This window comes from Senimuribacter intestinalis, assembly GCF_943192965.1.
GTDB lineage: Bacteria > Bacillota > Clostridia > Peptostreptococcales > Anaerovoracaceae > Senimuribacter > Senimuribacter intestinalis.
Map to the genome: position 1 here is coordinate 1 of NZ_CALPCF010000004.1, position 57,671 is coordinate 57,671.

58 protein-coding genes (1 of these 58 running past the window's edge) are annotated in these 57,671 nt (G+C 44.4%); 12 read left to right on the forward strand and 46 right to left on the reverse strand.

What is annotated here, in order from left to right; translation table 11 throughout:
- Both NFR88_RS04820 and NFR88_RS04825 read left to right on the forward strand, forming a co-directional pair.
- A partial coding sequence (locus NFR88_RS04820) for a sigma 54-interacting transcriptional regulator (RefSeq protein ID WP_251613914.1) occupies positions 1–891 on the forward strand: 891 nt, incomplete at its 5' end.
- 60 nt (positions 892–951) lie between these two features.
- Positions 952–1,980 carry a D-alanyl-D-alanine carboxypeptidase family protein gene (locus NFR88_RS04825; protein WP_251613916.1) on the forward strand — a complete coding sequence of 343 codons (1,029 nt, stop codon included), beginning with the start codon at positions 952–954 and terminating at the stop codon, positions 1,978–1,980.
- A gap of 4 nt (positions 1,981–1,984) precedes the next feature.
- Here the strand turns inward: NFR88_RS04825 and NFR88_RS04830 are convergent, their stop codons facing one another.
- Positions 1,985–2,398: an RrF2 family transcriptional regulator gene (locus NFR88_RS04830; protein ID WP_160200907.1), complete on the reverse strand. Its 414-nt coding sequence runs from the start codon at positions 2,396–2,398 to the stop codon at positions 1,985–1,987.
- Between the two features lie 360 nt (positions 2,399–2,758).
- Between NFR88_RS04830 and cysK the strand changes: the two genes are divergently transcribed.
- On the forward strand, positions 2,759–3,691 hold the full coding sequence (cysK, locus tag NFR88_RS04835; RefSeq protein ID WP_251613919.1) for a cysteine synthase A: 933 nt from the start codon (positions 2,759–2,761) through the stop codon (positions 3,689–3,691).
- Between the two features lie 97 nt (positions 3,692–3,788).
- On the opposite strand, the gene NFR88_RS04840 is transcribed toward cysK, so the two are convergent.
- The 4 genes from NFR88_RS04840 to NFR88_RS04855 all read right to left on the reverse strand — a co-directional run bounded on the left by NFR88_RS04840 (position 3,789) and on the right by NFR88_RS04855 (position 7,739).
- Complete coding sequence (locus NFR88_RS04840) at positions 3,789–5,018, reverse strand: sensor histidine kinase (RefSeq protein WP_251613922.1); 1,230 nt, start codon at positions 5,016–5,018, stop codon at positions 3,789–3,791.
- A gap of 16 nt (positions 5,019–5,034) precedes the next feature.
- Positions 5,035–5,742 (reverse strand): response regulator transcription factor, encoded by a 708-nt coding sequence (locus NFR88_RS04845; RefSeq protein WP_160200909.1) that lies wholly within the window; start codon positions 5,740–5,742, stop codon positions 5,035–5,037.
- A gap of 82 nt (positions 5,743–5,824) precedes the next feature.
- On the reverse strand, positions 5,825–7,198 hold the full coding sequence (locus NFR88_RS04850) for an MATE family efflux transporter (protein ID WP_160200910.1): 1,374 nt from the start codon (positions 7,196–7,198) through the stop codon (positions 5,825–5,827).
- A complete protein-coding gene (locus NFR88_RS04855) occupies positions 7,188–7,739 on the reverse strand; it encodes a DUF2284 domain-containing protein (protein ID WP_161909370.1) in 552 nt (183 codons plus the stop codon). The genes NFR88_RS04850 and NFR88_RS04855 overlap by 11 nt, the downstream gene beginning before the upstream one ends.
- A 67-nt stretch (positions 7,740–7,806) precedes the next feature.
- Here NFR88_RS04855 and NFR88_RS04860 point away from each other — a divergent pair, with 67 nt between their 5' ends.
- Positions 7,807–9,216, forward strand: coding sequence for an amidohydrolase family protein (locus NFR88_RS04860; RefSeq protein WP_161909369.1), 1,410 nt, complete (start codon positions 7,807–7,809; stop codon positions 9,214–9,216).
- A gap of 69 nt (positions 9,217–9,285) precedes the next feature.
- Positions 9,286–9,711 (forward strand): DUF4430 domain-containing protein, encoded by a 426-nt coding sequence (locus NFR88_RS04865; RefSeq protein ID WP_251613925.1) that lies wholly within the window; start codon positions 9,286–9,288, stop codon positions 9,709–9,711.
- A 392-nt stretch (positions 9,712–10,103) separates the two neighbouring features.
- Here NFR88_RS04865 and NFR88_RS04870 read toward each other — a convergent pair whose 3' ends face one another.
- From NFR88_RS04870 to NFR88_RS04905, 8 genes are all read right to left on the reverse strand, one after another.
- On the reverse strand, positions 10,104–10,301 hold the full coding sequence (locus NFR88_RS04870) for a hypothetical protein (protein ID WP_160200914.1): 198 nt from the start codon (positions 10,299–10,301) through the stop codon (positions 10,104–10,106).
- Positions 10,302–10,326: 25 nt separating this feature from the next.
- Positions 10,327–10,755 carry an Lrp/AsnC family transcriptional regulator gene (locus tag NFR88_RS04875; protein ID WP_160200915.1) on the reverse strand — a complete coding sequence of 143 codons (429 nt, stop codon included), beginning with the start codon at positions 10,753–10,755 and terminating at the stop codon, positions 10,327–10,329.
- Positions 10,756–10,869: 114 nt separating this feature from the next.
- Complete coding sequence (locus tag NFR88_RS04880) at positions 10,870–12,108, reverse strand: pyridoxal phosphate-dependent aminotransferase (protein ID WP_160200916.1); 1,239 nt, start codon at positions 12,106–12,108, stop codon at positions 10,870–10,872.
- A 49-nt stretch (positions 12,109–12,157) separates the two neighbouring features.
- The gene (locus NFR88_RS04885) at positions 12,158–13,561 is read right to left on the reverse strand and encodes an oxaloacetate decarboxylase subunit alpha (protein ID WP_160200917.1); all 1,404 of its coding nucleotides are present in this window, start codon (positions 13,559–13,561) and stop codon (positions 12,158–12,160) included.
- A gap of 12 nt (positions 13,562–13,573) precedes the next feature.
- Entirely contained in the window at positions 13,574–14,698 is a 1,125-nt protein-coding gene (locus tag NFR88_RS04890) for a sodium ion-translocating decarboxylase subunit beta (protein ID WP_160200918.1), read from the reverse strand.
- A 15-nt stretch (positions 14,699–14,713) separates the two neighbouring features.
- Positions 14,714–15,076, reverse strand: a complete 363-nt coding sequence (locus NFR88_RS04895; protein ID WP_160200919.1) for a biotin/lipoyl-containing protein — start codon at positions 15,074–15,076, stop codon at positions 14,714–14,716.
- A 12-nt stretch (positions 15,077–15,088) separates the two neighbouring features.
- Positions 15,089–15,424, reverse strand: coding sequence for an OadG family protein (locus tag NFR88_RS04900; protein ID WP_160200920.1), 336 nt, complete (start codon positions 15,422–15,424; stop codon positions 15,089–15,091).
- An 11-nt stretch (positions 15,425–15,435) separates the two neighbouring features.
- A complete protein-coding gene (locus NFR88_RS04905) occupies positions 15,436–16,794 on the reverse strand; it encodes a carboxyl transferase domain-containing protein (RefSeq protein WP_160200921.1) in 1,359 nt (452 codons plus the stop codon).
- A gap of 332 nt (positions 16,795–17,126) precedes the next feature.
- Here NFR88_RS04905 and NFR88_RS04910 point away from each other — a divergent pair, with 332 nt between their 5' ends.
- Complete coding sequence (locus NFR88_RS04910; protein ID WP_160200922.1) at positions 17,127–18,830, forward strand: sigma 54-interacting transcriptional regulator; 1,704 nt, start codon at positions 17,127–17,129, stop codon at positions 18,828–18,830.
- A 740-nt stretch (positions 18,831–19,570) separates the two neighbouring features.
- Here the strand turns inward: NFR88_RS04910 and NFR88_RS04915 are convergent.
- The 21 genes from NFR88_RS04915 to NFR88_RS05015 all read right to left on the reverse strand — a co-directional run bounded on the left by NFR88_RS04915 (position 19,571) and on the right by NFR88_RS05015 (position 38,172).
- Entirely contained in the window at positions 19,571–20,932 is a 1,362-nt protein-coding gene (locus NFR88_RS04915) for an amidohydrolase family protein (protein ID WP_251613928.1), read from the reverse strand.
- Positions 20,933–21,047: 115 nt separating this feature from the next.
- Entirely contained in the window at positions 21,048–21,293 is a 246-nt protein-coding gene (locus NFR88_RS04920) for a hypothetical protein (protein WP_160200924.1), read from the reverse strand.
- A 2-nt stretch (positions 21,294–21,295) separates the two neighbouring features.
- Positions 21,296–22,468, reverse strand: coding sequence for a M20 family metallopeptidase (locus NFR88_RS04925; RefSeq protein ID WP_251613931.1), 1,173 nt, complete (start codon positions 22,466–22,468; stop codon positions 21,296–21,298).
- A 62-nt stretch (positions 22,469–22,530) separates the two neighbouring features.
- A complete protein-coding gene (locus NFR88_RS04930) occupies positions 22,531–23,928 on the reverse strand; it encodes a YfcC family protein (protein WP_160200926.1) in 1,398 nt (465 codons plus the stop codon).
- Between the two features lie 158 nt (positions 23,929–24,086).
- Complete coding sequence (locus tag NFR88_RS04935) at positions 24,087–25,499, reverse strand: transglutaminase-like domain-containing protein (protein WP_251613934.1); 1,413 nt, start codon at positions 25,497–25,499, stop codon at positions 24,087–24,089.
- 239 nt (positions 25,500–25,738) lie between these two features.
- Positions 25,739–27,529, reverse strand: a complete 1,791-nt coding sequence (locus tag NFR88_RS04940; RefSeq protein WP_285813816.1) for a phosphoenolpyruvate carboxykinase (GTP) — start codon at positions 27,527–27,529, stop codon at positions 25,739–25,741.
- Positions 27,530–27,679: 150 nt separating this feature from the next.
- Positions 27,680–28,231, reverse strand: a complete 552-nt coding sequence (locus NFR88_RS04945) for a thiamine phosphate synthase (protein ID WP_251613938.1) — start codon at positions 28,229–28,231, stop codon at positions 27,680–27,682.
- On the reverse strand, positions 28,224–29,477 hold the full coding sequence (gene thiH, locus NFR88_RS04950; RefSeq protein ID WP_251613940.1) for a 2-iminoacetate synthase ThiH: 1,254 nt from the start codon (positions 29,475–29,477) through the stop codon (positions 28,224–28,226). The genes NFR88_RS04945 and thiH overlap by 8 nt, the downstream gene beginning before the upstream one ends.
- 12 nt (positions 29,478–29,489) lie before the next feature.
- Positions 29,490–30,263, reverse strand: a complete 774-nt coding sequence (locus NFR88_RS04955) for a thiazole synthase (protein WP_160200931.1) — start codon at positions 30,261–30,263, stop codon at positions 29,490–29,492.
- A 15-nt stretch (positions 30,264–30,278) separates the two neighbouring features.
- Positions 30,279–30,929, reverse strand: coding sequence for a thiamine biosynthesis protein ThiF (gene thiF, locus NFR88_RS04960; RefSeq protein ID WP_251613942.1), 651 nt, complete (start codon positions 30,927–30,929; stop codon positions 30,279–30,281).
- Positions 30,929–31,123: a sulfur carrier protein ThiS gene (gene thiS / locus NFR88_RS04965; protein WP_251613944.1), complete on the reverse strand. Its 195-nt coding sequence runs from the start codon at positions 31,121–31,123 to the stop codon at positions 30,929–30,931. Before thiS ends, thiF begins: the two co-directional genes overlap by 1 nt.
- A gap of 642 nt (positions 31,124–31,765) precedes the next feature.
- Positions 31,766–32,146, reverse strand: coding sequence for a hypothetical protein (locus NFR88_RS04970; protein WP_251613946.1), 381 nt, complete (start codon positions 32,144–32,146; stop codon positions 31,766–31,768).
- A 69-nt stretch (positions 32,147–32,215) separates the two neighbouring features.
- Entirely contained in the window at positions 32,216–32,833 is a 618-nt protein-coding gene (locus NFR88_RS04975) for a hypothetical protein (RefSeq protein WP_160200935.1), read from the reverse strand.
- 86 nt (positions 32,834–32,919) lie between these two features.
- A complete protein-coding gene (locus NFR88_RS04980; RefSeq protein ID WP_160200936.1) occupies positions 32,920–33,264 on the reverse strand; it encodes a hypothetical protein in 345 nt (114 codons plus the stop codon).
- A gap of 194 nt (positions 33,265–33,458) precedes the next feature.
- Entirely contained in the window at positions 33,459–33,653 is a 195-nt protein-coding gene (locus NFR88_RS04985; protein ID WP_160200937.1) for a hypothetical protein, read from the reverse strand.
- Entirely contained in the window at positions 33,646–33,975 is a 330-nt protein-coding gene (locus tag NFR88_RS04990) for a hypothetical protein (protein ID WP_251613949.1), read from the reverse strand. The genes NFR88_RS04985 and NFR88_RS04990 overlap by 8 nt, the downstream gene beginning before the upstream one ends.
- Before the next feature lie 131 nt (positions 33,976–34,106).
- Positions 34,107–34,970 carry a hypothetical protein gene (locus NFR88_RS04995; RefSeq protein ID WP_207709509.1) on the reverse strand — a complete coding sequence of 288 codons (864 nt, stop codon included), beginning with the start codon at positions 34,968–34,970 and terminating at the stop codon, positions 34,107–34,109.
- 261 nt (positions 34,971–35,231) lie between these two features.
- Complete coding sequence (locus NFR88_RS05000) at positions 35,232–35,966, reverse strand: hypothetical protein (RefSeq protein ID WP_251613952.1); 735 nt, start codon at positions 35,964–35,966, stop codon at positions 35,232–35,234.
- Between the two features lie 189 nt (positions 35,967–36,155).
- Positions 36,156–36,833, reverse strand: coding sequence for a sensor histidine kinase (locus NFR88_RS05005; protein WP_251613955.1), 678 nt, complete (start codon positions 36,831–36,833; stop codon positions 36,156–36,158).
- A gap of 124 nt (positions 36,834–36,957) precedes the next feature.
- Positions 36,958–37,458, reverse strand: coding sequence for a hypothetical protein (locus NFR88_RS05010; protein ID WP_251613959.1), 501 nt, complete (start codon positions 37,456–37,458; stop codon positions 36,958–36,960).
- An 18-nt stretch (positions 37,459–37,476) separates the two neighbouring features.
- On the reverse strand, positions 37,477–38,172 hold the full coding sequence (locus NFR88_RS05015; RefSeq protein WP_251613962.1) for a LytR/AlgR family response regulator transcription factor: 696 nt from the start codon (positions 38,170–38,172) through the stop codon (positions 37,477–37,479).
- A 261-nt stretch (positions 38,173–38,433) separates the two neighbouring features.
- Between NFR88_RS05015 and NFR88_RS05020 the strand changes: the two genes are divergently transcribed.
- A complete protein-coding gene (locus tag NFR88_RS05020; RefSeq protein ID WP_161909354.1) occupies positions 38,434–38,661 on the forward strand; it encodes a helix-turn-helix domain-containing protein in 228 nt (75 codons plus the stop codon).
- A 69-nt stretch (positions 38,662–38,730) separates the two neighbouring features.
- Here the strand turns inward: NFR88_RS05020 and NFR88_RS05025 are convergent, their stop codons facing one another.
- The 7 genes from NFR88_RS05025 to NFR88_RS05055 form a co-directional block, all read right to left on the reverse strand.
- Entirely contained in the window at positions 38,731–40,083 is a 1,353-nt protein-coding gene (locus tag NFR88_RS05025; RefSeq protein WP_160200944.1) for an ATP-binding protein, read from the reverse strand.
- A gap of 238 nt (positions 40,084–40,321) precedes the next feature.
- On the reverse strand, positions 40,322–41,473 hold the full coding sequence (locus tag NFR88_RS05030; protein WP_251613965.1) for an amidohydrolase: 1,152 nt from the start codon (positions 41,471–41,473) through the stop codon (positions 40,322–40,324).
- Positions 41,474–42,430, reverse strand: a complete 957-nt coding sequence (locus tag NFR88_RS05035) for an ABC transporter ATP-binding protein (protein WP_160200946.1) — start codon at positions 42,428–42,430, stop codon at positions 41,474–41,476.
- Positions 42,431–42,432: 2 nt separating this feature from the next.
- Positions 42,433–43,443 carry an ABC transporter ATP-binding protein gene (locus NFR88_RS05040; protein ID WP_347560956.1) on the reverse strand — a complete coding sequence of 337 codons (1,011 nt, stop codon included), beginning with the start codon at positions 43,441–43,443 and terminating at the stop codon, positions 42,433–42,435.
- 12 nt (positions 43,444–43,455) lie between these two features.
- Entirely contained in the window at positions 43,456–44,355 is a 900-nt protein-coding gene (locus NFR88_RS05045) for an ABC transporter permease (protein WP_160200947.1), read from the reverse strand.
- Positions 44,336–45,325, reverse strand: a complete 990-nt coding sequence (locus NFR88_RS05050) for an ABC transporter permease (protein WP_160200948.1) — start codon at positions 45,323–45,325, stop codon at positions 44,336–44,338. Before NFR88_RS05050 ends, NFR88_RS05045 begins: the two co-directional genes overlap by 20 nt.
- A gap of 88 nt (positions 45,326–45,413) precedes the next feature.
- On the reverse strand, positions 45,414–46,925 hold the full coding sequence (locus tag NFR88_RS05055; protein WP_251613968.1) for an ABC transporter substrate-binding protein: 1,512 nt from the start codon (positions 46,923–46,925) through the stop codon (positions 45,414–45,416).
- A gap of 315 nt (positions 46,926–47,240) precedes the next feature.
- Here NFR88_RS05055 and NFR88_RS05060 point away from each other — a divergent pair, with 315 nt between their 5' ends.
- From NFR88_RS05060 to NFR88_RS05070, 3 genes are all read left to right on the forward strand, one after another.
- Positions 47,241–47,594 carry a cyclic-di-AMP receptor gene (locus NFR88_RS05060; RefSeq protein WP_161908744.1) on the forward strand — a complete coding sequence of 118 codons (354 nt, stop codon included), beginning with the start codon at positions 47,241–47,243 and terminating at the stop codon, positions 47,592–47,594.
- 108 nt (positions 47,595–47,702) lie between these two features.
- A complete protein-coding gene (locus tag NFR88_RS05065) occupies positions 47,703–48,383 on the forward strand; it encodes a vitamin B12 dependent-methionine synthase activation domain-containing protein (protein ID WP_251613971.1) in 681 nt (226 codons plus the stop codon).
- 14 nt (positions 48,384–48,397) lie between these two features.
- Positions 48,398–49,264 carry a LysR family transcriptional regulator gene (locus tag NFR88_RS05070; protein WP_161908746.1) on the forward strand — a complete coding sequence of 289 codons (867 nt, stop codon included), beginning with the start codon at positions 48,398–48,400 and terminating at the stop codon, positions 49,262–49,264.
- Between the two features lie 177 nt (positions 49,265–49,441).
- Here the strand turns inward: NFR88_RS05070 and NFR88_RS05075 are convergent, their stop codons facing one another.
- A complete protein-coding gene (locus NFR88_RS05075) occupies positions 49,442–50,809 on the reverse strand; it encodes a Na+/H+ antiporter NhaC family protein (RefSeq protein ID WP_251613974.1) in 1,368 nt (455 codons plus the stop codon).
- A 211-nt stretch (positions 50,810–51,020) separates the two neighbouring features.
- On the opposite strand from NFR88_RS05075, the gene NFR88_RS05080 reads away from it, so the two are divergent.
- Positions 51,021–52,208 carry a pyridoxal phosphate-dependent aminotransferase gene (locus tag NFR88_RS05080; protein ID WP_161908748.1) on the forward strand — a complete coding sequence of 396 codons (1,188 nt, stop codon included), beginning with the start codon at positions 51,021–51,023 and terminating at the stop codon, positions 52,206–52,208.
- A 2-nt stretch (positions 52,209–52,210) separates the two neighbouring features.
- Positions 52,211–52,903 (forward strand): RraA family protein, encoded by a 693-nt coding sequence (locus tag NFR88_RS05085; protein WP_161908749.1) that lies wholly within the window; start codon positions 52,211–52,213, stop codon positions 52,901–52,903.
- Between the two features lie 59 nt (positions 52,904–52,962).
- Here the strand turns inward: NFR88_RS05085 and orr are convergent, their stop codons facing one another.
- The 4 genes from orr to oraE form a co-directional block, all read right to left on the reverse strand.
- On the reverse strand, positions 52,963–54,051 hold the full coding sequence (gene orr / locus NFR88_RS05090; protein WP_251613977.1) for an ornithine racemase Orr: 1,089 nt from the start codon (positions 54,049–54,051) through the stop codon (positions 52,963–52,965).
- A 10-nt stretch (positions 54,052–54,061) separates the two neighbouring features.
- Positions 54,062–55,807 (reverse strand): GlmL-related ornithine degradation protein, encoded by a 1,746-nt coding sequence (locus tag NFR88_RS05095; RefSeq protein ID WP_371874438.1) that lies wholly within the window; start codon positions 55,805–55,807, stop codon positions 54,062–54,064.
- Positions 55,808–55,826: 19 nt separating this feature from the next.
- Positions 55,827–56,621 carry a hypothetical protein gene (locus tag NFR88_RS05100; RefSeq protein ID WP_160200953.1) on the reverse strand — a complete coding sequence of 265 codons (795 nt, stop codon included), beginning with the start codon at positions 56,619–56,621 and terminating at the stop codon, positions 55,827–55,829.
- Positions 56,622–57,001: 380 nt separating this feature from the next.
- A protein-coding gene (gene oraE, locus NFR88_RS05105; RefSeq protein ID WP_160200954.1) for a D-ornithine 4,5-aminomutase subunit OraE crosses the window boundary here: on the reverse strand, positions 57,002–57,671 show its 3' end. 1,547 nt of this gene lie beyond the right edge of the window; the window shows 670 of its 2,217 coding nt (coding positions 1,548–2,217); the start codon falls outside the window, past its right edge; its stop codon occupies positions 57,002–57,004.

Below are 57,671 nucleotides of genomic sequence, written 5' to 3' on the forward strand. Positions count from 1 at the left end.
AGCGGAACCGGAAAAGAACTGATTGCTCAGTCTCTCCACAACGCATCCTACCGCAACAAATTTCCTTTTGTTGCCATAAACTGTGCAGCACTTCCTGACAATCTGCTGGAAAGCGAACTGTTCGGCTACGAAGGAGGCGCTTTTACCGGCGCACAGGCTAAGGGGAAAATCGGTCTCTTTGAACAGGCAAACCACGGCACTATTTTTCTCGATGAGATAGGGGATATTTCCCCAAAGCTGCAGTCAAGACTACTCAGAACCATTCAGGAAAGACAGGTTATGCGAGTTGGCAGCGACAGACTCATTGATGTCGACATTCGCCTGATTACTGCAACCAATCGAGATTTGGAAGCAGCTGTCAGAGAGGGAAGTTTCCGAAGCGATTTATTTTACAGACTCAACGTGCTGCCCATCATCATACCGCCGCTGCGAAAGAGAAAAGAAGATATTCTGCCGTTGCTGCAGCATTTCCTTGGCACGACTTTTAAGAATATCCCTCCCGCACAGCTGCGTCAATTGACTGACTACAACTGGCCCGGTAATATCAGAGAACTTGAAAATATAGCGACCTATTATCAGACGCTTTCTGCTTTACCTCCTCAGATTACAGAACAAAACAGCACGACCACTGTCCGACTTTCAAATGCCAGCCTCAATCTCGCTATTTTAAAGGAAATCCGAGACCACACGCAGCTCTCTCACGGCATTGGCAGAGTTGCACTGATTCAAAGTCTGAGCCAGCGAAACATAAAAATCAGCGATTTTAGATTGCGCAGCGAATTGGCTGCACTTCAGGAAAAGGGGTATATCGAAGTCGGAAAAGGTCGTCTTGGTACAAAAATTACCGAAACCGGTCTTGACTTTCTTGCTCATTCCAATGACGCCATGTAGCTTTGTCCACGTATAAATATTTAAATAGAAACCATTAAATTTACGAAAGGGAACTCAACTATGACCAACGTAGAAAAAAAACTTTACGCAGTCCTTTTGATTGCACTCTTTACTGCTTTTGCGCTCCTCTCAGGCAGCCAACACGCCTTTGCTAGCGAAATTACCGGCGAAGACGTCATCAAAAATTCCAAAGCGGGCATTTTGTACGAAGCAACGACAGGAACTGTTGTCTGTGAGAAAAATGCAGATATGCAGCTCCCACCCGCCAGCATGACTAAAGTTATGACCGCCATTTTGGTTCTGGAACAAAACCCTAATCTCGAAGGCGAGCTTACAGTAAACAAAAACGCCGTCAGACACTACTACTGCAGTTACATGGAACCGCAGAGGCACCTCCTCGCCGGCGAAGTCATCTCTTACGAGGAGTGCATGAAATACCTGCTGATTCCATCAGGAAACGAAGCCGCTACCGCCTTCGCCTTCGAACTGTGCGATACTTTCTCCGAATTCGTCGACATGATGAACGCAAAAGCAAAAGAAATCGGCTGCAAAAATACCAATTTCAAAGATCCTGTCGGGCTATCTTCCAGCGATCATTACACCACGCCGCGCGACATGGTAAAAATCTGCGAATACGCAATGCAGTTTGATAAATTCCGCGAAATCGTCGCTATGGAAGACGGTGCAGTTCCTGCTTCCAACGTGAGAGAAAAAGGCTTTGACTACTACACTACCAACTACGTAAAGTATCCCGACGACCGTTACGAAAGCCCTTATTCTCAGTACGTAACAGGTATCAAAACTGGCTATACCCCTGCTGCCGGCTGGTGTCTGTCCAGCTGTATGGAAAAAGACGGTCTGGTGTGGTATACCGTTGTCATGGGTGGGGATGAACTGGATAACGGCGATGGACGAATCCTGCAGGGTGACTTCATTGACACAATTGCTCTTTACGAACAGACCGAAGGACTAACTGCCGATGATTTAAAAAAGCCCATCAGTCCGCTTCTCATCGGAGGTATCGCTGTTGCCGCAATCGCCATCATCATTTTAGTATTCTTCGCTATGAAGAAGAAAAAGACCAGCTAAACAGCTAGTCCTTAAAAAACCCTTCGACTAAATCTTGCAAAGTAATATGGAAGAAAAAATCATATACCATATCGTCAAAGCGCTGCCACATCGGCAGCGTTTTGCATTTGCTCCTTTGCGGGCAGCTTTCCGCTCCTTTCTGCAAACACGCTACAGTTGCCAGCGTTCCTTCCGCCAGTTCTAAAATCTCTCCAACGGTGTATTCCTGCGGTCTGCGGGTCAGCTTATAGCCGCCGCCCTTGCCGCGAGCACCGACAAGGAGTTTTTCCTTGACCAACACCTTCAAAATAATTTCAAGGTACTTTTTGGAAATTCCCTGCCGCATGGCAATTTCGTCCAGTGGTATAAATTTATCCGTATTCTGCTCTGCAAGGTCAATCATTACCCGCAGTGCATATCTGCCTTTCGTAGAAATCATAGTGCGCCTCCTTTTGGGTTAAACCTATTATACTACAAGTTTTTAGGTTTTTTCAAGGGCGCCAGTCTGTTTTCTACGGCAAATCCATAAAAAATTTCTAACAAATAGGTGACATAGAGAAACATTGACAAATCCTCGAATTTTTTGTATTTTTGTCAACAAGCACGAAGAAAACAGAGGGTTTTCCGGTCATTTTAAGGCACTAAATTGACAAAAACCCGCAGATGAGCATAATTTGTCAATATCGACAGCTGTAAAAGAAAACTTGAGCAGACGCCGGATTTTTCCTATTTACCTATTGACAAAATAGGTTTATGGTTGTATGATATTCCCATAAAACAAACAGAAAGGGGTTTTAACATGACAAAGATATACACTTCCGCCGACCAACTCATCGGCGGCACACCGCTTTTAGAGCTTAAGAATATTGAAAGTGCACTGAATTTAAAAGCAAAAGTCCTGGTAAAACTGGAGTATTTCAACCCTGCCGGTTCAGTCAAGGACCGCATTGCCAAAGCCATGATTGATGACGCTGAACGGTCCGGAAAACTGCATCCAAATTCAGTCATTATTGAACCTACCTCTGGCAATACCGGTATCGGGCTTGCAGCTGTTGCTGCCGCAAGAGGTTACCGCATTATCATTGTAATGCCAGAAACTATGTCCATTGAACGCAGGCAGCTCATGCAGGCTTATGGCGCAGAGCTGGTGCTGACAGAAGGCGCAAAAGGCATGAAAGGCGCTATCGCAAAAGCGAAAGAGCTTGCAGAAACTATTCCAAATAGTTTCATTGCCGGTCAGTTCGTGAATCCTGCTAATCCAAAGATTCATCATGAAACTACCGGACCCGAAATTTTTGAAGACACCGATGGACAGGTTGATATCTTCGTAGCAGGAGTCGGCACCGGCGGCACCATTACCGGAGCCGGTCAATATTTGAAAGAGCAGAATCCCGCCATCAATGTGGTCGCTGTTGAACCTGTTTCTTCAGCAGTTTTATCCACCGGCGCTGCCGGCTCCCATAAAATTCAAGGAATCGGCGCCGGCTTTGTTCCGGAGGTACTGGACACCCAAGTCTATGATGAAATCATTACCGTATCAGACGATAACGCCTTTCACGCAGGTCGCCTTATCGCAAGCAGAGAAGGAATCCTGGTTGGCATTTCCTCCGGTGCTGCCCTTCATGCTGCTGTAACCCTTGCAAAACGTCCGGAAAACGAGGGAAAGACTATCGTCGCCATTCTTCCAGATACGGGCGACAGGTATCTGTCCACGCCTCTCTTTGCAAAATAATCATGTTAAAGTGCGCAATGTGCATCATTGATTCAAAAAATTCAAATGCACCATTAGCTCATTTTCGCTTAAAATGGTGCATTTTTATCTCGTTTTTTCACTGTACCTCTTCAACAGGAAAGCTCAAAGTCGCTTTGAACTGGTCACAGTCGATGTTAATGTCAAGAGCCCCTCCAAGCGCACCTGCATAGGTGCTGACAATAGCAAGTCCCAGTCCGTTCCCCTCGCTGGAACGAGCTTTATCACCGCGGGCAAACCGCTCCACAATATCCTCCGCATTGAAGTCCATAAAGTAGCCCGCAGTATTGGTAATTTCCAGGCAAAGTCTTCTCTCTGTAGCCCTGTCTGCAAAATAGGTTCGTACAAAAACTCTCGTTCCTTTTGCGGAATATTTCAGTGCATTCTCAATCAAATTTTGGCAGATACGGTACATGTGCAAATTGTCCGTCGTCAGGTGTGTGTCTTCCTCAGTCATGGAAGTAACAAAGTACAGCCCGCTCTCCTGAATTTGACTGTCCATATCAGCAAAAATCTGCTTAATTAGCATGTTGATTTCCACCGGCTCTAGGTTAATCTGGATATTGCCACTGCTGGCTTTCGCCAAAGAGAAGAGACTTTCTATCATTTCCTTCAGTTTTTGCGCTTTGTCAGAAATTACGTCCACGTAATCCCTCGCAACTTCATCCAGTTCTTCTTTTTTCAAAAGTTCCAAATATCCCACCATAGAAGTCAGCGGCGTTTTTAAATCGTGAGATACATTGGAGATCAAATCTACCTTCAGCTGCTCGCTCTTCGCCTCTTTTTCCAGACTCTTACGCTCCAGTTCGATGGCCTCCAAAAGCCTTGCCTTGTTGATATCAGTTACCTTTTCCATCATCATATCAAGGCGCCCTCGCATAAATTTTTCCACGTGAACCTTACACAGCATATAGAGCAAAATGACCGTCCCAATCAGATAGTATCTAGTCGCCAGATTCGCGTAATAATAATAGTAATACGATGTCATCTGCTGAAAGCGATAAAACAGCAGCGCAACTATAAGGAGTACAACAAATATGATCAGAAGAATTTTTTGCTGCTGCCTTTGCTTCTGTTTCCATTCCTGATAAAAGTCACCGTTTTGCGGAATCCAGCTCCGATAAATGCGCGAAAGCGCCTCAGGAATTAACAGCGCCATCGCACCTGCCATGGGAAAATACCCCACAATTCCGATTGTCCAAACCTCCTTAGTTGTCAGACGCCCCAGATAGTGCAGTATGAGCACTGCCGTGAAGATACCGATAATTGCCAGGACGATTCCAAAAAAAAGCTTACGATTTTCTTTCAATACTCCCTTTACTTTTTTAATTGAACTTTTCCATTTTGTATCCAATTCCCCACACCACCTTTATGTATCTTGGATTTTTCGTATCAATTTCAATTTTTTCCCGGATATGTCTGATGTGTACCATGACGGTGTTTTCCACAGCAAAGGTCGCCTCTTCACCCCAAACGTTTTCATAGATTTGTTCGGCAGGAAAAACTCTTCCGGCGTTTTCCATCAGCAGTTTGAGGATTTTGTACTCCGTCGCCGTCAGCTTAACCTCCTCGCCCTCCACGATGACGTTCTTCTGGCGTCTGTCCAAAACCAGCCCGCCGTTGACAACTTTATCCTCGTCAGATTTAGGACTGCCGCCGCCCCACATGTGGTAACGGCGCAGCTGTGCCTTTACACGGGCAATGAGTTCTGCCGCATTATACGGCTTGCTGATATAATCATCTGCTCCCAGAATCAAGCCGGACACCTTATCGCTTTCTTCCGTCTTCGCTGACAAAATGATACAGGGAATCTTATGATTCTCCCTGATTTTCATCAGCGCAGAAAGTCCGTTCAGCCGCGGCATCATGACATCCAGCAGAATCAGATCCACCGGATTTTTTTCAAGAACCTCTAACGCTTCCATTCCATCATAGGCTGTAAGAATGAAATATCCCTCCAATTTCAAAAGCTTCCCCAGAGAGTCAACAATTTCCCTGTTATCATCTACAATTAAAATGGTCTCTGCATCCATGTCAGTTTAACCTCCTCCATATCCTGTCATTACTTTACAAAATTCCCTTTATAAAAAACATAATGAAATTCTTAAAAAAACCTTAATTCTCCGGATCATCTCGCAGCATACGGCGCATTTCCCGCAAAAATAATGTAACTGTCGCCGCTACGGCGATTGCATCCGCCACCGGTTCTGCCAAAAATACGGCAAAAACTTTGTCCATAAAGAATACCGGCAGCAGGAAAATCAGCGGAATCAATACGATAATCTTTCTAAAAATCGCCAAAAATGCACTAATTTTCGCATTGCCAAAAGCAATAAACGACTGCTGGCAGGAAATCTGCAATCCCATTAAAAGAGAGGTCGCCATATAAATGCGCAGCGCCCATGTTGTAAATTCTACCAGCTGCGGATCATCGGTGAATATTCCCGCAAAGACAGAAGGCACCAGTTCCGCCAAAAGCCAAATTATTGCCGCATATACAAAGCAGCTGACCGTCTGCAGTTTAACCGCCTGCTTCAGTCTGGTCATATTTTTTGCGCCAAAGCTGTAACTGATAATCGGCTGGCCGCCCTGCGTCAACCCCTGCATAGGCAGCATAGAAAACTGCATAACGCTGGATAGAATCGTCATAGAGCCAACGGCTATATCGCCTCCATATTTCAGCAGCGACGTATTGAAACACAAGGTCAGAAGGCTTTCTGTAGACATCATCACAAAAGGCGCAATGCCAAGTGCGACACACGGCAGCAAAATTGATTTTTCCGGCTTCAAATATTCTCTCTTTAGACGCAGCACCGTCTTTCTCCCCCGCAAAAATCGATATGCCCACAGGGCGCTGATAGCCTGGGATATTACCGTTGCAGTTGCTGCGCCCCGCACGCCCATATGCAGTCCGAAGATGAAAATCGGATCCAATACAATATTCGTTACAGCGCCGATGACAACGGTCATCATGCTAATCTTCGCAAAGCCCTGTGCCGAAATAAAGGCATTAAGGCCTAACGTCGCCTGTACAAAGATTGTGCCCATGGCATAAATAGTCATGTACTGCTGGGCGTAGTCTATGGTGTTCTCACTAGCACCAAAAAGAAACAAAAGCGGCTCTTTAAACACCAGCACCACTGCGGTCAGCCCCGCCGCAGTCATCAAAAGGGCAGAAAAGCAGTTTCCCAAAATTTTCTCCGCTGTGGTATTATCCTGTTTTCCCATAAAAATGCTGGCGCGGGGCGCACCGCCCATGCCCATCAAATAGGCAAAAGCCGATATAATCATGATAATCGGAAAACAAATCCCCACACCTGTCAGCGCTGCTGCACCTTCTCCCGGAATATGCCCGATATACATTCTGTCCACCATGTTATACAGCGCATTGACTACCTGCGATGTAATGGCAGGAACAGCCAGCACAAACAGCAGACGCCCTACAGACGTCTGCCCTAAATCCACTTCATTAGCCTGTTTAAGCCTCATTACCGTTATACTCTCCTTTGCAAAGCAGACCTCCGACCAGCACGAAGTAGTCTGGCACTTTCCCCTCTTCAATCCACTGCAGATTGATTCCCAGCAGCTTGCTTGCAGTCAGTCCTACATTGCCGCCAAGGGATTCCACTGAATAGCGCATTTTTTCCGGAAAGCGACACGGCTGTCCAAGGGGTTTGCTGCAGTTATCCTCACCGCAAATATGACAGCTTCCTGCACTTAGGGATCTGCTGCCCGGCTGCCTTTCTTCTGCTGCGAAAAGTTCTGCTGTTAACGCCTTCTTCACCTCAGTCATCAGATTCTCCCAGTCATCTTTTTCCTCCTCTGCAAGAATCATTTTCTTTCCAACGACATGCAAGGTGTCAAATTGTTTCCAGTAGTCTTCTACCGGGTCAAAGTCATAGGATGGGCAAGACCATTTTCTGTCATAATTTCCGCAGACTTTACAGCATTCTAAAAATTCCTCCACATTGACGTAGCCTTCGATATAAGTCGGCATGTCAATTGTCTTTTCAAATGTTTCAATTTTCATAGTTCCAGTTTACCATAAAATGATTTTGTGGTAAACTGGTTATATACCATTCTTCTGGAGGTTGCACATGGCATTTGGATTATTTAAGAAAAAACATACCGCAGATATTATCTATATGAACGGACACGTCTATACCCAGGACCCCGCGTTTCCGTGGGCAAGCGCTGTTGCCTGCAAAGACGGCAAAGTCCTCGCCGTAGGCGATTTTGAGGGGATGGACGAAATTGTATCTTCCGACACCCAGGTCATTGACTTAAAAGAGCAGTACTTGTTCCCGGGTTTCATGGAGGTACACAATACGGATATCCTGAAAGCTTTTGAGGACATGTATCTGGAAATCGACCCGGTATGGGATCTGGACACTGTTTTAGAGGAAGTCGCCGCTTATGCTGAAAATACGGATCGCGATATCATCTTTGCATACGGCTACAACGAAAACATTCTCGCTGACTATGAAGAAGCTGAGGAAGTGCAGGGACTTTTGGACGAGATTACGCAGGACAAGCCGGTGCTGCTTCTTGGAACCAGTGGTGTGCACTGCTGGTTCAACTCTCTGGCAATGGATATGGTCAGCGAATCTGCGGAGGAAGACGGCATGCAGTACATTTCTGCAGACTATGTGCTAAGCGTGCTGAGTCCTCTCGATTTTGAAGAGGTGGAGGCTGCGGTGATTGCGTCCTCTGGCGCACTCTGCGACAGAGGCATTACTTCAATCTTTCCGCTCAATACCCCAGACTATTTCCAGCACCTTTATCGGGACTGTCTGGTTGCCCTCATCGGTGAGAGTATACCTGTCAAACAGCGGCTGTTTTCCAGTCTCTACATCAACCGCCCTATTGCACCGGAACTGATTTTACACAAGCTGACCGCCGGAAAAACCGCATGCATTGAGCTGGACAACCTGATTACCTATGACTTCCTGAAGCTGGAAGTCTGCGACGACGAAAATCTCGCCTTTTTCTCAGAGGATGCGCTGAAGACCATCTGTCAGGCAGTCTGCGACAAAGGCTACAATATTCACTTGGACGCACTGGATCAGACTTCTATAGAAAAAGCCCGTGCTGCCTTTGTTTTCCTGCGCTCAAAGGGCTGCAAGCATAACACCCTGGTGCTGGCGGCGGACAATGCGGTTTCTAATTCTGAAGTAAATTCTACAGAGGAAGGATTCCTGACTACCTGGTCTACGGACTGCCTGAATCAGTCTGTTTATTCCCATGTAGGAAGTGTTTCTGAAGCAGTCGACATGCTGACTGTCGGCGCTGCCGAGCTTTTGGGCTGCGGCAAAGAGTACGGCAGTATCGAGCAAGGAAAACGTGCTGACTTCACTGTCTTTTCAGAAAATCCATTTGAAAAAAGTGTGCAGTACTTTTCTTCCATGCATGCTTCTATGACAATTGTCGACAGCCAAGTGGTCTACGATCTGGAAACTGCCTGCGATAACGAAATGTATGACCTTCTAGTCACAATGCGCTTATAAATTTAGGAGTTTTGTGGTAGAATATAGATAATAACACTAAATCCATAGGGCAATCCCAAAGGAGACTTCATGAACAAGAGTAAATTTATCTGTTTGACCCTGTGTCTGACTTTGTTTGCTGCTGTCTTATGCACAACCAGCTGCGAAAATAAAGGCGACACTGCAGAAATTATCCATCCGATTACAATCACCATCAGCATTGACTATCCAAAAAAATCGGAACTCCCTGACGTCGAAACCACTGCTTTTAAAATCGAAGAAAATTCCTCTGTGTTGGAGGCAATTCAGATTTACTGCAACGTCAACGACATGTCAGTTAATGTAGAAACTACCGATGGAACAATCGTAGGCATTAATGACCTAAACAATGGGGATTTTCATCCGAACAGAATCTGGCAGTACAAAGTCAACGGACAGCTGTGCGCCGATTCTGCCGGCGACTATGTCCTGCAGGACGGCGATGTGCTGGAATGGGTTTATAAGAAAATAGATTGATGTAGATTAATGCAAATTAACAGCCGGAGCTAAATGCTCCGGCCGTTTCTTTCCTTTCACTCAGTCTCCACGTCTCTCCTACACTGCAAGACTGTAGAATCTGTCTCTATGCATATTTTGAAGAATTATGTCGATAATATGCACAACCGTATGCATATTTTTAAAGAAAATGCCTTTAATATGCATATTTGTCTTATAAAAACCGAAAAAGCTGCCGAAAGAACAGTAAAATTTTCATCCAGCAGCTTATTTGTACATATTTTGAGGATTTTTTCAAAAAATATGTAGAGTATCGTGCATATTTCGGAGATTTTTCTCGAAAATATGCAATTTGTAATTCTTCACTTTATATTGCACAAAGGCTGTTTTATCAGCGCTATTGTAACCTGCTCTCAGTCTCTCAAACACCCAACAGGTACCACATATACACCGTCTTTTCTCTGATATGCAAACTCCCCCCTCGTAAGAACCATCAAAAAAGTTGGTTCTTCAAGTTTACTTCCTTTTCCACTCTGGTTATATCTCTGAACCAGCGCCTTTAACTCCAAGAGATGTGCCGCTAAAATTCTTGTAAGATATTGATTTTTCATGCTTTCGCCTCAATTCAAGTCTGCTCTAATGTCTCTCCAAGGCGGTGGAAAATACCACCTGGGTTTCGGTCTTCCCGAAAACCTGCAGTTTGCCAAGGAACTCGTCCAAAAGGCTGGTGGAGGAAAACACTACCTTCAAAATCATAGAATAGGGACCTGTGATGTGGTTGCATTCCAACACGCTCTTTTCTGACTTGACAAAATCATAGAATTTCGGGCAGTCCTCCGGCTCCACAGTAATCATGATAAACGCCTTGATTCCGTAGCCCAGTTTCTCCAAATCCAAATTGGCGTGATATCCTTTAATATATCCGTCCTTTTCCAATTTATCAATTCGGGCAGAAACCGCCGGCGTTGTCAGATATACCAGAGCTGACAGTTCCTTCATCGGCGTGCGTGCATTTTTTCTAAGCTGATTTAAAATCTTGATATCGATATCGTCTAAGTTTCTCATAAAACCCTGCCTTCGTCAAATTTCAATACTAACTATACCACAACTCCACAAAAAACAGAACCCAAAAGTTAAAAAACTTTTTAGGTTCTGCTTTTTGATTATTAGGAACTATTATTATGCTTTGGTGATTGCTTCTTTAATTTTTGCAGGCATTACTCTGCATTCGTCTTCTGTGTTGGAAGCCACGGAAACACGAATTCCTCTGCCCATTGGAATACAGAAAATATCCATTTCCTGCAGCAGTTCTCCTGCTGCCTCCGGTTTCTCACAAGGAATTGTGATGAAAAATCCACTGTCATACGGGCAGGCAGTCAGACCTGCTTTTTCTGCCTCTTCCATAAAAATGGCGCCGCGTCTTCTGAGAATCTGCAGATAATGTTCTCTTTCTTCAGTCACCTTCGCCATCAACGCTGGGTCTTCCACGATATTTGCCAGCACCTTCATAGCAGCTCTGTTGCCGTTAGACCAGGATGCTCTGCATTCCACGCTCATCACATCCACAAATTCCTTTGCAACTTCAGCAGTCTGCGCCATGCAAAGGAGCGCGCCGCAGCGCATGCCGTACATTGTATAGCCTTTGGAAGCACTGAATGCAATCAGCGGCAGAATGTGCGCAGGAAGACCTGCCAGTTTCTTTAAGAAAAATCTATATTCTACTGCGTCACCGGAGAAATCCAGATATGCGATATCAACAAGGAGTGCAATCTTCTTACCTTTACCTTCATACGTATCAAGCACAGCCAGCACCTGATTCCAGTCTTCCTCCGTGAAAGTATAGCCAGTTGGGTTGTGCGCTGGTGTATTGATGATAATCAGCGTTTCATCCTGCTCTGCTAAAATAGCGGCAAGTTCTGTCTCAAAAGACTTGCTGTCAAATTTCAGTTTTTCATTGAAAAGACGATAAGTAGAAACGCTGCGGCCGATTTCTGATGCTATCAGATTATATGGATTCCAGTGCCAATCACTGACCAAAATTTTATCTCCGAAAGCTGTATATGCGGAAATGGCATTTCTGATGGAACCGGTACCGCCCGGCGTATAACAGCTTTCTACGAATACCCCCTCCGGCATATCGTCTAGGAAAACAGCCTTTTTTACTGCTTCTCTATATTCAGGCAATCCCAGAATCGGTGCGTAAGCTGCATAGTCTTCCGGCTGCAGACTGCGGATACATTCCATAACCGACTCCAGCACAACCAACTTTCCTTCATCGTTAAGCAGTACACCGATGGTGGAATCGATTACGTTCTCTTTTCCTTTTTCTGCAATTCTTGCTTTTGCTTTGGAAGAAACTCCGAAAAGCTTATCTGGCGCTCCGATGGTTTTTCTTCCGTTTTGCTGTGCCATAATCATTTCGCACATACCTCCTAAAAATTTCTATCTTTATTATTTGCTTTCTATGTTATACCGGATAGGCTCTGTTTGTCAAATCATATTTATCCGGATCGATTTTATGCGCCTTTGCGTCTCTGTATTTGAAGTACTCCGTTGCCACCTTCGGAAACAGTGCGTAAGACAGTACATCTTCGTCCTGCGTTTTAAACACGGAAATTTCTTTTTCCAAAGTTTCCAGCTCTGGTTCCAGCAGATCCGCCGGACGGCAGGTAATCGGCTCAGCATCACCAATAGCCTTTTTCTGCACTTCCGGATTAAACGGCTTTACAGTCTTACCATATTCACCACGTAGGATTGCCTTCGTTTCCTGAGACATAATTTTATAGCGCTCGCCGGTCAGCACGTTGAGCACCGCCTGGGTTCCCACAATCTGTGAGGACGGCGTTACCAGCGGCGGTTCGCCGAGATCGGCACGCACCCTTGGAATTTCTTCCAGCACTTCATAAAATCTATCTTCTGCCCCCTGTTCCTTCAGCTGAGAAACCAGATTGGACAGCATGCCGCCCGGCACCTGATAAAGCAGCGTCTTTACATCAACTGTCAGCATTTTCGGATCAAGCAGTCCGCTGGCAATGGAACTGTCACGAAGAGGTCTGAAATAGTCTGCAATCTCTGCCAAAAGATTTTGATCAAGTCCTGTGTCGTAAGGTGTTCCTGCAAAAGTTGCCACCATAACCTCGGTTGCCGGCTGACTGGTTCCCATAGAGAATGGGGAAATTGCTGTATCAATCACATCGCAGCCAGCTTCTACACCTTTTACATAAGTAATCGGTGCAACGCCGCTAGTGCAGTGACTGTGCAGAGAGATGGGAACTTTCACCTGGGTTTTCAGTTCTCTTACCAGGCGGTCAGCCATATCCGGGGTTAAAATGCCTGCCATATCCTTGATGCAGATAGAATCTGCACCCAGGCTTTCCATATCTGAGGCGAGTTTTTTCCAATAATCTAGTGTGTACGCACTGCCAGTAGTGTAAGACATTGCAAGCTGCACATTGCCACCTTCTTTTTTTGCGGCACGCACAGCTGTCTCCACATTGCGCAAGTCGTTAAATGCGTCAAAAATTCGCAAAATATCAATGCCGTTTGCAATGGATTTCTGTACAAAGTATTCCACTACATCATCAGCATAATGTCTATATCCGAGGATATTCTGTCCGCGAAACAGCATCTGCAGTTTACTGTTTTTAAGTCTGCGACGCAGCGTTCTAAGGCGCTGCCACGGATCTTCGTTTAAGAACCGAAGAGAAGCATCGTAAGTCGCACCACCCCAGCATTCAATAGAGTGATATCCAACCTGATCCATCTTTTCCAGAATTGGAATCATATCCTCTGTTTTCATTCTTGTTGCTATGAGAGACTGATGTGCGTCTCTCAAAACGGTCTCGGTTATTTTTAACTTTTTATTATTCATGTTATTACTCCTTTATACGCCGAAGATTGCCATAAATACGCCTGCAGCAACAGCAGTGCCGATTACGCCTGCCACGTTAGGCCCCATAGCGTGCATCAGCAGGAAGTTGGTCGGATCTTCCTCTGCGCCGACTTTCTGGGATACGCGGGCTGCCATCGGCACAGCGGAAACTCCTGCGGAGCCGATGAGCGGGTTGATTTTACCGCCGGAAATCTTACACATCAGTTTTCCAAAGAGTACGCCAGCTGCTGTACCAAAGCAGAAGGCTGCAAGCCCTATGCCCACGATTTTCAGCGTGCTCCAGTTGAGGAAAGCCTCTGCGCTGGTGGTTGCTCCCACAGAAGTTCCAAGCAATATAACGACGATATACATCAGTGCATTGGACGCTGTGTCAGTCAGCTGTCTTACAACGCCGCTTTCTCTAAAGAGATTTCCCAGCATCAGCATACCTACGAGCGGCGTAGTGGACGGCAGAAGGCCGCACACTACGATGGTAACCACAATAGGAAAAAGAATTTTCTCTCTTTTGGAGACCGGACGAAGCTGTTCCATTTTAATGGAACGCTCTTCCTTTGTGGTCAAAGCTCGCATAATAGGAGGCTGGATGATCGGAACCAGTGACATATAGGAATATGCTGCTACGGCAATAGGCCCCATGATGTCAGTCTGGTGCAGTTTCATCGCTAAAAATATAGAAGTCGGGCCGTCGGCTCCGCCAATAATAGCGATTGCCGCTGCCGCCATATCGTTGAATCCGATAAGCATGGCGAGCATGTATGCGCCAAAGATTCCAAATTGTGCCGCCGCACCAAGCAGAAAACTCTTTGGGTTTGCAATCAGCGGCCCGAAGTCTGTCATTGCGCCAACGCCCAGGAAAATGAGTGATGGCAAAATCGTCCACTCATCTAGCAGATAAAAGTAGTGGAGCAGTCCTCCCTCTTCCATGATGGGAGGATAAATATTGACAAGCAGCATGCCGAAGGAAATCGGCAGCAGCAGAAGCGGTTCGTACTGCTTGGCAATCGCTAAGTATAAGAATCCACATGCAACCGCAAGCATTAGCAGATTGCCTATGGTCAAATCGAAAAAGGCAGTCTGATGGATTAAATTTCCTAAAGTTGTGATAATATATTCCATGTTTTTCCCCTAAGTTTATGCAATGGTTGCTACACTCTGTCCGGATTCTACGCTGTCTCCCTCTGCAGCGGTAATGGAGGTGAGCTGACCGTCTTTTGGCGCTACTACTGGAATTTCCATCTTCATCGCTTCCAGAATCAGAATAGTATCACCTTTTTTCAGGTTATCGCCCACTTTTGCAGAGATTTTCCATACCTTTCCTGCAGTTCCTGTAGTAACAGCTTCACCCTCACCTTCGGCAGCGGCTGTCTGCACAGGCGCAGCAGGTGCAGGCGCAGCAGCAGACGCTGCTGGCTGCGCGGCAGGTGCTCCCGCCCCCTTTTTCTCTACTTCTACCTCGTATGTCACTCCATTGACTTTAATGATATATGTTTCCATAGTTTTCCTCTCTTACTTTCCTCTTCTCTTTATAGATCGAACAATATATGCGCCATCGGCTTCATTCTCAAAAGATGCTCCGCCATTTTCTGCGGCTTTTGCTGCTGCAATAGCCGCCGTAATGACTGCAATTAAAGCGCCGTCATCTTTGCCGTCTGCAGCAGTTGCAGGACTGCTTGCTGCATCCGTCTTTGCCGCCTCTTCTTTCTGTTTCTTAGAGGCACCCGGCTGCGGTATGAACTTGAACAGGGAAATAATGCAGCTGATTAAAACCAGCATGACGAATACGGTGCCCATACCAAGCAGCGTATTCATTCCCGCTTTCGATAATATTTCTGTAATTGTCATTGACTGCCTCCCTAATACAAATTAGCAAAGGTCTCAAAAGCGCCAACCAGATATTTTCTGCTGTCCGCCGGGTCAATTACTTTATCGACATAATCATGTCTTGCCAGTGCTCTTGCCCCGCTATGGCTCTTCTCATAGTCAGCAATGCGCTGCTCTATCATCGTGGAATCTGCCTGTGGGTAAAGAATTTCAACGGCCTGTTTTGCATTAATCAGGTTTACTTTTGCGCCGTCCCACATAAATACATAGTCAGCACCCAGTCCTTTACTGTTCATGATACTGTAAGCGCTTCCGTAAATTTCTCCTGTAATCAGATTTACTTTCGGCGCCTTCGCCTTCGTCAGAGCCCTAATCATTCGACCGGCTGCCTTCGGCAGATAGATTTCCTGTTCCTCCGATGTGTCGAAGCCTTCTGTATCGGTTAAGGTCAAAATCGGGAAGGAGAATTTATCGCACAGTTCTATAAAAGTTGCCGCCTTATCAAAGCCTTCAGCACTGATTCTTCTCATACCTGACTTGGATTTCTGGTTTGCAATCGCACCGATTACTATACCGTCCAGCATGATAAATCCGGTTACCATATCCTCGCCGCAGTCTCTTCTGGTTTCAAAGAAAAAGCCGTTATCGGATATCTCCTTCAAAATCGCTCTGCCGTCACCACTCAGCCCAGCCAGATTCGGACAAAGTCTGTTCAAATCGTCGTTGCAAGGCTTCTGCCGCGGCTTTCTTTCTGTATTCGCCGGAATCAGCGTGTGTACCAGCGTCCGAATGGAGTCCTTTATTTCATCAAAGCTCATACTTGCGTCAGTGAAGTCCGCCTGGTCTACAATTTCGTCAAAACTGCGGTCGATGGAACTTGCCGAATTTACGAAAAGCTGTCCGTGTTCTTTTTCAACAAAGACGAAGTCCGCCATGTTTGCTGCGATGGACATGCCGCCGCCACACATACCGACTACCGCCATAATCTGAGGAATCAAATCTGAAGCCTGCGCCTGCAAAGCATAAAGTCTTGCAAATTTGTCCAGACTGTCAAGACCTTCTTCAATACGGAACCCATGACAGTCCAAAAGCCCAATAATCGGTGCTTTTGCTTTCATAGCAAGCTGATAGAGCCTGTTGATTTTCTGTCCATGCATTTCACCATAAGTGCCGCCCAGCACTTCCACATCCTGACTGAATATATAAACCAGCTGTCCGTCGATGGTGCCGTATCCTGTGATAACACCATCAGATGGTTTGTCCTGCGTATCCGGCGTATAAAAATCGGTCAGTCTTGCAGTAACCGCCTCTCCGATTTCCATAAAGCTGCCCGGATCCAAAATCTGACAAATCATTTTCTGTGCACCGGTAAATTCTTTTTTATTGCTCACGATTTTATTTCCCCATCTTTCTTTTGGAATTTTTTCTTTATTCTATATAGCAGGCACCCCAATTGCAATACTTCAAAAAAAGTACTTGATTTTTTAAGAATGCCGCTACTTTCAGTTAATTTTTTTAATTTTTCCAGAAGAATAATTTAAAATCCATATTCACCTCTCCATAGCTATGGTATAATGAACGCATGTAATTGAATCGGCGTTGCCGCAATGTCGCGTTCATTGAATCACGCCTTCCGATTCTACTTTCAGCGGTATCGGCATGGTATAATGAACGCATGTAATTGAATCGGCGTCGCCGCAATCAAAATGCAAAAGGAGTTACTATGGCTTTCAAAACGAATCCCCGTCTGCTATTAGTTGCAGACCACTTCTTCACATTACGCACTTTAGAGGAACAACTTCGGTCTTTTCTTCCAAAAGAAGTTTCTATCACCTTATACAATGTCTCCGCAGGAGATTCTACTGTCCTTAGCGGACAGTACTTTGGTGTTTTTTCCGGCGAAAAAGTTTACCAGCAATTTCTTGACAGTGGGCTTTCGGATTATCTGGAAGAAACTTTAGTCGGCAGCCGTACCATTACCAGCCACAAGCTGGACAAGATTCTTTTCCTGCCTCGCGATCGGGAAATCCTCGTCGTCATGGAATCCCGCACTTCCGCCGAGGAAGTCATCAGCGATTTGCAGAGAAGCGGCTTTAACTTTTATCAGTTCGTACCATACTCACCAGACTGCGATTTTTCCGCAAAAGCAAGGCCTATCGCGATTACTGCCGATGCCATGATTCACGTGCCTGCCGGCGTTGAAAACGTCTACAATATCGGCGCAAAAATTTTCGATTTTTCCACCATCATACAAATTATGGATTCCTATCATTTGCTGGAATCCAACCTGCAATCCTACGCAAAGCAGTATCTGGACGACCTCTTAATCTTTGCAAGACGAATCTCCGATGCTGCCAACGAAGCGGGCAAAACTTCCAAGGCAGTGCGCACCGCTCTTTGCGGACCTAATTGCTATGCAAAATATAAATTCCGAGACATTATTGGGCAAAGTCCTTGCATTTCCAAGGTGAAATCTACCGCCGAAAAAATTGCTGCCACAGATATGTCTGTTCTCATTGAGGGCGACAGCGGGACCGGAAAGTCTATCTTTGCAAGCGCAATTCACCACGCTTCCGCAAGACAAGGTGCACCTTTTGTTTCCATCAACTTTGCTGCGCTGTCTGACGCCCAAATCGAGACAGAACTTTTTGGCTGCGAAGAAGACGGCACAATCGGGCTTTTTCAGCTGGCAGAAGGCGGCAGCATTTTCCTCGATGAAATAGACGAAGCCTCCCTGAAAGTGCAAGCCCAGATTCTTCAAATCATGCAGACTGGCGAAATCATAAAAACCGGCGGCAAGCGTCACTTCCCCGTCGACGTCCGTATCATTGCCGCCACCAATTGCAACTTAGAAGAAATGACTGCAGAAAAAACTTTTCGTAAAGATTTGTTCTACCGCTTAAAAGAAGGCTATCTTTATCTACCGCCCCTTTCTCAGCATAAGGAAGATATTCCCCTTCTCGTTACCCACTGGATGAACACCCTGTTCTGCATCAACAAGGAAATCACGCCTCTTGCCATGGAGGCTCTGATGCAAAGGGAGTGGCAAGGCAATATTCGCGAGCTTTTTGCCACCATTAAATTTACTCTTGCGGTCTGCGAAAGCGATACCATCACGCCCGAGGATTTTCCCTATGATAGTGCCTCCACTGCTGAAAGCGGATTCCACTTTGCTTCTGCTGAAAAAACTGATGATATCTCTAAGCTTATTTTGTCTGCCATTCGGGAAATTAACCAAAGAAGCGAAATTGCCGGCAGAAGCCGAATTTACTGGTTTCTCCATGATGCCGGCTACGGCATATCCGAATACAAAATCCGCAAATATATTTCCATGCTAGCTGAGCAGGGGCTAATTTCTGCAACCCATGGAAAGTACGGCATGTCCCTGACCGACAAAGGGCTGATGATTTTAGAAAGCCGAAAATAGATTTAGTGTTGTCTTGGTGCCCGCTATGCATATTTCTTGAAAAAGCATCAAAAATATGCACACATTCCTGCATATTTTTCTAAAAAACTCAAAATTTACGCACAAAAAACGCTATCAGACAGGTTTCCAACCCGGACTGGCAGCATTGCCTGCCTGCCGTTTAAAATACCTTTCGGATTGCCACAACCAGTCCTGCACGACCATTTCCATCATCGTTTTGATAAATGCTTATTCGTTACGTTGATAATTATCAAGCATGCTGCTGTGAAATACGTTGTAACGATGGCGGGAAACTTCCATTTTTAATTTACCAATACGGGTGGTAATGTATTTTGGGGCGGATTCCGTTTCCATAATCAGTGCGTTCAGTACTTCTCATAGGTGCCGGCTTGTAATTTTTCAGCAGATTCTGCTTGAAGAAACTGGTTAAGTAAACATTCCATAAGTTCTCCAAAAGCTTCTTCTCTACTAAAAAAAAGACCTACAAAAACTCCTGATTTAGTGCAAAATTAAGTTGAGCCATATTGAACCTCCATTTAGTTATTCGTGTTTTGTTTTTTATATTTTAACCGAATGGTGAACACTTGTGGCTCTTTTTTATTTTTCTAATTTACACCAGTTTACAGACTTAATCCCTTTATTCTATCCCTTCTTTCCAAATTTACACAAATAAAAATCCGCCCCTTTCATCGCATATAACGCTAAAAAGGGGCAGATTACATGAATACCCTATATTTTTATCAATGCTTTTGATAGCTGATAAATGTACCTAGTCTGTCGTTTACAACCATTTTATGATCCACTGCTTTCTCTCCATTGATAAATACGTATTCGATGCCTTCCGGCAAAATATTCAAATCAGAAAAAGTAGCGCCGTCTTTGACGGTATCCGGATTAAATATTGTCAAATCTGCATCACAGCCGATTTCGATTCTCCCTTTATTATCCAGATTCAATCGCTTTGCCGGCTCTAAGGTCATCTTTCGAATAGCATCAATCATCGGCAGAACTTTGTCTTCTCTGACATACTTTCCGAGCACTCTCGGAAATGTGCCAGAAGCTCTTGGATGACCATTGCCGTTATTGATAATGCCGTCACTGCCCACCATTCCATTTTTATTGGCGATGGCGCCGGCAATTTCCTCTTCGTTCATGACAAATGCAACCGCAAGCATGTCAGGGTATTCTTCCCGGACTTTTTCAAAGGTCTCTTTATCACAGCGAACATCCTTGTAAGGATCGTCCGTTAGAAGTATGTCACTGTAATCCTTATGCCAGCCTTCAATGCAGCCGTCCTCAAAAACAGCAGATCCCATATGGGTAGAAAAGGCATTATACGGATAAGTATCATAATCCAGCCTCGGGTTCCTCTCCATTGCCTGGTTAATAGCATCCAATGATTCCTGCATCAACCCCATGGCGGAACAACTGGACAAATGAGAGATCTGGAATTTCATCGGAATCGCATCTGCAATTTTAATCATCTCGTAAATCGGTTCGATATCCCGCAGACAATCCTCCCTGTAGTGGGCAGATACCAGCAGGTTCGGATCATCGGTACAACCGATAGCATACAGAACTTCCTCGGTTGTAATGCCGGGATCGTATTCAATACCAAAAGAAATACCGTATGCGCCATGGCTTAGTTCTCTTCTAAGTAAGGTTCTGATCTGCTCTCTCTGCTCCTTTGTCGCAGCCTCATATCTTCCGACATTCAGCTGATAGCGGAAGGTATTATACCCTGCCAGCATAATATAATTAATCGGACACCCGCCCAGTCTATCGATAACTTCTTTAAAGTAAGCCAAGTCCTGCTTCTGCATACCGCAGTTACCGCCTACCGCCGTGGTGACTCCCATATTCAGCATCATCTGTGCAATGACATAGGTTTCCCCTTCTTGCTTAAAATCCTCCTCGTGCATATGAATATCTATAAAACCAGGAGAAACTACACTTCCAGAAGCATCGATGACATTGGCAGCTTCCGGACACGCAGATCCGATATAGGTAATCTTACCGTCAGCAACACCAATATTGCTTTTTCTCATCTCTCCGGTCGCAAAATCCGGATACTGTCCATTCTTTATCAGTAAGTCCAACATGCGCAAGCACCTCCTATGAATTTTTTTAGATTTAAAGTGTACGCCTTTATAACCTTTATACAACTTTTCTATCGTCATGCAATTGGTTTTATTTTCATCCAGTATTTTTTCAAGTTTACTGACCGCTGCGATGCTCCTGAATAGACAACACCAGGCAGATGACGATGTATATGCCTGCGAAGGGTATAGTCAATGTACAAAGAAGACCATACCAAGTCAAACTGTGTATCGCAAACATGTTGATGATCATAGTAATACCGGCAGATACAAAAAATGCCGCCTTGTTAAATCCTCTCTTAATTGCTGCAATAAAAGCGATTAGAGCCAGTGCCGGCGGCAAAAAGAACAATACATAGCCCATATTTACTTCTCCGCAAAATCCGCTTTCATAGCGTTCAGCTTTTCTTCATCACTGAAAATCTTTGCGATCTGCAGTGTGATAATTTTAGCTCCAACTACAAGACCCTGATGGGCTCGCTCACTTTTCATTGCCTCTGCAAATTCTCTGGTATGAATCGGAATATTTTCATCAACAATCTGCAGACAAGGATGGAAACCCGGGCAGGCAAAGCTGACATTTCCAGCATCGGAGGATCCGAAGATTTTATCGTGGTCTCCGTTTACTTCAATTCCCAGCTCATCATAGATTTCAGCCAGAGCCGCTGCGCCGGTAGGATTTGGTTTCATATTATCATAGATGGCTGCCGTAGGATATTTTTCCCAGGTTGTCTGGGTCGCAATAGCCGCCCCTGCAGCACAATCGTCTACCTTATCGATCAGCTTTTTCAGATAATGCTTATCCAGGGCACGAATATAAAATTCTGCTGTAACCTCTTCCGGAACAATATTCGGCGCTTCTCCTCCGTTTCTAATGATGCCGTGAAACTGCGCATCCGGTGTACTATGCTGACGCAGCATATCTACTGCGTGGAACATCAGCTGCGCTGCATTAAACGCATTTTGTCCCTCCCACGGTGCTGCTGAAGCGTGAGCTGCTTTGCCATGGAAACAGTACATGTAAGCTGCCAAGCCCTGTAATTTTGGTGTCAGCAGGCTGGTATTGTACAGATGTACCATAATTGCCATATCGTACCCATCAAAAACACCATCTTCTGCCATCTGACACTTAGCCCCGTCTGTTTCCTCCACAGGTGTGCCAATAATATGAATATCCGTGTCCAGCTCATCTTGCATCTCTTTCGTTGCCAGACCTGCAAGAATGCTAATCGAACCTGACAGGCAGTGTCCGCAGGCGTGTCCTATCTCAGGCAGAGCATCGTATTCAGTCAGAATTGCTACCTTATGCTTATGCTGGTTCTCCCCATAAATTCCCTTAAAAGCGGTATCACGCCCGGCGAAGGGATATTCCACCTGATAACCGTGAGATTGCAATAGTTTGACGATTTTCTTAGAAGTTTCATATTCCTCTCCGGAAACTTCAGGATTGTCAGCGATATTGTCATTCAGTGCGGTCAATTCTTCTCTATATTTTTCAATTTCAGAAAAAATTCTCTCTTTTAATTCACTGTAATTCATTTTATCTCCTCTTAGGAAAAAGGGCATATCATCCAATATGCCCTTTCTTCTGTAAACATTTTTTAAAATGGTCCTAACTGCATTGCCTGTGCAATGACGATAAAAATTGCACCTAACAGATATTCTAATCCAATTAAAGGTAGAATCCACTTAGCCCATTTGCTCCAAGGCACTTTTGCAATAGCCAGTCCAGCCATAAAATAGCCGGAGGTTGGTGTGAAGATATTAGAGATACCATCACCCATCTGGAATGCGAGGCAAGCAGTCTGTCTTGTTACGCCTACCAGATCACCCAAAGGAGCCATAATCGGCATAGAAACAGCAGCCTGTCCGGAACCTGAAGGAACAATGAAGTTGAGTAGGCACTGGAAAATGTACATTCCGACAGCAGATACCATCGAAGGCAGTTTGCTCAGTCCAGAAGCAGCAGCCTGCAGAATCGTATGTAAAATCTGTCCATCATTCATCACGACCAAAATACCTCTTGCAAAGCCTACAACCAGTGCGCCGGAAGCGATGTCAGCCATGCCTTTTCCCAGTACATTTGCATAGTTGTTGAATCCCATTCTTGCAATTGTCGCAACAATGAAAGACATGCACAGGAACAGCGCTGCAATCTCGTCCATATACCAACCATACTGAATGACACAGTAGACTAATATGATAATAGAAGCGACAAAAACAATCAAAATTGCTTTTTCCTTTCCGCCAAATTCCGGTAAGGAATCGAGATCTACAGATTCTTCTCTGGTTTTGTCAAATTCATGCATGTTGGAGAGCTGCGGATTCTTCTTAATCTTCAATGCATATCTCATAACGAATGTGACTGCCAGCAATACGAAGCAGATGTATAGAACTACTCTGAAACCCATAGCTGAAAGCGGCGGCAGGCCTGCGATACCCTGTGCAACCTGAATCGTAAACGGATTCATGAAGGCACCTGCAAATCCTGCACCGGCACCACACAGCACGATAGCCGCACCTGTGATAGAGTCAAATCCCATGGCAATACACAGTGATACGAAGATCGGAATAAACGGGATGGTCTCTTCTGCCATACCGAATACGGATCCGCAGATGGAGAACAGAACCATAATAATCGGGATGATTATAATAGACTTGTCCTTCAGCGCCTTAATCAATCTTCCCATGCCGGCTTCAATCGCTCTGGTTTCTTGTACTACAGCCATAGTTCCGCCAACAATAAAGATGAAGAAGATGATCTGCGCAGACTCCTGCATACCGCGAGGTACTGCGGTCAAGAACTGCAAAAAGCTCACTGGTGTCGAATCGACATTGTGAAAAGTCTCTGCATTGACAACTTCTCTTCCGTCTTCCAGTGTCATCATGTCATATGATCCTGCTGGTATAATATACGTAAGGATACTGCATAACAAAATAAGTGCTAGCAGCAGGATGTATACATGAGGCACCGCAAATTTCTTTTTCTTTTGTTCCATTAGTTTACCTCCTTATAAAATTTATATATATTATACCCCCTCCCGACATATTTTTGCAAGTGGTTTTTAAGGCATTAGGTATCCTTAATTAAAAACTAAAACTGCATGAGCGGTAATTTACCGTCCATGCAGTTTTCAAATAATCTATAACAACGTATTTATTTTATCCTATGAATATCAATTTCCTCGTAATCACAGCCCCAGTCGCTTCCGTACAAACCGCGATCTTCGTATTCCAGCTCTCCGCACTGATTGTCGCAAGGATCTTCTCTAGGGAATTTCTTCACTGGCACCATTTCCGCCTGGAAAGAATCATTAATCGGCACTCTAAACGGATCAACATTTCCAAAGAAATAATCCCAGCGCTTCATCTTGCCTTTTTTGTAGGCACTCCCGCCGTAGGACAGGTCTGCACCCAGCCAGCCTTTGGACGGCAGATAGAACAGCGCCCAGTCATGCTGGCCTAAACTACCCGGTTTCGTGTCAAGCCCGGACTGCCATCTTGCCGGTATGCCGCAAATTCTGCAAAGCGTAATAAACAAAAGCGCCTGAATACCACAGTCACCGCGAAGATTCACTGCGCAGTATTCGCTAAGATTGTCGATTGCCGCATAATCTCTGACAAAGCGGTAGGTCACTTTGGTTGTCACATAATCATAAATGCGTCTTGCCGTTTTCAGCAGATCGCCCGAAGGATCTTTTAAACTCTCTGCCAGGCCTCTCAGATACGGTGTGAACTGAATGTGCGCCAGCTGCTCGCAGAGATACTGGGCTTCCTCTGCTGGAATGTCGCCTTTCTCCTCACCCAGTTTCTCAATGGCTCCCCAGGAAAGGTCTACAAAATGCGTCACATGATCCAAGCTATACTCCACAGAAAATACCTGACCGGCTTTCGCTTTTTCCTCAAAGTATGCAACGGGGTGACCGTCTTCCAGAGAAGGCATTGCCTTCGGCTGCGGTATTACGCTTATCACTTTCACATTTTTCATCTGCTGTCGTTCCACAGGAAGCGGCACGTGAATGCGCACAGGCTTTCCTTCTTCCAAGGCATCTTCATTAATCCAGACCTTCTGGCGAATATGAATATGCGCTGAAGTTTCCTGTCCATCCACTAAATTCTCAACGAGCTGGTCAACAGCCTCCACTTCCTCGGCTCTTGCCGCCTGCTTTTCATAAGCGTCGCCCTTTTCCCGAGCCTCACGCTCTTCCATTTCAGGATATACCTTAAAAAGCGTACTGCAGAAGCTTCTCAAGTAGCGCACTTCTCCATTCAAATAAATAAAATCCACTTTATTCTCAAGGCGCAGCTCATCAAGTTCCTCCGCAGTAAAAGATGGAATCCTCTCCTGCACCATTGCTAGCGCTTCCGCTTCCGTTCTGTTGTAACACTTTTCCAGATGTTCTAGATTGGTCAGTTCCAACTCCAGCCGGCAGCGCATATCATAAGTCAGTTCTCCCGCCAAACGTCTTGCAATAATTTCTCTCACGCGATCAAAATGACCGCTCCACTTCTCTTTTAAAATATCCTCCGGCAAAGCTACTGCCAGATACTTCAGATCCTCGTGTTTCATTTCGTACTCAAAATGCCTCCTACTTCTTTCATGGGGTAACAAATTAAATACAGTATACCATACTTCTAAAAAATTCCTAGCAAAAGTTTTAAAAACATTCCTTCCCATGAATGCCGGGAAGCTACTGCAAAATGAATTTCGCTGCTTCCGCACCATTTATAGTAAATTAGCCTTAAATGGTGCACATACAAACGAGGCTGCCTCATTTTTCCTTGAGACAGCCTCGTAAATTTTTCTTTTTATGAAATCTGCGCCTTCAGCCTGTCGAGGTTTTCGGTAATTTCCTCAGGCAGCCATTCAAACTGACTGTAAAATTCTTCAATTCCTACGATTTCCTCTTTCCAGATCTCCTTGTCTACGCAAAGGAGTTTCTCCAGTACTTCTGGCTCAATATCCAGTTCATTGGTATCGATATCTTCTGCCTTTGGTTCATAACCAAGCGGAGTTTCCACCGCGTCAACACTTCCCTCGCAGCGGTTCAGCATCCACAAGATAACCCTCAGGTTATCACCGAACCCAGGCCACATAAACTCATCGTTTTCGTCAGTTCTGAACCAGTTTACATGGAAAATCTGCGGTGGATTGGTCATCTTTTTTCCCATGTCAATCCAGTGCTGGAAGTACTCTGCCATGTTGTATCCGCAGAACGGCAGCATTGCCATCGGATCATGACGCACTACGCCAACTTTTCCATTGGCAGCAGCGGTTGTTTCTGATGCCATAGCAGAACCGATAAATACGCCGTGGTTCCAGTCTCTTGCCTGGTAAACAAGCGGCTCAGCCTTTGCTCTTCTTCCACCGAAGATAATTGCGGAAATAGGCACGCCTTCTCCTGTTGCAAATTCATCAGCGATGGTCGGGCAGTTTGCTGCTGGCGCTGTAAATCTGGAATTTGGATGTGCGCCCTTTTCTTCGGAAGTCTTTCCGTTCCAAGGATTGCCCAGCCAATCTTCACCGTTTTCTGGAGGATTCTTGTCGAGTTTTTCCCACCATACGGTATTATCATCTAAGTTTCTCGCCACGTTAGTAAAGATGGTATTTTTATGTGTGGTTCTCAGTGCATTCGGATTGGACTTTTCGTTAGTCCCCGGCGCAACACCAAAGAAACCGTTTTCTGGATTAACTGCATACAGTCTTCCATCATCACCGATACGCAGCCATGAAATATCATCGCCAACGGTAGAAATCTTGTATCCTTTTTTCTTAAAGTAGTCAGGCGGCGTCAACATTGCCAGGTTGGTCTTTCCGCAAGCGCTTGGGAATGCGCCGCAAACATATTTCGCTTCGCCCTCTTTGTTCTCAATCTTCAGAATCAGCATATGTTCTGCCATCCAGCCTTCCTGTTTTCCAAGGTAAGAACCGATGCGCAGCGCCAGGCATTTTTTGCCAAGCAGCACGTTTCCGCCATAAGCTGAGTTGATAGACCAAATTGTATTGTCTTCAGGGAAATGTGCAATGTACTTTTCCTGTTCATTAATCTGTGCTTTGGAGTGCAGACATTTTGTGAAGTCTGCGCCTTCGTTGAGCAAATCAATTACCTTCTGATTTACATGGGTCATAATCGCCATGCTCAGTACTACATAAATAGAATCGGTCAGTTCGATACCGATCTTAGCAAATTCTGTTCCCGGTACGCCCATGGAAAACGGAATGGCATACATGGTTCTGCCTTTCATGCAGCCGTCAAAGAGTTTGCTCATCTTCGCATACATCTCTTCCGGCGCAACCCAGTTATTAGTAGGGCCAGCATCTTCTTTTCTGCTGGTGCAGATTACCGTTCTCTTTTCATCTCTTGCAACGTCTTTGGGATTAGTGCGGTAGTAGAGGCAGCCAGGCAATTTTTCCTGATTCAGCTCAATCATCTCACCGGTTGCAAGGGATAATTTTCTAATTTCATCAAGCTGTTCCTTGCTCCCGTCAATCCAGACAACCTCATCCGGTTTGGTTAATTCCGCCATTTCTTTTACCCAATCGTTTACCAATTGGTTGGTTACCATAGTCATAAAGTTTTTCTCCTTTTCTCTTTTTATAACTTAGGCCGCTTCGGCGGAAGCAGTCTATTCAATTTAGCGATACACGCTTGAATTTGTGTATACAAATTCATTCTATACCAATTATACTGGTTTGTCACGCACATATTTCTTTTTTCGGCAAAATATTTGCGGTGAATTTTTTCCACTTTACTCCATCTCCATAAATCCGCTCATCATGCAGACACCCGCCGCACCGGCTTCCACGCACAAAGGGGAATTTTCCCCATTCACGCCGCCAATGGCATAAACAGGAATCGATACGCTGGCGCAGATTTCTTTCAGGGCAGCCAGACCCCGCGGCGGCAGACCCGGCTTACAGTCCGTTTCAAAAATATGACCAAAAATGACAAAGCTTGCGCCCAGTGCTTCTGCGGTCTTTGCTTCCTGCAGACTGTGTACTGACACCCCGAATACGCCGGCTGTGCCCACCTCCTTCTCACAGAATGCAGCAAAAGACAGCTGCTGCCCATCCGGGTGCAGCTTTTCTGCAAGAGCTACTCGATTGTTGAAAAAACACGGTACGCCATGTTCTCTGCAAAGAGGCAGCACCTTCTGTGCCAGCTGCATGTATTCTGCGTCTGGCAGGTCCTTTTCTCTAAGAATCAGCGCCGCAGGCTTTGTTTCAAGTACTTTACTGATTTGGGTCAAAAAATCGCCATGTACCAAATGGCGATTTGTGATTACTATTTTTTTACACATAAATATATTCGTTGACTACCGGCTGCAGACCTTCTTTTTCAATGTCCCGATACATCTGCTCAAAACTTCTCTCATCTGCGATTTCAAACTGTTCGTCGCCGGTGTCACCTGCGTCCTTTCCGTCATATTTGCTCTCATGGTCTCCGATCCCGGTGGAAACGCCAGCGGAGACCTTTGTGGCGGCAATCTTTACAATGCCGTTGCGAAAATGTTCTTCCTCTCTCGTGGACACGGTAATTCCCACATAAGGCAGGAAGATCCGATACGCGCACAGTACCTGACAAAGCTGCCGCTCGCCCACGTCAAGCGGGTTGATTTTGTCGTTGTTTACGATAGGGCGGAGCCGCGGACAGGACAGCGAAAATTCCCCATGGGGATACTTTCTCTGCAAATAGTAAACATGTAGCGCCGATGCCAAAGCGTCTTTTCTGAAGTCAGAAAGTCCGAGAAGTGCTGACATGGCAACGCCTCGCACGCCTCCCATCAGCGCTCGCTCCTGCGCTTCAAAACGGTACGGGAACACCCGCTTATGCCCCATCAAATGCAGTGTTTCGTACTTGTCAGCGTTATAGGTCTCTTGAAAAACCGTCACATAGTCTACACCGCACTCATGAAGATAGCGGTACTCAGCCACATTGACAGGATAAATTTCAATTCCGATATTGCGGAAATATTTTCGGGCAATTTTAACCGCCTCGCCGATGTATTCCACACTGCTGACCTTGCGGCTCTCCCCGGTCAAAATCAGGATTTCCTCCATGCCGGAATCTGCGATTACCCGCATCTCCTTTTCAATCTCTTCCGGAGAAAGTTTTTTCCGCCGAATATCGTTATAACAGTTAAAACCGCAGTAAATACAGTAGTTCTCGCAATAGTTGGCGATATAAATCGGCGTAAAAAAGTACACGGTATTGCCGAAGTGTTTACCGGTTTCAATTTTGGCTTTTTCTGCCATCTGTTCCAGATACGGCTGTGCTGCTGGAGAAAGGAGTGCCTTAAAATCCTCCACCGAGCAGGTATTGGCCGCCAGCGCCCGTTTTACGTCAACCTCTGTGTAGCGTTCGCAGTCGTAGGTGTGCATCTGGCTAAGCACCTTCTCCATCACGTCAGAGTCAATCTGCTCCATGCCTTCCATATATTCCATGTGGTTGGTTCTCGCCGACGGATCTTCCTCAATCTGGTGTTTCCGCGCCAGCGCCTTTGGACTCAACTTCTCCGAGTCCACAAAAAACTGATTTTCTTTCATGGGATTTTCCTCCTAATCTCTCAAAAATCCAGTCAATGGGTCGGATGCACTGGCGCCGCGTTCCAACACTCTGCCAAGACCTGACAAATGTGCGCTTCTTCCCGCTTCGATGGCTTTTCGAAAGGCCGACGCCATGGCTGGAATATCGCCTGCCGTCGCAATGGCGGTGTTTGCCATCACTGCCGCCGCTCCCATTTCCATCACTTCGCATGCCTGGGAAGGTTTACCGATTCCCGCGTCCACAATAATCGGCAGGTCAATCTCATCAATGAGAATCTGCAGAAACTCTCTAGTTGCTAAGCCCTTGTTGGAACCGATTGGCGCCGCAAGCGGCATCACGGCAGCCGCACCGGCGCTGACTAAATCTCTTGCCGTATAGAGGTCGGGATACATGTACGGCATTACGATAAACCCTTCTTTTGCCAGAATCTCTGTCGCTTTCACCGTCTCCACATTGTCCGGCAGCAGATATTTGCTGTCCTTCATGATTTCGATTTTTACAAAATCACCGCAGCCCAATTCTCTTCCCATGCGGGCAATTCGCACCGCTTCTTCCGCAGTTCTTGCACCGCTGGTGTTTGGCAGCAGGGTCACATGTTCCGGAATAAAGTCCAGTATATTTTCGCTCTGCTTTGTGTTAGTTCTGCGCACCGCAAGGGTGATAATTTCAGCACCTGCCTGCTCCACTGCCGCATTAATCAACTCCATAGAGTACTTGCCGGAGCCCAAAATAAATCTGGAAGAAAACTCTCTTCCGCCTAAGCTCCACGTGTCTTTCTTTTCCATATTGTTCCTCCTATTCTATACCTCTTCGTCCAGAATCAATCTGATTATCATATTCGCCTGGTGCGCCGCACAGATCATGACTCGCGGCGCCATCAGTCCCCAGCCTTCGCTGATTTCCGAAATGCCGTCACCGCAAAGAAAGTAGTGCTCTGTGATTTTTCTCGTTCGAATTGCATTACTGTCGCTGTATCCCGCCATGCCGGAGCCGCCTACCAGATATTTCCCCGGTAATTCTGTCAGTACGCAGTTGGTCAGCATAGCTTTTTGTTCCGCGCTGTCAAAGGCTTCGCAGATATATGTATCTTCTGCCAGCAGCTGTGGAATGTTCTCCTCTGTCAGCTTTATAAAATCGGTAATAAACTTTGCATAAGGAGAAAATCTCCTGATTTCCTCTGCCAATGCCTCCGGCTTAGGCTGTCCCAGCTGGCTAATCGCATACTGCTGTCTGTTTAAATTTGACAAATCCACCCTATCAAAATCAATGAGATGAAGCTGCCCGATACCGCTTCGCGCCAGCGCAATGGCAATCGCAGAGCCAAGTCCTCCAAGCCCGCAAACAGCAACCTTTGCAGCCGCCAACTTATCCTGCACAGCCTTCGTATGACGAAGTTCCAGACACTTTCTGATTTCTTCTTCTGCCGGTAAAATTCCGCTCCTTTCTGCCATCAGCCACCTCCTACAAAACTTACAATTTCTATCTTATCGCCATCCGTCAGAATGGTTTCTTCATACCTCGCCTTTGGCACAATTTCTCCGTTGCGCTCCACCGCAATGCGCATGCGGGGATAATCATTTTCATCAATGTACGCCGCCAGACTTTTTCCTGCGGCGTTGACATCAATACCGTTGATTCTTACCATATCGGTCTCCTTTCTGATTTTCTTCACTTTGTACTAAGCCGTCTTAACCTAAATTCCAAAAAATCCTTTTTTATGTATAAAAGAAACGCCAAAACTTAACCAAAATTAATAAAATCGCTAAAAAATGTATAACGCACTCCTGCTTTTCATATGATGAAGCTTAAAAATCCTGCAATTTTCATTGAATTACACCGACTACAGCTTTGGTTTCCCTCTTATAGCGACAATTTTGCTAAAATTTTTATACACTTTTTTCAAAAAAGCGCTTTTTAAGTTAAGTTCGCATCTTGCTTCTAAGATAAGCCCCTCCACCTTTTCCAGACGCAACGCTTCGGGTGGGTGCCCGGATCCTCTGACAATAAAAAACCGCACGAAAGTTCACACCCGCGGTGGTGTGCCCCTTCGTGCGGCTATAGCCAACACTCTAGTTATATTTTACTGTGATTTTTATAGAAAGTCAAGAAAGAGATTTGGTGAGCGATTAAATCATTGCTGCTAAATTCATTTACACATATCACAAAATAATCCGTCATGTTTTTTTGAAATTCAGATATTCTTGCACCCCCCTCTTAAAAATCTGTATTTATTTTTCTAAACAATCCCTTTTGCGTCAACTATGGCATTGATTCCATTTTCAATCGCCTACCATAAAAGGAAATGCTGTACTTCGATTACATTAGCCTCGGTAATCCGTTCCTCCGCATAGTCGATCACATCATGCCAAAACGCTTCTTCCTCCGGTGCAAACTTTTCCGTTGGATAATCCTTTATTTGCCATTCAAAAGTCCGGTTTCGATTTTTATTATATCTGATAGAAAGAATAATGCTGTGATCCTCTTCATTTGCTATACCGCCGACCAGCTTCTTGTTCGTCCGCAAACTAAAAACTTCGCCTTTTTCGAGTTTTCCCAGTTCTTTTTCTTTTACCGTTTCTTTCCAGAATATGTCATATGCCGCAAAAGCTGACGCGAACAGGGAAACGATGATTAATACAGCAAACATAGATGTGGTGCTTTTGTTCATAGGATTCGTCCTCCTTTACCGAATCTCCGATCTTTTCATATACTTCCTGTCACATGCCTAAAAAACACACTACGAAGTATGAATTTTGTGGGAAAATTTCACCCGGTTGGGCCACTCTTTCAAATGCTCCGGCATGAATACGATATCGCTGTAGCATGCATCTATCCTATTCATTGCCTCTTTATAATTGCTTACACCGGTGACAATCATGTATCCGGTACGCTCCTCTATCCCATCATAGATACCATATCCATTTTCCACATAATCCGGCACCTCTATGCAGATTTTGCGAAGGAATCGTTTGGACAAAAGCCGTCCCGACTCATATGCGCCTAACTCATTGCAGACTTGTGCGAATTCCCACGGATTTTCCTTTTCGTAAAATCGATAGCTCAGGTCTTCTTCATAATCCGCACCAATTGACAGATTGAAAGCGACCTGCTCGTTCTGTGTCATTTTATCATTGGAAAGGCGAAAATATCCCCAGTATTCATCTTCCTTTAGGAAATTAACGTAGTAGCTTCCGTCAAGTTCAATGGAAACCTCTTCACAAAATTCCGAGTCATCCATTTTTATCATAATACCGGTCAGTTCCTTGTGTACCGGCCATGGAACATTTAAAACCAGTAGGATTACCACAATGACAATCCAGGTTACCAGCGTTCCCCTGTTCGTTTTCTTCTTCATCTCTTTGCTTTCCCTATCACACTTTTACAATTTTCTTAAGGATATCGAAAACTCTTAGCGCCTAGCCCGTTCTTCAAGACAACCGGTCAAGCCTCACTCATTTCGTCAAAAGGCTCACATCTCAGCGCATAAGTAACGTGCTCTTCGTCATACCACAATTCAAACAAATATGTATAACCCGGGCTGATGGAAAAATGCTTTGAATCCTTTGTAATACTTTTTTCCTCCGCATTTTCCGGAAAGTCACCGTTTGAAAACCTTTTTACGATGATTCGCTCAGGCTGCTTCGGATAAATTACATTCAACGCAAGGCCAGTCGTTTCTTCTAAAACTATCGTCACCTTGCGATTGCTCGTATCAACTTCTACCGACTTTTCATACCCGTCGAAATCCCAGTCACAACCGCAAAACCGATTGTCCGGAACGTTCATTTCACCATCTACTGTAGTATATATGTATTCTACAGTAGGCCATTTTTATATTCCGGCTGTCTCGGGCTGATGAAAACGAAAAAGATAAATGTGCAAAAGTAGCAGAGACCCGATACAGCGGCAAAGAAATAGACGTTTTTCTTCTTAATCCAGTTTCTCCTTCTATGATTTTCTTATATAAATCTATTTATCTCTCAGCAAAAAAACTCAAGAATTCGCTCCTGCAAGCGCTCCAAATAGCCTCCCAACATGCTGTCATCATAATTTTTCCCCTGAGCACCGTAGCATTCCCACCATTTCAGCAAATCTTCATAAAAGAGCACTTGCTTGATTAAAATGATTACAAGAACCACAAGAATTATTTTTTTCAATGTGCTTCTTTTAATCATCACTGTCTCCCTCCTCAATTAACTCATTCATAAAATAGTTCAAATTCTCAGCCTGTACCATCGCTTTTCTCTCAAAGGCATCAATGGCATCTCTTGTTTTTACAATCTGTTCCTCTATCTTTCCCTGCATTACAAAAATTGCCACAATTGTAATTATAATCAGTGCGCTCCAGATATCGAATTCCAATTCTTTTATCCCTTTACGCAAATTTTCCCTAAAGGAATTTTTTCCGTCAGCAATTTTCTTGGCGGCAAATTCGTCTTTAATACGCTCCCCCTCAACATGGAAAAATTTTTTGTTTTCTGAGTGTTCCAATTTCATGACCGCATCTCCTTGATTTTCGTTTTAAGCAATTCTTTTTAAATATATAGGGGGTTTCATTAAAACCCCCCTGTATGTTTTATTATATGTTATTTAACATCAATCTTTGCTTTTCTTATTTTTGCAATGCTCTAAGAAATAACTTTTGGTGTACTATTTCCCTTTTTAGGACTCAACTTTTCAACTCCCGAGCTGAATTCAATTCCGACATTTATACCTGAACCAGATAATGCAAACGATGGAGATACTGATAGTACCGTATGCCCATAAGCTGCATAATAATAGAAAACTTTCCTTGAAAATACATCTGAAATCAAATTAAGAGAAACTTTTCCATTTTTAGCAAATAAATTTTCTTTCGAAATTCTTAACGGAAATGTATACCCTGCACCTGCTATCCCTCCTGAAGAGGTTGGATCTTTTCTTGTACCAGTAGTGGATTTTTCATAACTACCAGTCGTCATATCATAGTACTTAATTGTACTACTACGGGAAACGATTTCCCAGTCATTCCAACTTGCTGCAACTATATCCGTTGAGGTCGACATCGGAATCCCACTCCATGTCCATTCGTATGAAAAAGTCCCTCTTGAACGTTCTGTTTCCTTGTATCGAAAGTCAGTCTTTACGACATTTAAAGACAGTGTTGCTGAGAGTCCATACAATTCTGCTTCACTTCCTTTAAATGTTCTAATCATTTTTATTTGTTCTTCATCATACCCGAGATTAGTTAGCCCTTGATCCTCCAGTTTATCCAACTTTTCAAGATGCTTGGTATAATTTTCTTTGTAATCCTTGATTTCTACAATCTCAGATTTTGTGTAGCCTAGTTTAACAAGACTAAATTCACTTTCTTTAGCCAGCTCTTTCAGCATTGCATATTCATTACAAGTAGATGTTTCCACTGTATGACCTAATTTGCCCGTTGTGTCATTCGATGTCTCCGCAAACGCTGCCGTTCCCATTCCCAAAACCAAAGACAATGCTAATATCATTCATAAAAATTTTCTGATGCCGTTCTCCTTTCGATTCCTAATCAAAGTCTCTCAAGTCTTGCTTTTTCATCAAATTTATCGTATAATTTTTCCATAGAGTTTTCCTAAATAACTTAAATTGGGCTCCTAATCCATCTTGCTATTTTAGAAAACTCTTTTTCTTTGCAGGTTTTCATCTGCCTATCCGCTTCCCTGAAGATTTCTCAATTTTCCCGCCTACTTTCGCTAGATTTCTCTATTTCCCAATACCCTCATTCTTCCTTATGAGGTCTTCGTCAAATTCCAGGAATGTCCCACCTTGACCTGTTTATCGGTCTTGTTCTGCGCCAGGTATTTAACACTGGTATTCATCTTGTATTTGGCGGTTGTCATACCTGCTTTGCAAGTGAAATTGCAGTACATGCTGACTGAGGAACCTACGCTTCTCGCTGTGCTGGTGGTGACAACCGGCGTTCCTGCATTAACAATATAACCCACTGGTGCATCTTTCACATCCTTGCCAAAGTTCTCATCAATCCCATTTGCAGACAATATATAATGATTTTCTAATCCCAAAGTAACACTAGCTCCTCCAACTGTCACCGTCGCCTTTCCTGTAAAGTAGCGATTTCCATAGTCTTTCCACATCTCATTGCTGCCTGATGTCGCAAGAGGCATGACAGACGGGATTCCCACTGCGAGTTCACTTTGGTCTCTCAATTCTACAGTCAACGTGCAGTCATCGCCCATATCATACGCTTTCACCGCATATAAACTTCCATCGCTCATCGGGCACATCGCCATGTCCAGGTTTTCATCACCAAGCACATTCGCTGCTTCATCCAGCTTTTCAGACAAAAGTTCCTCCGCTTCCTGCTTTGAAATGGAAACACTTCCTGCAGCGTCCTGTTCTCCACTCGTATTACCTACGGGGACGGATACTGCAAATGCCGGCATAATTGCTATTGTCATAATTAATGATAATCCTAATATTGCGCATAATAATTTCTTTTTCATCTTTTGCCTTTCTTTCAATTTTGTTTTTTATTCTGTGTTTCTTTATGTCTCAAGTATAAAATCATGTCAACAAAATTGCAAGAACTTTCGGATAACTGGTCATTTTTTCGGTCAACTGGTCAAATTTTCCAGATTATGTCAAAATTTTAAGGCAATCAGGTGGTTTTCCCAATTGCCTTTCGTCCTTTTCTATTCTTTCTTTTTTCCTCGAATCAGAATATTTGCCGTAACATATCCCTCTTCCTCTAAATTCCATTCAACCATTCCACCACTTTTCCGCGCGGCGTCTGCCATATTTCTGGTTCCAATCCCATGATTCCTTTTATCGTCCTTAGTCGTTGCAAGTCCGTCTCCCTGCCGCTGCGGTTTCTGCAGCGTGCTGTTGCGAATGGAAATCGTAACAAAGTTTTCTCTATTCTCAACCTTTACAGAGATTTCTCCCTCCTTGCAAAGGCTTGCCGCTTCAAAAGCATTCTGCAGCCCATTGGTAAGAATGACACACAAATCCACCTCAGGGATATGCAGATGCTCCGGGAACTTTCCTTCCACGCTGATTTTCATCTTCTGTTTCCTGCAGGCATCCCCATATCTGTTCAGAATCGCATCACAGACTAAATGATTGGTTAAAAAGAAAGATTCACTCTTTATCTTTTCTCCGGCAATCTGCTCCAGATAAACCCGAACTCTGTCCATATCCGTTCCCTCAGCAATTTGCTGCAGCGTTGTAATCTGTTTGATGTAATCATGCCTGAACTTACGCAGCTCCTCATCCATCAGGCTCTGCCTGCTATACTGCTCCGTCTGCTCGGCGAGGCATTTCTGATTCAGTAAAAGCAGACGCTTCATCTCTCTCCGCTGAGACTGCATGCAGCAGGTGAGAATAAAAATAAAAAGGACTAAGACTCCTAAAAATCCGTCTCTAATTAAATTTTTTCCTTGAACAATTTCAGCAATATTTCCGGTAGTACTTGTGCTAAAAGACCAGCCAGTATTATTTATTCCCCAAATACAAACAAAAAAAAGGAACAAACATCCACACATTCAAAAGCTCCATATGCGTGAAAATTCCTTCCTTCTTTCTCCTTAATATCAAGCTCAGCACACAGAGAGCCACCAGACACTCTGCAAGACCCAGATAATAACAAAGAGGTAGCTCAACTTTAATGACATCACCTTTGACTGCTACAATCCAGATTCCCATATTCAGCCTATACATGACCCAAACCATCTGCATCATACAGATTCCCGCTGCCAGATTGATTTTCCACTTGCCATGAAAGAAAAACGGCATCGCCGCTGCCGGAAACAGTATACTGCGCCAGATTAAATAAGTATAATCTTCCGGCAAGATAAACAGCATAGCACAGCGAACAAACAGAATCACCAAACCTACACAAAGAAACCGATTCTCTTCTCTAAACTCATAGCCAAGAACGCCTTTAAACAAAAGTAGTAAAGCTAATACTTCCAGTAGCTGTGCAAGTGGTGTCATACCGTTTCCTCCTATTCTTTATGCAAATTTAGAAAACCGCAAGTTATACTGCCGCAATTTCTCAAAGCAGTCCTTTTTTCGCCTTCTGCTGACTTTCAGCTTTTGCCCGTCACGCAGTACAAAGATATCGTCATATGCATCCACAATATGCTTGCAGTTTACCAGATGAGATGTATCCACTCGAACAAAATACAAATCTTCCAGTTCTTTTTCCCATGCAGAAAGACTTTTTACAGATAAAGGCGTTTTTTCGCCGTCTGCCAGAAGCGCTTTCGTATATCTCTGCTCCGTATAAAACATAATAATCTTCTCGCTATGCTCATACAGCACAGGAGAAAGTTCCAGCATCCTGCCAGCTAAAAGCAGCCGTACAGCCAAATCCATCTTTAGCTCAAAACTTTCCCATACCAAAGGCTTTGCTAAAAATCCAATCACATTAGTTCCAAAAGCATCCACGATGTTTTCCTGATAGCTGGTTGCAAAAATAATCAACGGCCGCTCCCTTCCCATCAACTGATCCTTTACAGCAGTACCTTTCTTCTTTGGCATTTCCACATCTAAAATCAAAAGATCATATTCATGCTTGATGGGGTGTTCTGGATCCTGCGTACATACAATCTCCGCCTGTACATTTCTCTCTGCAAAAAATGTCTGGCAAGCTGCTTTCAGCAACTCAAGTTCTTCTGCTAAATCATCACAAATACATACTTTCATTGTAATTCCCCTTAATCATAATGATTCTTAATGAAATTATACCATAAAAATATGTATATGAATATGTTAATTCACCCTAATTCTAGCATAACGTCAAGCGCCTTACAAACATTTTCGGATAACTGGTCGTTTTTTCGGATAACTGGTCAAAAATGGGATATTATTCCAGCCTCCTGCGTCTTTTCCAAAAATAGGTCAAATTGACCTATTTTTTGTATGGTAATTTGTCATAATATTTCTTAGAAAGGAGGTTAACTTGCAATGAGTCGACTTAAACAGTTAAGAAAAAACAAAGATTTGACACAGCTCCAAGTGCAACTCAAGACCGGTATCGATCAGTCCAATTATTCTAAGATGGAATCAGGTAAACGCAAGCCAACTTCCGACCAGGCAGAGCTCTTATCCCATCTTTTTGAGACCAGTGTCGACTATATTTACGGATTCACCGATGACCCGACCCCATATCCGAAACCAAAGAAAAAGGACTAATGGTTGCGTTGTCACAATCAGAATTAAAAAGTTTAGGCGGTCATATATGACCTCCTCTGTTTTTTGCCCTTATATTAATCCCGCCATATAAATCGGAAGATATGTGATTCCATCCTCATACAGCAAATCCTTTGTGTACAGGATATATTTATCCTGCACTTTTAAGTCATACTTTTTCAGCAAATAATCAAAAGATTTATGTTGCTTATATCCTGATGATTTTACTTCTATGGGAACAATTTTTCTCTTTCTCACTGTCAGGAAATCAATCTCATACTTACTTTCCTTTGCTGCATCTGCCCCTTGATACTTAAACTCATGAAAATACAGCGCACTACCACTTACACGCAACATCTGCGCTACCATATTTTCCATAATCATACCCTGGTTGATTCCCAGCTTATCGAATATCAGCGATTTATACAGGTTCTCATCAGAGGTATCACCTGTCCTCATAATTTGAGTCACCAGCAGCCCAGTATCCCCCATGTAGAGTTTGAAGTTTCCCCTATCTGCATACAGTTCCAACGCAACCTCCGGTGCCGTTACATTAATACATACATTACCCATCATAGACTCCGCAACAAAATCAATTGCGTCCACATAACGCTCATATCTTGCTTTCTTATCTAAAATAGATAACTTGAAATGAGAATTATGATTCGAAAGCTGCTCCGGTATCGTTTTAAAAACAACGGAGGCCCTTTCCTTGTGATTGGTATCATGCTTTTTTAAATCATCTTCATATAAATCCAAGATATTTCTTTTTACAAAATCAATTTCTTCATAAGTTCTGCCATTTACAAACGCGCTTACTGCCTGTGGCATGCCTCCTACCGCCATATAAGTCCTGAATTTCTGCATAACTTGCCTGTGAATATCCCCACCCAAAGCTTTTTTTCTTTCAAAAGCTTCTTTCACAACAGAGAATGTAATTTCATCGCCCGTCGACCATAAAAATTCTTCAAAATCCATCGGATACATTTTCAGTTTATACTCCTCCGATGGAATCAAAATATCTTTTACATTCTCCTTAATCGAAATCAATGACCCCGTTTCAATGTAATCATACCTTCCATCTGCAACCAGGTACTTGATTGCCTGTCTTGCTAATGGAAAAAGCTGCACTTCATCGAAAATGATTACGGATTGCTTCGGTTTCAAAGATTTCCCTTTTAAGAGAAATAGATTTCTAAAAAAAGTATCCAAATCGCCTATATTTTCTTCAAAGTTCCTTAAAATCTCTTTCTTCTCTTTTGCGAAATCGAGTAGAATATAGTCTTCGTATTCACTGCGTGCAAAAGTTTCAGTAATGGTACTCTTTCCAATTCGACGCGCTCCCTCTATTAGAAGTGCACTCTCGCTACCGGACAGTTCTTTCCATTCCATCATTTTCTCGTAAATTTTCCGTTTAAAGACCATCTCATTCCTCCTCTTTTCCTACATAATATCACTTTTGTACGAAAATCGCAAATCTTTTTATCATAAAATGTACGAAAATCAAAAATATTTTTAAATTCCACCCTGATTTCTCCCTCTCATACCTCTTTCGAAAGCTTAACTACTCCTTCATAATTCACATCATATAGCCCAAACGGAGCTGTCCGCACAGACAACTCCGTTTTATATTCTTACCTTCTATGCACTTTTCAATCAAAATTTACGCCCGGTACATTTCCTTTCCCCTGACGTAAACTCGTTTTGGCTTCGCCTGCAGATCAAGCGGGTGTTTATCCCAAATGACAACATCGCCATCAAGACCGGCAGCCAGTCTGCCTTTTCGCTCTGCAATTCCCAATATATCGGCAGGATTGCAGGTGATACAGCGAAGGGCATCTGCCTCAGACAGTCCATTTCTCATATACATGGCGGCAAGCCAGTTGAGAGATTCCTGCGGCGTCACATTGTGATCCGTAGTCACTGCAACCTTAACCCCTGCATTGACTAAAACCGCTGCAGTATCAAAGGACTTGTTTCTAAGCTCATATTTAGATTTGGAACCAAAGGTCGGTCCTACGATGGCAGGATAGCCTGATTTTGCAATATGCTCTGCAATCAGGTGCCCGTCAGTGCAGTGATCTAAAGTCGCACGAACTCCAAACTCCTTGCAGATTCGAATTGCCGTACAGATATCATCAGAGCGGTGGCAGTGAGCTTTGATTGGAATTTCACCATCGATGACCCGAACCATTGCTTCCATGCCCAGGTCAATCTTAAAGTGATCACCCTTTTTCAATGCCTCTTCTTTTTCCGCCTTATAGTCAACAGCGTCCTGCAGACATTCCCGCAGCATAAATGCCACTGAAGCCCTGGTGTTAGGCTGCTTTCCTCTGCGTCCAAAATCTCTCGGATTTTCCCCAAAGGCACACTTCATACCCGCATCGGAAACCAAAACCATGTCATCAACAATCAAAGAACCGTTATTTTCTACGATAACCGCAGTCCCTGCTACAACACCGCCGCTGCCAAAGCCTGTGCACATGGTTGTAACGCCGCCGGTCAAGGCTTCTGCAAAAGCCACATCGCCCGGAAAAAGTGCATCAATAGAACGCATTTCCGGCGTTACCGGTTCGTTTTCGCAGATATCATCGCCTTCCCACTGGATACCTTCTTCATACATACCGATATGGGAGTGGGCTTCGATGAGTCCCGGCGTCACAAAACAGCCGGCGGCGTCGATGATTTCCTCATCGACGCCACCTGTGATATTTGCACCGATTTCAGCGATTTTCTCACCTTCTAATCGAATATCCAGCTGTTCAAAAATGCCAGGTTCATCTAAAAACAATTTAGCATTTTTAATAATCATCATTTACTCCTCATATAGCACGCAGGCAACCTGATGCTCAGATCCTACATTTGTCAGTTCCAGATTTCTGCCCGTACACTTTTCCGTCGCATAAGGACAGCGAGTCGCAAACCGGCAGCCCGGCTTCGGATCAATCGGGCTTGTGATTTCACCCTTAATCAGCTCTCTCGGCTTTCCTCTGTAAGCCAGATCCGGAATCGGAATGGCAGACAGAAGCGCCTTGGTGTACGGATGCTTCGGATCATCAAAGAGTTCCTGCGACGGTGCGTATTCAACAACCTGCCCCAGATACATCACTGCAATATGGGTGGAAATGTGGCGTACGACCGAAAGGTCATGGGTGATGAACATGTAAGTCAGTCCCATGGAATCCTGCAAATCCATCATCAGATTGAGAACCTGTGCCTGAATGGATACATCCAGTGCAGATACCGGCTCATCACAGACGATAAAGCTCGGGTTCAGCGCCAGGGCTCTTGCTACACCAATGCGCTGACGACGGCCGCCGTCCAGCTCATGAGGATAGCTGTTTGCAAGTCTTCTTGCAAGTCCTACTGTATCCATCAGCTCCAGAATTCTCTGATCCTTTGCCGCCTTATCCTTGTAAATATGATTTACCTTCAGCGGTTCCTCGATAATCTGGCTGACTGACATTCTCGGATTCAGGCTGGCATAAGGGTCCTGGAAGATAATCTGCATTTCAGAACGCATTTTCTTCATGTCAGAAGCGCCCAGCTTCTGAATATCTTTTCCTTCGTAAAGGACGCTGCCCGATGTTGCCGGAAGCAGTCTCAATATGGTTCTTCCCAAGGTACTCTTTCCGCAGCCGGATTCTCCTACTACGCCCAGAGTATGCCCCCGCTCAATGCTGATATTGACATCATCTACTGCATGAAGCATGCCGGAACCGGTCTTAAAATATTTCTTTAAATGTTTCGTTTCAATCAGTGGTGTTCCCATGTTTAAATCTCACCTGCCTTTAATTTTTCGTAAAGGTGGCATCTGATAGAATGACTTCCTTCAGTGAACACCTCCGGCGCCTTGCTCTTACAGATTTCCTCGCAATGTTTGCATCTTGGATGGAACTTGCAGCCGCCAGGCAGATCCATCGGGTCTGGCATCAGACCGTCTACCGGTTTTAAGCGGTTTGAGCTTCCCTGCAGACTCGGCAGAGATCCGAAGAGTCCCTTGGTATAAGGGTGGTGCGGTTTTTCAAAATCAAAGATATCATATACGCTGCCGATTTCGATGATTTCTCCTGCATACATGATGGCTACATTGTCGCACATCTGACATACGATGCCCAGATCGTGGGTAATCATAATCATGGAAGTGTTCAACTCTTCCTTCAGGTTACTCATCATATCCAGCACCTGATTCTGTACGGTTACGTCAAGGGCTGTGGTCGGTTCATCTGCAAGGAGCAGCATCGGATCGCACACCAGCGCCATGGCGATGACAACGCGCTGTTTCATACCGCCGGAAAACTGGTGCGGATATTCATATTTTCTGTCTTCTGTGATGCCAACTAGCTTCAATACTTCGTCTACACGGACTTCTACCTGTTCATCGGAAAGCTCCGGGTGATGGGTTTCGATGGCTTCGGCGATCTGGTCACCTACGGTCAGTACCGGATTCAGCGAGGTCATCGGGTCCTGGAAAATCATACTGATATGGCTTCCTCTGATATCACGCATTTCATCTTCTGAATACTGTACCAGGTCTTTTCCTTCAAACTCGATTTTTCCTCTGCTGATGTTGCCTACTTTCTGCGGCAGCAGCTTCAGGATGGAAAGGGCTGTCGTTGTTTTTCCCGCGCCGGTTTCCCCTACCAGTCCAAAGGTTTCCCCTCTCTTAATCTGGAATGAAATTCCATTGACGGCATAGGCGGTTCCATCGCTGGTATCATACTGTACGTGTAAATCCTCAACGTTCAGGAGGATGTCGTTGTTCTTGTTTTCCATGTTTTCCATACTGTCTCCTCCTTAGTCTTTCAGGGTCGGGTCAATCGCATCGCGCAGTGCATCGCCCAAAAGGTTCAATGCCAGTACGGTTACTACAATTGCGATACCCGGGAATATTACCTGATGAGGGAAATAACGAATCTGTGCCTGCGCTTCACTGAGCATTGCGCCCCATTCCGGTGCAGGTGGCATAACACCAAGTCCCAGATAGCTCAGTCCGGAGGCCGCGATGATTACATATCCTACGCCCAGGGTCGCCTGTACAATCAGTGCTGCCAGGGTATTTGGGAAGATGTGCTGTGCCATAATGTGTATGCTGCTTCCACCGACTGCCACAGAGGCTTCTACGAATTCGTTGTCTCTGATGGAAAGTACGGAAGAGCGGATGATTCTCGCATAGCCCGGTATATCTCCAAGGGCGATGGCGATGATCAGGTTTGCGAAGTTCGGTCCCAGTGCGGACACTACTGCGATTGCCATCAGCGTGGACGGAATGGCAATGAATACGTCGGTTAAACGCATGATGATGTTGTCGGTTTTTCCGCCGAAGTATCCTGCGATACAGCCCAGAATACTGCCTACTGAAAGGCTGATAATGGTGGCTGAAAATCCGATAAACAGGGAATATCTGGCTCCGTATACGATACGGTTAAAGATATCTCGTCCCAGGTCATCTGTTCCAAACAGATGCGCCAGGGAAGGTGTCTGCAGTTTGTTTGGGATATCCTGGTTGATGACCTGTGTCTCGTAATCCAGGAAAATCATTCCATAAAGACACATCAGTACGATGATGGCAAGCATCACAAGGCCTATGATGGTCTTGTTGTTTCTGATAAATCTTCTGCCTACGTCCTGCCAGAAGCTGCGGCTTTCCTGCACTTCCAGCGCCAGTTCCAGGTTTTTAGCTTTGCGGTTGAACATTACTAGTCTCCTTTCTTCTGGTCTTCTTTCTCGTCTTATTCTTAAATCCGTACTGCGCTTTGATTCTAGGGTCAATGAACGCATAGGATATGTCTACGATCAAGGTGATGACGCTGAACAGAAGGGACATGAACAGGACGCATCCCATGACCAGCGGCACGTCTTTGGAACGAACGGAAAGCAGGGTCAGTGTTCCGACGCCGCTCATGCCGAATACGGTTTCTGTGATGACTGAGCCGCCCAGTGCCCATCCAAAGTTTACGCCCATTGTCGTTACAACTGGAAGCAGTGCGTTTCTGATTGCGTGTTTCCAGATGATTTTGTTTTCTTTTACGCCTTTTGCTCTTGCGGTTCTCATGTAGTCTGAACGCAGGGTTTCCAGCATGCTGGATCGTGTCATTCTCATGATCTGTGCTACCGATAAAAGCGCTACGGTAAATGCCGGCAGGATAAAGCAGGCGAAGGAATCTGAACCTGTTGCCGGAAGCAAGTTTAGCCCTACCGCAAAGGCAAGCATCAAAAGCATGCCCAGCCAGAAGGACGGCATGGCTGTAAAGATCAGCGCGACTATGGTAAACACGTTATCTGCTATGGAATTTTTCTTGATTGCTATGTATACCCCCAGGGGTATGGATATGACTGATGTCAGAAAAATATCCAGCACTGCAAGCAGCAGTGTGGTTGGGAATCGCTCTGCAATTTCGCTGACTACGCTGCCTCCTGTTCTGTAGGAGGTTCCCATATCGCCCTGTACCAGGTCAATCATATAGTTGACGTATTTTACTGGAAGTGGGTCGTTATATCCCAGTTCGTCATTGAGCTTGTCTATGGCTTCCTGCGTGGCTCGCTCTCCCAGTATCAGTCTCGCCGGGTTTCCCGGTGTCAGCGAGATGATGGTAAAGATGATGATCGAGATACCTATCAGTACCGGTATCATCATTACCAGTCTCTTTAAGATATATTTATACATAAGTTCACTCCGTAAAATACAAGATGCCGGACCGCATCCTGCCGAAGGGTCCGGCGTTTCTTCTTCTAGTTTGATTTACTTGTCTTTTTTATTTCCATGCGTAGTCGTATACGTAGTAGAATCCGCATGGAGGAATATCAACGCCTGTCAGGTTGGAGTTGTGTGCTGCAGCGTCTACTCTCCAGTAAAGCGGAACGTAAGGTGCTGCGGTCTGATAAATTTCTTCCAGTTCTGCGTAGATAGCGGCTCTCTTATCAGGATCGCTTTCTACACGACCGTCTGCCAGAAGCTTATCAGTCTCTGCATCACCGAATCCAGTATAGTTACCAGACATATCGTCTTTCTTATACAGAGAATAGTAACCAACATCTGGGTCCATAACAACGTAGGACCAGCCCATAATCATCATTTCGTAATCCAGATTTTCAAGATCGTCCCAGAACTTACCGGTTTCGATGATATTGATTGTTAAGTCGATACCAATCTGAGCCAGGTCGGATTTGATAATCTGTGCGTGGGTGCTGCGGTTTTCAGGAATACTCATGGAAATCTTGAATCCATTTTCGTATCCTGCTTCCTTCATCAGCTTCTTCGCTTCTTCAACATCGTAAGGCAGCGGATTGAAATCCGGATCATAGCCTAAAACGCCTTCAGCGATGAAAGTGTTGGTCGGAGTTCCGTAACCGTTCAGTGCGCCATCAATCATATTCTGCTTGTTGATACATTTTGCGATAGCCTGACGAACTCTTACGTCGCTCAGTTCTTTTACGTTAGTGTTCATACCGATAAAGTAGAACGCAGTGGACGGTTTCTGCAGTAATGTGATACCGTCTTTTTCTTCCAGTGCCTTAATGTCAGCCTCTGAAACATTGAGAGACAGGTCGATTTCGCCGCTTTCCAGTGCCATTGTTGCAGTGCTGGAGTTCGGGATAATCTTATAAGTTAAATTCTTAATGCTAGGTTCACCCTGATAGTATCCGTCATATGCTTCGAATTCAATCTTGTCACCCTGTGCCCAGTTCTTGAACTTATAAGGACCGGAACCAATCGGGCTCTTGGACATATCTACTTCGCCGCCTTCTTTATAGAAGTCCTCTTTTACAACCTGAGAATAAGTTGTACAAAGTGCCAGGAACGGTGCATATGCGTACTGCAGTGTAACTTCTACTGTCTTTTCATCCACGACTTTAACGGAATCGATAAAGTTCATGTACGGTCCGGTGTAGGAGGATTCTGCAGCAGCTTCCAGTGAATATTTTACATCTTCTGCTGTAATTGGATCTCCATTGTGGAAAGTTGCGTCCGTTCTGATTGTGAACGTATACACCAATCCATCATCGGAAACTTTCCATTCTTCTGCCAGCGCAGGAACGATTTCACCATCGTTAGTCATACGAACCAGCGGTTCATATACGTTAGACAGAATGGACATTGTCAATGTATCATTGATACGGAGCGGGTCAAGTGCTACAGCGTCCGCATCAATACCGATGGTCAGAGAATCTTTTGCTTCTCCGCCGCCACCATTATCGCCGCCACCGCAGCTTGCTGTCGTGAAGAGAAGGGCTGCAACCATCAGTACAGCAATTAATTTCTTCATTTTCATAATACTGTCTTCCTTTCATTTTTCTTTAGCCATTTAAAGTAATGTGAGACTATTTTAACATTTTTTTGTATTAAAATCAATTCACTACTTCTCCTGACCTCACAAAAGTACTATTTTCCCTATGTATTTTCCCATTTTACCAAAATATTTTATTCAGTTTTGGTCATATTTTGTGGTATAATAACCTCACGGCGCAAATAAAATCAAAGATTTTGACGCCTGAGAGAACATTGAATCATGGCTTGCGACTCTATATTTAGAGGTTTCGCCATGATATAATAAATCAAGAATCAATTGGGAGGTAGACTAATGAAAGAAAAAGAACAGCAAAAGTTAATTATGGCTGTATTAAACGGAGATGACTATGAGGACACCATTCATGATTTAACACAGAACGGATTTTTCGTCACTGTACTTAACTCTTCCGGTGGTTTTTTTCGCAAAAAGAATGTAACAATTATGATTGGTACTGACGAGTCTAAGTGTGCAGAAGTTTTAGAAATACTCAAGGTTAACGCCGGTGTGCGTGAAAAGACCACCTATCAAAACGTGACTGCGCCAGGATGCGAACAGATGAGTCTGGTTCCGCCAATTCCTATCAAAAAACCTGCTGGCGGCATAACCGTATTCATCATGGATTTATGCAGTATTGAGAAATTCTAAATTTCAACATGTATCTTCGATTGATAAGCACACACTTTTAAGAAGTCCGACTTCCCCAACGTGTCCTTTTCAATCGAAAATACCAGTAAATTAAGAGAGGTGATTTCCATGGCACTTTTGCAAAGGCAGACCTTTGATATTCCCATTACCGAGATCGAAGGTCTTGACGACATGTTTTTCAAACTCATCGAGATGAAGAAAGAAAAAGCGCTGAAACGTTTTTCTGCCCAGTACGAAGAAACCCGGCAGCGGATTTTCGACTCGGTTACTGTAAGGGGCATATGTGAGTCCTTTGCCGTTGATACTATTTCTGGGGAGAATATCCGCCTCGTTGATGGCACGACTATCCGCAGCGAAATGCTGTCTCATCTTTTTTCCGGTGCAGAGGAAATTGAATTTGCAGCCATCACCGTTCTTGGCTACGATGAACTGGCTGAAAGCGAAAGTGATAATCTGAAACAGCTTTTCTATGACGGCTGGGGTTCTGCCATAGCAGACTGCGGTCACACTTGGCTCCGAAACAAAATAAAGAATCAGCTTTCCGACACCGGCGCAAGCGTTTCGTTTCCGTGGAGTCCAGGGCAGCACGAAGTGGATATCAAACTTCAGCGGGAGCTTTTCGCGCTCCTAAAGCCTGAAGACATCGGCATTACACTGACTCCAAGCCTTATGATGCACCCGCAAAAATCGGTCAGCAGCTTTATCGGTATTGGACGCGATGTAGAGGAATCACTCCGTGCCTGCGATTTCTGTAGACTACGAGAAACTTGTCCAACGGCATATGCGTAAAATAGGTAACACTAATGGAATACAAACAAATCGAGGCTTTTTTAGCCATAGTTGAGCAAAAAAATATCACCAAAGCGGCCGAGAGTCTCTTTGTCTCTCAGTCCGCACTCAGTTATCGCCTAAAATCTCTGGAAGCTGAGCTTGACACAATCCTCATAGTACGAAGAAAAGGTATTTCCAACATTTCTCTAACTTTACGCGGCGAAGAATTCCTTCCCATTGCGAGAGAATGGATGCAGGTGAGCGACAAAATAAAAGCGTTTCGTAGCAGTGCAGAAAAACTACAGCTACGCATTGCCGCCCCGTCCAGCGTAAATACCGTTTTTTCACCGATATACAATCTTATCGCTGAAAACGAACCGCAAATACTCCTTTCAGTAAGTACCTGTAATTCTAATGAAATTCCGGAGCTCATTTCACACAGAGACGCCGATGTTGGTCTGGGATATTTTTGCGCCGCCAGCGAATACAAGCAGCTACTTACTGACGAGGTCGATACATTCCCTATGGTCATCATCGAGCGAACAAGCGCCCCTAGAGAAACAGATGTCATCGATCCTGCGGTGCTGTCTGCTCAAAAGGCTATTCTAATTAAAGGGGTTTCCTTTGACAATCCCGTTGCTGGCGATTTTTACCGTAAATATTTCGGCGATGATATGCCGTATTACATGCTGGTGGATTCGCCAACGATGATTACAAATGCTATGCCTATTGGTGGGTGGTGTATGATTCCCAGAGCCAGCATGGAAATCTTCGATAACCTACCGGATTATCATATTTATTCCATTAAAGAGCCTGCGCCCCAAATGCCCTGCTATATTACCGTGCATCAGGCACTGCCAAAGCAGGTTTTAGATTTAATTAAAAAATATTTTTATTAGCAAAAACAACGGACGCTCAGCGAAAACACTAAAAGCGTCCGTTATTTATTATCTCTTGCGATTTTTTCAAAACCAGTGTTCTACTGTTTCCAGAAAAATATCAACTTCTGATTCTTCTTCACCTCTTCACACAGAAGTAAGCGCCTGCATTGTCTAAATAAATGTATCTTTCCCTCATTACTTTGTCTTCTCATCAAACCGTCTTCCAATACCGGTTAAAATACTAAAGAAGAACAACACCAGCAGAAACATACTGTGGAAGCTGTATGGAACGACATCTATAAAGGAGAAATCCTCCGGTACTACACCCTGTGAAAAATTCAGACACAGCAGCATGCAGCTTCCATATGGCAGGATACCCGAGATACCACAAGCAGTTCCGTCCAAAATATTTGCACCTCTGGTTTTTTCAATATTGAAAGACTTTGCAACCTTGCGAACAAGAGGCCCACAGAAGATAATAGCCGGAGAACTTCCTCCTGCAGCCGCTGTAGTTACAGCAGTCATCAGCATTCCCGCAAATTCGCCGGAGCGTGCCGTTTTACAGAGCTTCAACAGGGCATTCATCAGTCTGTCAAAGGCGCCGCTGGCATTAAGTATTTCCAAAATCTGAAATAGTAAAAGAATATATAACAGCATTCCCATCATTCCTGTAAGACCTGCTCCAATCGGTCCTTCATTATCAAGGAGCGTACCTAGCGGAATGCAGCCAAGAATCAAAACGAGAATGCTTCCCACCAGATTACAGATAATCAGAGTCCCCACTAAATCCAGTCCCAGCTTCATTAGAACAATCATTAAAATCGGCAAAATCAGCATAGCCAGTGATTTCATATTAGCCACCTCTGCACCAATCTGAATTGTTGCACCACTATCCATGCGCAGTCCAAAGATAATGAACAGAACTGCAGATAATCCGCCTGCAATCAGTGAATAAGGCAGCCTTGTTCTTACTACAGCTGTCACCTCTGCTTCCTGTGTAAGTGCAGAGCCGATGGTTGTATCAGAAATCGGAGCCAGATTATCACCAAAGATTGCACCTGCAATAATTGCGCCGCATACCAGACCAACATTACAGCCCAGCTCTGCCGCAAGAGGAATCATCAGCGGGGCTACTGTAGTTACAGAACCAGATGAGGTACCGCATGAGGTTGAAATAATTGCACAGATAATAAATGCAACAAAAGGCAGGAAAGCAATACTCATATTCAGCTCTCCCATCACATATATCAGTGCATTAATGAGTCCGCTCTGGCGCAGCAGCTGCCCCATAACACCTGCCATTAAAAATGCTACAATCAAAATTGACAGCATCGGATTTTTTAGTCCTGCAAAAGAGATTTCCCCAAATGCCTTCTTATCTTTTGCCAGTAAAAATCCCACTATTAGTGCAATAAATGTAATAATTGCAAATCTCGTCATTCCTCCGCCACCAATAATAGTACCGACAATCATGCCTGCAATCATAATAATGACAGGAATCCATGGTCCAAATGCCCCGCCGTAAAATTCAGCGGTTCCATTATTCTTTTTTACAGTGTCCATTTTTTGGACCTCCTTATTTTTAATTGTATCCAGAGCTCTTTCATACGCCCATTATAATTGGTTTGCATGGACAAGTAAAATTCGAATTCTTTCTATTAAATACAAAATCTTTTTCTATTTAATAGTAAAACCTTTCATTGGACAATTCTGTCTGTCGGAGATACACTGATGACAACAACCTAACGGAATACCGATTACAAGGAGGAATCTTATGGATTACTATTTTAATCAGCTGCTGCTTGATATCCCCCCTTCAGCATCTCTTGCTGTCAGCGAAAAGGCAAAAAAACTAAAATCTGAAGGCGTCGATATCATTACGCTGGCTACAGGAGAGCCTGATTTCGATACACCTGCAATGGCATCAATAGCCGGAATAAAAGGAATTGCCAGCGGTCACACCCATTATAACGGTGCACTGGGGCTACCTACTTTAAGAGAAAGAATTGCACGTAAGCTGCGAGAAGAAAATGGCATTGACTGTACTGCAAATAATATTATCATGTCCCCCGGCGGCAAATTCGCAATCTATGAAACCATTCGTGTTCTCGTTACGCCGGGAAAAGGCGATGAAGTAATGATTCTCAACCCTGCCTGGGTTTCTTATGAGCCCATTGTAACTGCCTCCGGTGCAGTTCCTATCAATGTAGAATTGGATTTTGAGAACAATTACAAAATCACTGCCGATGTACTAAAACAGCATGTATCAGAAAAAACCCGTGCCATTATCGTCAACTACCCTAACAACCCAACAGGCTGTATTCTCTCGCAGGAAGAAGCGGAAATCCTGGCTGATTTTGCCATTGAGCACGATATTCTTCTGATTGCAGATGAAATTTACGAGCGAATTGTCTATGACGGTACCAAAAGTGTCAGCTTAGCTTCTATTGCACGAATTGCCGACAGGGTTATCACGATTAACGGTTTTTCCAAATCTACTGCTATGACCGGATGGCGTCTGGGCTATGTATGCGCTCCGCTGCCAATACTGCGTATGATTGCGCTTTTGAGCCAGCATGCAGTTAGCTGTCTCAGTGAGTTTTCTATGGAAGCGGCTCTCGTTGCTTTGGACTGCAAGCATGATATCGACACGATGGTAGAAAGCTATCTGCATCGCAGAAACTTTTTCGTAGACGGACTCAACGCAATTCCCGGTGTTTCCTGTCATGTCCCGCAAGGCGCTTTTTACGCTTGGGCTAAGGTTGAGTTAGACGGAAAAAATAGTTTTGAAATTGCAGACTACCTGCTGGACGAAGCCCGCGTCGCAGTGGTGCCCGGCGATTCTTATGGTCTTGGCGGCGCATGCTGCATACGTATGTCCTTTGCAACTGCAGAAAAAGATTTGAGAGAAGCACTTTCCCGCATGGACACTGCTATCAGAAAAATTAACGGAGGTAAATAATCATGAATCAAGTAAACTGTAGAGTATATAACGATTTTAAAAGACCCTCTAAAGAACTCCTTGATAAATTCCGCGGTATTCCTGCTGCAAATTTAGATGACTGTATGGGTCGCCAGGCCGCTGTAAATTCAGCAATCAAGCCCATCGGTAAAGCCGGTCTTGTCGGGTCTGCTTTCACCGTTAAAGTACCACCCGGTGACAACCTGATGTTCCACTATGCTATGGATCTTGTAAAAGAAGGCGACGTCATCGTTATTGATGCCGGCGGCTATACCGAACGTGCTATTTTTGGTGAAATCATGGTGCAGTATCTGCTGACAAAAAAGATTGCCGGTATTATCGTTGATGGTGCTATGAGAGATAAAGAAGATATCGCTGCTACAGGCCTTCCTGTCTATACCCGTGCAGTCACGCCTAACGGCCCTTGGAAAAACGGTCCCGGCGAAGTCAATACTACCGTTTCTTGCGGCGGCAGAACCGTTTCCCCCGGCGATATTGTTGTTGCTGATGCTGACGGAATTGTATTTATTAAACCTTCCGATGCAGAATCCGTATTGGAAAAGGTAGACGCCCTCATGGCCGGTGAAGCAAAATCATTAAAAGCAATCGAAGAAACCGGCTCACTGCCTAGACCATGGGTTATAGAAAAGCTGCAAGCCCTTGGCTGCGAATTCTTTGATACCGTAGAAGAATAAACTTTTTAAATATCCTTCATGAAAAAACAATCCACCTCACCGATGGATTGTTTTTCTATTTATTTAATATAGTCCTTTTCTACATACGGGCTTGTTGCTGTTTTCAGCATGCCGCCGTACCCCAGTTCAAATTCCACAATGTCTCCGACCTGATAATCTTTATCGCAGTGGGTCACGTCCAAAATGATGTGGTCGGAACTGCCACCCATGATTTCAATCTGGGTATCAAGGGGCGTCATACTGCCAAGGTCGGTGTCCTGCTTACCGATACCAATGATGGCACGCTTCATAATGCCTCTATCCTCATAGTAAGGTTTTTCTCCAAAAGCATCGACGCCTACTTCCCCGATAGGAAGGGAAGGTTTCTCTTTCAGTTCAATAATCTGTGCCTGCAGAATCAGCCCGTCGCTGACAGTACCCGGCAGTTTGGTCTCATATGCAGTATCATTGCCCAATAGGAAAGATTCGCCAAGTCTCAAGTTGTTAATTCCCTCTGGCAGCTGCCCTTTGTCCACCAGATAGATGGAACTGGAATTGCCTCCGGAAATCATTTCTAACTTGATACCGTACTTTTCTTCCAAGCGCTGACCGATTGCAACCAGTTGGGAAAGGTTTTCTTTCTTCGGAATAATTGCGCCGTAGCAGGTCAAATTTACACCAATGCCATACAGATTGATGTTTTCCATCTTCAAAATCTCTTCGACTGCTTCGTCAATCAGGTCCTCATCCTGGAAGAAAATCCCCTCTCTCAGATCGCCCAAGTCTATCATCAGCAGAATGTCATGAACCTTGCCTGCTTTTTTCGCCTCTTCACTCAGCAGCCTAATGGTTGAAAGCTCTGAATTAAAGGACAAGTCCACATATTTGACGACCTCGGAAACCTCGCAGTGCATCGGAATACGCAGTAGCACAGTCTTTTTTCCGTTTGTACGTGCCATCTGCGAAAAACTGGCAATGTTTTTCACTCTGGAATCAGCGATAAAATCCACATGAGGATTTTCTGCCACCATCTTTACCATCTCTTTGTCTGCGCAAAGTCCTTTGGTAACAATCATCAGTGAGCAGCCACCCCGTTCTTTGGTTATAGCTGCGCAGGCGTTCAGATTGTCTTCCAGTTTCTTTAAATTTATCTGTAATTTTGGATACATCGTTACTCTCCTACTCTACCCGGTTCGGGCAATTTTTTCTTGTACAATGCTTACAATCGTGGGTACAGTCTCCCATGTACTGCCCACCTCCTTCAGTTGTTGCAGCCCATTTGCCTTTGACACCCTGACCGCTTCGCATTTCTGCTTTTTCCTTTTCTTCGCTCTGCGCCAAGGCAGCATCACGGGCAGCTTTCAGTTCCTCTTCGCTGGCTCCGCCGATTTTTTCTTCCTCTTTGAAGGCTGTCATATCATAACCCAGGCTTTCCATTTCTTCAATGTGTTTGCGATATTCTTCGTCCCTCTGCTTTGCTTCTTCTGCTTCTCGGTTCACATCTGCCATAGCTTTGCTTACTGCAGTAAAATCCTGCTCCTTTTTCTCAGGGAACTTGAAGCCAAGGCTCTTTTCCAGCAGACGAATTGCACCTTCTCTATGGTGTTTAGATAAGACGCCCAGAGACGCCATGATATAGTCATTGTCTACCAGAATCTGTGCATGCTCAGTCGGGAACAGCATCATGCCGGTCTCATTATGTTTTGCAATTTCCTGCATAATTTCAACGCGGTGCGGCAGACGGGTCAGAGCGCCACCGGTTCCTATGATATATTTTACCGGAGTTAAGTCCTTGCCTTCAGCTACGGTACTTCTGCCGGACGGTCCGTAGATATAGCGGATAATACCTGCATGGCGTTCTACTGCTTTCAAAACCGCTTCCTTTGTTAAGCGTTCTACTAGCTTAAATTCATCTTCTGTCTTAGGAATGGCAACATAGGTTTCCAGGGTTTTGTCGAGGTCGATTCCCATTTTTTCACATTCCTTACGCAGCTTTTCTTCGCCGATGGACTCGATGACTTTCATTCGGTTTACATAAACACCTAAATCTCCCTCTACTGTACGTTTCGCCTTTGGTTCCGGAGAAACCATAATGCGAGCGATTTTATCGGATTCTGTTGCTACGGAATGCAGATCTGTGGTTGCGCCACCAACATCCAGCACAATCAGGTCTCCCAAACAGTCGTAGAGCAGCTTAGTACATTCCATCACTGCACCCGGGGTCGGAATAATCGGACCGCTTACCATATCCCGCACGTGTTCCATACCAGGCGCATTGGTAATATGCTCTTCAAAAGCATCCTGAATTACCTTTCTGCAAGGTTCTACATTGAGGTCGTCAATTTTAGGATAAACGTTCTCTACGTTATATAACTTTTGCCCGCTTTCCTCGTCAAAAATCAGCTTCATTTCTTCTTGATTTTCGATATTTCCGGCATAAATAATCGGAGTATTCAGTCCTAATGCACGAATTTTCTCCGCATTGTCGATAGCAGTTTCCCGTTCACCGTAATCTACACCGCCTGCAATCAAAATCAGGTTCGGGTTGACTTCTTTAATTTTTGCAAGGTCAGTTCTCCTCAGCTTTCCGGCAGTTACATAATGAATGATGCCGCCTGCGCCGAGCGCTGCTTCCTTTGCCGCTTTTGCAGTCATATCATAGACAAGTCCATGCACTGTCATTTTCAGACCGCCTGCTGCCGAAGAGGTCGCCAGCATTTCATCATACTCCAAACTGTCTATCTTCATTTTTCTGCAAAGATCATCAATAGCTCCCTGCAGTCCGATACGTACATCGCCATCCATGACCGAAGTCGGTGCCTGCCCCTGCGCCCAGAATAATGGATTTTCTGTATCCAAATCTTTAAACGCATTTACTACTGTGGTGGTCGAACCAATTTCGGCTACTAAAACATCTACCTTCACTCGTATACCTCCCCATCTGTTATATTATCAATTTATTTTTAATTTCACTTTCTATAATCGGAATATCAATGGTGCCCTGCTCATTATCATAGGTAACAATGAGGTTTTTCCAAGGGACAATACCTGCTGATTCATATACATCCATTTTCCATTTGTGTTTCTTCATATACGCCGGATTTCCGGTCAGACCACAATGTTCCCAGTAATAAATTTTGCCGCTGGCGGCAAGGAGGGTGAAATCTGGCGCTAACGTATACTTTCCGATTCTCAGAATCTGCTCATAACGAAACGGTACCTTGAATTCATAGTACTTTTCTGCAAGAATCAGTTCTGATTTTGAACGGACCGCAAGACCTTTCGATGTCAAATGAATTTTCTTTTCCGGCATATAATCACTCTGCTCATAGAGTTCATTTTGCCAACGTTCTGCTTCCGTTTGCTCTGTAGTTTGAAAAAATAATGAGTTAGGCAATTCTTTGTATTTTTTCGGAAGCTGTTTCAGAATATGTTCGGGAGTCGTATCAGAAAATCCATCTATGGCTTTTCGCAATGCACTCAAGTTATTTTCCAGTATTTTTGCTTCCATTTCCAAATACTTTTTTCTTGCCAAAAGCGCCACCATCTCCGGATGTTTGTTTAAGCTGAATCTTTGCCTTTTTCCATCTATCCAGACATTATGATAATACACAGTTCTACCCCGTTCTTTAACCTGCAGCAATGTACCCGGTGGACAAGTTCTCAATTCTTTGCTGACAGAATCCTGCTTTTTTTGTATTTCTGTCAGTATTTCTTCTAATTTGATCCCCAAAATCACAGTTTTTTAACCCCCTTCCTGACAAAACTGACGTATTTCTTTTATTTTGTCATTTTAGTCAGGATTTTGGGTGGAAAAGCTGACAAAACTGACAAAAATCATCTATTTTGTCTGCTTTGTCAGTATTTCAACGCAACTCCTAAAATTTTTTGTGGATCGTTAAGCGTAACTGCAAAAATATAATAATGACAAAGCGGTTCTACTTTCATTGTACAATGTTTGCAGATCGCTTTCAACCATTATTTTCCTTTTTTTTAATTTTTTTCCTGTATCGGTCAGTTCAAGTAGCGCCATGTCCTGCGCTATGACTGCCTAAGCAGCGGCATTTGCAAAACAGGGGCGGGCATTTGCCCGCCCCATAAGCTCCCGTAAGGGTTAAATTACATTTCGCCTCTGCGTCTCTTTGCTTCTTCACATAAGAAAGTTGCAACGTCGATACCGTGAGAGTCTCTGCCGAATCCAGCGTCAATGCCAGTCTTTACAGCGTCATCAGGAATTACCTGTGTACCGCCGGCAGCGATAATTACCTTATCTCTGATTCCCTTTTCAACAGCCAGGTCATTGATTCTCTTCATATTCTTGTAGTGAATATTATCGTGGGAAATGATGGTGGATGCCAGAATTGCATTTGCATTCAATTCTACAGCAGCGTCAACCAGCTTTTCTACTGGAACGGAAGTTCCCAGGTAGTTTACTTTGATTCCCCATTTTTCGATACCGCCGTGTTTGATGTTGATGATTTCACGAAGACCTACAGAGTGTTCGTCTTCACCAACAGTACCGCATACGACAACCATCGGATGATTTTCAAATTCGTTGTACAGAGTTGCATCATCCAGATGATGTGGTTCAGGTGGAATTTCCAGAGCGCTAGGGTCAACATCGAAGTTAACCTTACCCTTCATTTCGATTCTAGTGCCTTCTGCTTCCTGCATTACTTCCTTACTGATTACTTCAGGATTTTCAAGACCAAGCTTCTTGCCGATTTCCAGTGCTGCAGCTTCTGCAGTTCTGGTATTTGCAGGAATCATCATAGTCATCATGACTACA

Excerpts from the sequence above, each read along its gene's own strand:
- NFR88_RS05070 (WP_161908746.1), top strand. The coding sequence starts at position 48,398 with ATGGAATACAAACAAATCGAGGCTTTTTTAGCCATAGTTGAGCAAAAA.
- NFR88_RS04895 (WP_160200919.1), bottom strand. The coding sequence starts at position 15,076 with ATGGAAACATATATCATTAAAGTCAATGGAGTGACATACGAGGTAGAA.
- NFR88_RS04890 (WP_160200918.1), bottom strand. The coding sequence starts at position 14,698 with ATGGAATATATTATCACAACTTTAGGAAATTTAATCCATCAGACTGCC.
- NFR88_RS04865 (WP_251613925.1), top strand. The coding sequence starts at position 9,286 with ATGAACAAGAGTAAATTTATCTGTTTGACCCTGTGTCTGACTTTGTTT.
- NFR88_RS05005 (WP_251613955.1), bottom strand. The coding sequence starts at position 36,833 with ATGCAGTCTCAGCGGAGAGAGATGAAGCGTCTGCTTTTACTGAATCAG.
- NFR88_RS05040 (WP_347560956.1), bottom strand. The coding sequence starts at position 43,443 with ATGGAAAACATGGAAAACAAGAACAACGACATCCTCCTGAACGTTGAG.
- NFR88_RS05075 (WP_251613974.1), bottom strand. The coding sequence starts at position 50,809 with ATGGACACTGTAAAAAAGAATAATGGAACCGCTGAATTTTACGGCGGG.
- NFR88_RS04980 (WP_160200936.1), bottom strand. The coding sequence starts at position 33,264 with ATGAACGTTCCGGACAATCGGTTTTGCGGTTGTGACTGGGATTTCGAC.
- NFR88_RS04945 (WP_251613938.1), bottom strand. The coding sequence starts at position 28,231 with ATGTGTAAAAAAATAGTAATCACAAATCGCCATTTGGTACATGGCGAT.
- NFR88_RS04875 (WP_160200915.1), bottom strand. The coding sequence starts at position 10,755 with ATGAGAAACTTAGACGATATCGATATCAAGATTTTAAATCAGCTTAGA.
- NFR88_RS04885 (WP_160200917.1), bottom strand. The coding sequence starts at position 13,561 with ATGAATAATAAAAAGTTAAAAATAACCGAGACCGTTTTGAGAGACGCA.
- NFR88_RS05030 (WP_251613965.1), bottom strand. The coding sequence starts at position 41,473 with ATGATGATTATTAAAAATGCTAAATTGTTTTTAGATGAACCTGGCATT.
- NFR88_RS05065 (WP_251613971.1), top strand. The coding sequence starts at position 47,703 with ATGGCACTTTTGCAAAGGCAGACCTTTGATATTCCCATTACCGAGATC.
- NFR88_RS04995 (WP_207709509.1), bottom strand. The coding sequence starts at position 34,970 with ATGATATTAGCATTGTCTTTGGTTTTGGGAATGGGAACGGCAGCGTTT.
- NFR88_RS05020 (WP_161909354.1), top strand. The coding sequence starts at position 38,434 with ATGAGTCGACTTAAACAGTTAAGAAAAAACAAAGATTTGACACAGCTC.
- NFR88_RS05035 (WP_160200946.1), bottom strand. The coding sequence starts at position 42,430 with ATGGGAACACCACTGATTGAAACGAAACATTTAAAGAAATATTTTAAG.
- NFR88_RS04900 (WP_160200920.1), bottom strand. The coding sequence starts at position 15,424 with ATGACAATTACAGAAATATTATCGAAAGCGGGAATGAATACGCTGCTT.
- NFR88_RS04975 (WP_160200935.1), bottom strand. The coding sequence starts at position 32,833 with ATGAAGAAGAAAACGAACAGGGGAACGCTGGTAACCTGGATTGTCATT.
- NFR88_RS05080 (WP_161908748.1), top strand. The coding sequence starts at position 51,021 with ATGGATTACTATTTTAATCAGCTGCTGCTTGATATCCCCCCTTCAGCA.
- NFR88_RS05025 (WP_160200944.1), bottom strand. The coding sequence starts at position 40,083 with ATGGTCTTTAAACGGAAAATTTACGAGAAAATGATGGAATGGAAAGAA.
- thiF (WP_251613942.1), bottom strand. The coding sequence starts at position 30,929 with ATGGCAGAAAGGAGCGGAATTTTACCGGCAGAAGAAGAAATCAGAAAG.
- NFR88_RS04935 (WP_251613934.1), bottom strand. The coding sequence starts at position 25,499 with ATGAAACACGAGGATCTGAAGTATCTGGCAGTAGCTTTGCCGGAGGAT.
- NFR88_RS05015 (WP_251613962.1), bottom strand. The coding sequence starts at position 38,172 with ATGAAAGTATGTATTTGTGATGATTTAGCAGAAGAACTTGAGTTGCTG.
- NFR88_RS04910 (WP_160200922.1), top strand. The coding sequence starts at position 17,127 with ATGGCTTTCAAAACGAATCCCCGTCTGCTATTAGTTGCAGACCACTTC.
- NFR88_RS04925 (WP_251613931.1), bottom strand. The coding sequence starts at position 22,468 with ATGAATTACAGTGAATTAAAAGAGAGAATTTTTTCTGAAATTGAAAAA.
- NFR88_RS04955 (WP_160200931.1), bottom strand. The coding sequence starts at position 30,263 with ATGGAAAAGAAAGACACGTGGAGCTTAGGCGGAAGAGAGTTTTCTTCC.
- NFR88_RS04870 (WP_160200914.1), bottom strand. The coding sequence starts at position 10,301 with ATGAAAAATCAATATCTTACAAGAATTTTAGCGGCACATCTCTTGGAG.
- thiH (WP_251613940.1), bottom strand. The coding sequence starts at position 29,477 with ATGAAAGAAAATCAGTTTTTTGTGGACTCGGAGAAGTTGAGTCCAAAG.
- NFR88_RS05055 (WP_251613968.1), bottom strand. The coding sequence starts at position 46,925 with ATGAAGAAATTAATTGCTGTACTGATGGTTGCAGCCCTTCTCTTCACG.
- NFR88_RS05045 (WP_160200947.1), bottom strand. The coding sequence starts at position 44,355 with ATGTTCAACCGCAAAGCTAAAAACCTGGAACTGGCGCTGGAAGTGCAG.
- NFR88_RS04845 (WP_160200909.1), bottom strand. The coding sequence starts at position 5,742 with ATGGATGCAGAGACCATTTTAATTGTAGATGATAACAGGGAAATTGTT.
- NFR88_RS04930 (WP_160200926.1), bottom strand. The coding sequence starts at position 23,928 with ATGGAACAAAAGAAAAAGAAATTTGCGGTGCCTCATGTATACATCCTG.
- cysK (WP_251613919.1), top strand. The coding sequence starts at position 2,759 with ATGACAAAGATATACACTTCCGCCGACCAACTCATCGGCGGCACACCG.
- NFR88_RS05000 (WP_251613952.1), bottom strand. The coding sequence starts at position 35,966 with ATGAAAAAGAAATTATTATGCGCAATATTAGGATTATCATTAATTATG.
- NFR88_RS04915 (WP_251613928.1), bottom strand. The coding sequence starts at position 20,932 with ATGTTGGACTTACTGATAAAGAATGGACAGTATCCGGATTTTGCGACC.
- NFR88_RS05050 (WP_160200948.1), bottom strand. The coding sequence starts at position 45,325 with ATGTATAAATATATCTTAAAGAGACTGGTAATGATGATACCGGTACTG.
- NFR88_RS05060 (WP_161908744.1), top strand. The coding sequence starts at position 47,241 with ATGAAAGAAAAAGAACAGCAAAAGTTAATTATGGCTGTATTAAACGGA.
- NFR88_RS04855 (WP_161909370.1), bottom strand. The coding sequence starts at position 7,739 with ATGAAAATTGAAACATTTGAAAAGACAATTGACATGCCGACTTATATC.
- NFR88_RS04850 (WP_160200910.1), bottom strand. The coding sequence starts at position 7,198 with ATGAGGCTTAAACAGGCTAATGAAGTGGATTTAGGGCAGACGTCTGTA.
- NFR88_RS04985 (WP_160200937.1), bottom strand. The coding sequence starts at position 33,653 with ATGATTAAAAGAAGCACATTGAAAAAAATAATTCTTGTGGTTCTTGTA.
- thiS (WP_251613944.1), bottom strand. The coding sequence starts at position 31,123 with ATGGTAAGAATCAACGGTATTGATGTCAACGCCGCAGGAAAAAGTCTG.
- NFR88_RS04860 (WP_161909369.1), top strand. The coding sequence starts at position 7,807 with ATGGCATTTGGATTATTTAAGAAAAAACATACCGCAGATATTATCTAT.
- orr (WP_251613977.1), bottom strand. The coding sequence starts at position 54,051 with ATGTATCCAAAATTACAGATAAATTTAAAGAAACTGGAAGACAATCTG.
- NFR88_RS05085 (WP_161908749.1), top strand. The coding sequence starts at position 52,211 with ATGAATCAAGTAAACTGTAGAGTATATAACGATTTTAAAAGACCCTCT.
- NFR88_RS04880 (WP_160200916.1), bottom strand. The coding sequence starts at position 12,108 with ATGATTATGGCACAGCAAAACGGAAGAAAAACCATCGGAGCGCCAGAT.
- NFR88_RS05010 (WP_251613959.1), bottom strand. The coding sequence starts at position 37,458 with ATGACACCACTTGCACAGCTACTGGAAGTATTAGCTTTACTACTTTTG.
- NFR88_RS04970 (WP_251613946.1), bottom strand. The coding sequence starts at position 32,146 with ATGAACAAAAGCACCACATCTATGTTTGCTGTATTAATCATCGTTTCC.
- NFR88_RS04920 (WP_160200924.1), bottom strand. The coding sequence starts at position 21,293 with ATGGGCTATGTATTGTTCTTTTTGCCGCCGGCACTGGCTCTAATCGCT.
- NFR88_RS04990 (WP_251613949.1), bottom strand. The coding sequence starts at position 33,975 with ATGAAATTGGAACACTCAGAAAACAAAAAATTTTTCCATGTTGAGGGG.
- NFR88_RS04830 (WP_160200907.1), bottom strand. The coding sequence starts at position 2,398 with ATGATTTCTACGAAAGGCAGATATGCACTGCGGGTAATGATTGACCTT.
- NFR88_RS04825 (WP_251613916.1), top strand. The coding sequence starts at position 952 with ATGACCAACGTAGAAAAAAAACTTTACGCAGTCCTTTTGATTGCACTC.